Annotated in this window: 54 protein-coding genes and 3 tRNA genes (1 of these 57 running past the window's edge); 30 read left to right on the top strand and 27 right to left on the bottom strand. The window is 71.5% G+C overall.

Going from position 1 to position 56,528, the window contains the following annotated elements; translation table 11 throughout:
• From dnaA to ACQPZA_RS00055, 11 genes are all read left to right on the top strand, one after another.
• Positions 1 to 1,665 carry a chromosomal replication initiator protein DnaA gene (dnaA, locus tag ACQPZA_RS00005; protein WP_169399591.1) on the top strand — a complete coding sequence of 555 codons (1,665 nt, stop codon included), beginning with the start codon at positions 1 to 3 and terminating at the stop codon, positions 1,663 to 1,665.
• 873 nt (positions 1,666 to 2,538) lie between these two features.
• Positions 2,539 to 3,699: a DNA polymerase III subunit beta gene (gene dnaN / locus ACQPZA_RS00010; protein ID WP_433277275.1), complete on the top strand. Its 1,161-nt coding sequence runs from the start codon at positions 2,539 to 2,541 to the stop codon at positions 3,697 to 3,699.
• Between the two features lie 53 nt (positions 3,700 to 3,752).
• Positions 3,753 to 4,700 carry a phosphogluconate dehydrogenase (NAD(+)-dependent, decarboxylating) gene (gnd, locus tag ACQPZA_RS00015; RefSeq protein ID WP_433277277.1) on the top strand — a complete coding sequence of 316 codons (948 nt, stop codon included), beginning with the start codon at positions 3,753 to 3,755 and terminating at the stop codon, positions 4,698 to 4,700.
• Complete coding sequence (gene recF / locus ACQPZA_RS00020; RefSeq protein WP_433277279.1) at positions 4,700 to 5,866, top strand: DNA replication/repair protein RecF; 1,167 nt, start codon at positions 4,700 to 4,702, stop codon at positions 5,864 to 5,866. Before gnd ends, recF begins: the two co-directional genes overlap by 1 nt.
• A gap of 360 nt (positions 5,867 to 6,226) precedes the next feature.
• Entirely contained in the window at positions 6,227 to 6,553 is a 327-nt protein-coding gene (locus ACQPZA_RS00025; protein ID WP_433277281.1) for a DUF721 domain-containing protein, read from the top strand.
• A gap of 300 nt (positions 6,554 to 6,853) precedes the next feature.
• Complete coding sequence (gene gyrB / locus ACQPZA_RS00030; protein WP_169399586.1) at positions 6,854 to 8,833, top strand: DNA topoisomerase (ATP-hydrolyzing) subunit B; 1,980 nt, start codon at positions 6,854 to 6,856, stop codon at positions 8,831 to 8,833.
• Between the two features lie 42 nt (positions 8,834 to 8,875).
• Complete coding sequence (gene gyrA, locus ACQPZA_RS00035; protein ID WP_344014942.1) at positions 8,876 to 11,398, top strand: DNA gyrase subunit A; 2,523 nt, start codon at positions 8,876 to 8,878, stop codon at positions 11,396 to 11,398.
• A 520-nt stretch (positions 11,399 to 11,918) separates the two neighbouring features.
• Positions 11,919 to 12,464, top strand: a complete 546-nt coding sequence (locus tag ACQPZA_RS00040) for a DUF3566 domain-containing protein (protein WP_433277283.1) — start codon at positions 11,919 to 11,921, stop codon at positions 12,462 to 12,464.
• An 80-nt stretch (positions 12,465 to 12,544) separates the two neighbouring features.
• Positions 12,545 to 12,618 (top strand) — tRNA-Ile (locus ACQPZA_RS00045).
• Between the two features lie 34 nt (positions 12,619 to 12,652).
• Positions 12,653 to 12,766, top strand: a complete 114-nt coding sequence (locus ACQPZA_RS00050) for a DLW-39 family protein (protein WP_312859057.1) — start codon at positions 12,653 to 12,655, stop codon at positions 12,764 to 12,766.
• Between the two features lie 50 nt (positions 12,767 to 12,816).
• Positions 12,817 to 12,892: transfer RNA gene (locus tag ACQPZA_RS00055), tRNA-Ala, on the top strand.
• 140 nt (positions 12,893 to 13,032) lie between these two features.
• On the opposite strand, the gene ACQPZA_RS00060 is transcribed toward ACQPZA_RS00055, so the two are convergent.
• Positions 13,033 to 13,692 (bottom strand): MarR family transcriptional regulator, encoded by a 660-nt coding sequence (locus ACQPZA_RS00060; protein WP_433277286.1) that lies wholly within the window; start codon positions 13,690 to 13,692, stop codon positions 13,033 to 13,035.
• A 196-nt stretch (positions 13,693 to 13,888) separates the two neighbouring features.
• Between ACQPZA_RS00060 and ACQPZA_RS00065 the strand changes: the two genes are divergently transcribed.
• The 5 genes from ACQPZA_RS00065 to ACQPZA_RS00085 all read left to right on the top strand — a co-directional run bounded on the left by ACQPZA_RS00065 (position 13,889) and on the right by ACQPZA_RS00085 (position 17,897).
• Positions 13,889 to 15,097, top strand: coding sequence for a cytochrome P450 (locus ACQPZA_RS00065; RefSeq protein ID WP_433277288.1), 1,209 nt, complete (start codon positions 13,889 to 13,891; stop codon positions 15,095 to 15,097).
• Positions 15,098 to 15,162: 65 nt separating this feature from the next.
• A complete protein-coding gene (locus ACQPZA_RS00070; protein WP_433277290.1) occupies positions 15,163 to 15,591 on the top strand; it encodes a pyridoxamine 5'-phosphate oxidase family protein in 429 nt (142 codons plus the stop codon).
• 140 nt (positions 15,592 to 15,731) lie between these two features.
• Positions 15,732 to 16,613, top strand: coding sequence for a heavy metal-binding domain-containing protein (locus ACQPZA_RS00075; RefSeq protein ID WP_433277292.1), 882 nt, complete (start codon positions 15,732 to 15,734; stop codon positions 16,611 to 16,613).
• A gap of 17 nt (positions 16,614 to 16,630) precedes the next feature.
• On the top strand, positions 16,631 to 17,464 hold the full coding sequence (locus ACQPZA_RS00080) for a heavy metal-binding domain-containing protein (protein WP_312859058.1): 834 nt from the start codon (positions 16,631 to 16,633) through the stop codon (positions 17,462 to 17,464).
• A 10-nt stretch (positions 17,465 to 17,474) separates the two neighbouring features.
• Positions 17,475 to 17,897 carry a hypothetical protein gene (locus ACQPZA_RS00085; protein ID WP_433283147.1) on the top strand — a complete coding sequence of 141 codons (423 nt, stop codon included), beginning with the start codon at positions 17,475 to 17,477 and terminating at the stop codon, positions 17,895 to 17,897.
• Between the two features lie 6 nt (positions 17,898 to 17,903).
• Here ACQPZA_RS00085 and ACQPZA_RS00090 read toward each other — a convergent pair whose 3' ends face one another.
• The gene (locus tag ACQPZA_RS00090) at positions 17,904 to 19,526 is read right to left on the bottom strand and encodes an APC family permease (RefSeq protein WP_433277295.1); all 1,623 of its coding nucleotides are present in this window, start codon (positions 19,524 to 19,526) and stop codon (positions 17,904 to 17,906) included.
• Positions 19,527 to 19,713: 187 nt separating this feature from the next.
• Entirely contained in the window at positions 19,714 to 20,709 is a 996-nt protein-coding gene (locus tag ACQPZA_RS00095; RefSeq protein ID WP_433277297.1) for an undecaprenyl-diphosphate phosphatase, read from the bottom strand.
• A 257-nt stretch (positions 20,710 to 20,966) separates the two neighbouring features.
• Here ACQPZA_RS00095 and ACQPZA_RS00100 point away from each other — a divergent pair, with 257 nt between their 5' ends.
• Positions 20,967 to 21,962 (top strand): Ldh family oxidoreductase, encoded by a 996-nt coding sequence (locus ACQPZA_RS00100; RefSeq protein ID WP_433277299.1) that lies wholly within the window; start codon positions 20,967 to 20,969, stop codon positions 21,960 to 21,962.
• Positions 21,963 to 21,999: 37 nt separating this feature from the next.
• Here the strand turns inward: ACQPZA_RS00100 and ACQPZA_RS00105 are convergent, their stop codons facing one another.
• Entirely contained in the window at positions 22,000 to 23,505 is a 1,506-nt protein-coding gene (locus ACQPZA_RS00105) for a glycosyltransferase family 39 protein (protein WP_433277301.1), read from the bottom strand.
• Between the two features lie 134 nt (positions 23,506 to 23,639).
• Here ACQPZA_RS00105 and ACQPZA_RS00110 point away from each other — a divergent pair, with 134 nt between their 5' ends.
• Positions 23,640 to 24,131, top strand: a complete 492-nt coding sequence (locus ACQPZA_RS00110; protein ID WP_433277303.1) for an N-acetyltransferase family protein — start codon at positions 23,640 to 23,642, stop codon at positions 24,129 to 24,131.
• Between the two features lie 64 nt (positions 24,132 to 24,195).
• Here the strand turns inward: ACQPZA_RS00110 and ACQPZA_RS00115 are convergent, their stop codons facing one another.
• Positions 24,196 to 24,756: a hypothetical protein gene (locus ACQPZA_RS00115; protein WP_433277305.1), complete on the bottom strand. Its 561-nt coding sequence runs from the start codon at positions 24,754 to 24,756 to the stop codon at positions 24,196 to 24,198.
• Between the two features lie 244 nt (positions 24,757 to 25,000).
• On the opposite strand from ACQPZA_RS00115, the gene ACQPZA_RS00120 reads away from it, so the two are divergent.
• The 3 genes from ACQPZA_RS00120 (at position 25,001) to ACQPZA_RS00130 (ending at position 27,600) form a co-directional block, all read left to right on the top strand.
• Complete coding sequence (locus ACQPZA_RS00120) at positions 25,001 to 26,143, top strand: alpha/beta hydrolase family protein (protein ID WP_433277307.1); 1,143 nt, start codon at positions 25,001 to 25,003, stop codon at positions 26,141 to 26,143.
• Positions 26,144 to 26,174: 31 nt separating this feature from the next.
• Positions 26,175 to 26,708 (top strand): peptidylprolyl isomerase, encoded by a 534-nt coding sequence (locus ACQPZA_RS00125; protein ID WP_169395583.1) that lies wholly within the window; start codon positions 26,175 to 26,177, stop codon positions 26,706 to 26,708.
• A gap of 229 nt (positions 26,709 to 26,937) precedes the next feature.
• On the top strand, positions 26,938 to 27,600 hold the full coding sequence (locus ACQPZA_RS00130; protein ID WP_433277309.1) for a rhomboid family intramembrane serine protease: 663 nt from the start codon (positions 26,938 to 26,940) through the stop codon (positions 27,598 to 27,600).
• A gap of 296 nt (positions 27,601 to 27,896) precedes the next feature.
• Here ACQPZA_RS00130 and ACQPZA_RS00135 read toward each other — a convergent pair whose 3' ends face one another.
• The 10 genes from ACQPZA_RS00135 to ACQPZA_RS00180 form a co-directional block, all read right to left on the bottom strand.
• Positions 27,897 to 28,331 (bottom strand): PH domain-containing protein, encoded by a 435-nt coding sequence (locus ACQPZA_RS00135; protein ID WP_433277311.1) that lies wholly within the window; start codon positions 28,329 to 28,331, stop codon positions 27,897 to 27,899.
• Positions 28,332 to 28,404: 73 nt separating this feature from the next.
• Positions 28,405 to 28,668: a cell division protein CrgA gene (gene crgA, locus ACQPZA_RS00140; RefSeq protein ID WP_169395586.1), complete on the bottom strand. Its 264-nt coding sequence runs from the start codon at positions 28,666 to 28,668 to the stop codon at positions 28,405 to 28,407.
• A gap of 94 nt (positions 28,669 to 28,762) precedes the next feature.
• A complete protein-coding gene (locus ACQPZA_RS00145) occupies positions 28,763 to 29,398 on the bottom strand; it encodes an aminodeoxychorismate/anthranilate synthase component II (RefSeq protein WP_169395587.1) in 636 nt (211 codons plus the stop codon).
• A gap of 37 nt (positions 29,399 to 29,435) precedes the next feature.
• The gene (pknB, locus tag ACQPZA_RS00150) at positions 29,436 to 31,370 is read right to left on the bottom strand and encodes a Stk1 family PASTA domain-containing Ser/Thr kinase (protein ID WP_433277313.1); all 1,935 of its coding nucleotides are present in this window, start codon (positions 31,368 to 31,370) and stop codon (positions 29,436 to 29,438) included.
• A gap of 109 nt (positions 31,371 to 31,479) precedes the next feature.
• The gene (locus ACQPZA_RS00155) at positions 31,480 to 32,769 is read right to left on the bottom strand and encodes a serine/threonine-protein kinase (protein WP_312859060.1); all 1,290 of its coding nucleotides are present in this window, start codon (positions 32,767 to 32,769) and stop codon (positions 31,480 to 31,482) included.
• A gap of 52 nt (positions 32,770 to 32,821) precedes the next feature.
• Entirely contained in the window at positions 32,822 to 34,294 is a 1,473-nt protein-coding gene (locus ACQPZA_RS00160; protein ID WP_169395589.1) for a peptidoglycan D,D-transpeptidase FtsI family protein, read from the bottom strand.
• Positions 34,291 to 35,730, bottom strand: coding sequence for an FtsW/RodA/SpoVE family cell cycle protein (locus ACQPZA_RS00165; RefSeq protein WP_169395590.1), 1,440 nt, complete (start codon positions 35,728 to 35,730; stop codon positions 34,291 to 34,293). Before ACQPZA_RS00165 ends, ACQPZA_RS00160 begins: the two co-directional genes overlap by 4 nt.
• The gene (locus tag ACQPZA_RS00170) at positions 35,730 to 37,073 is read right to left on the bottom strand and encodes a PP2C family protein-serine/threonine phosphatase (protein WP_433277316.1); all 1,344 of its coding nucleotides are present in this window, start codon (positions 37,071 to 37,073) and stop codon (positions 35,730 to 35,732) included. The genes ACQPZA_RS00165 and ACQPZA_RS00170 overlap by 1 nt, the downstream gene beginning before the upstream one ends.
• A gap of 91 nt (positions 37,074 to 37,164) precedes the next feature.
• Positions 37,165 to 37,620, bottom strand: a complete 456-nt coding sequence (locus ACQPZA_RS00175) for an FHA domain-containing protein FhaB/FipA (protein WP_169395592.1) — start codon at positions 37,618 to 37,620, stop codon at positions 37,165 to 37,167.
• Between the two features lie 57 nt (positions 37,621 to 37,677).
• A complete protein-coding gene (locus ACQPZA_RS00180; protein ID WP_281359724.1) occupies positions 37,678 to 38,958 on the bottom strand; it encodes a DUF3662 and FHA domain-containing protein in 1,281 nt (426 codons plus the stop codon).
• Between the two features lie 134 nt (positions 38,959 to 39,092).
• Here ACQPZA_RS00180 and ACQPZA_RS00185 point away from each other — a divergent pair.
• A tRNA-Leu gene (locus ACQPZA_RS00185) sits at positions 39,093 to 39,175 on the top strand.
• Between the two features lie 3 nt (positions 39,176 to 39,178).
• On the opposite strand, the gene ACQPZA_RS00190 is transcribed toward ACQPZA_RS00185, so the two are convergent.
• A complete protein-coding gene (locus ACQPZA_RS00190) occupies positions 39,179 to 39,844 on the bottom strand; it encodes a uridine kinase (protein ID WP_433277319.1) in 666 nt (221 codons plus the stop codon).
• A 50-nt stretch (positions 39,845 to 39,894) separates the two neighbouring features.
• Positions 39,895 to 40,137, bottom strand: coding sequence for a DUF2630 family protein (locus ACQPZA_RS00195; RefSeq protein ID WP_169395595.1), 243 nt, complete (start codon positions 40,135 to 40,137; stop codon positions 39,895 to 39,897).
• A 62-nt stretch (positions 40,138 to 40,199) separates the two neighbouring features.
• On the opposite strand from ACQPZA_RS00195, the gene ACQPZA_RS00200 reads away from it, so the two are divergent.
• Complete coding sequence (locus tag ACQPZA_RS00200; protein ID WP_433277321.1) at positions 40,200 to 40,970, top strand: IclR family transcriptional regulator; 771 nt, start codon at positions 40,200 to 40,202, stop codon at positions 40,968 to 40,970.
• A 3-nt stretch (positions 40,971 to 40,973) separates the two neighbouring features.
• Here ACQPZA_RS00200 and ACQPZA_RS00205 read toward each other — a convergent pair whose 3' ends face one another.
• Complete coding sequence (locus tag ACQPZA_RS00205) at positions 40,974 to 41,807, bottom strand: LLM class F420-dependent oxidoreductase (RefSeq protein ID WP_169395597.1); 834 nt, start codon at positions 41,805 to 41,807, stop codon at positions 40,974 to 40,976.
• Between the two features lie 93 nt (positions 41,808 to 41,900).
• On the opposite strand from ACQPZA_RS00205, the gene ACQPZA_RS00210 reads away from it, so the two are divergent.
• Together ACQPZA_RS00210 and ACQPZA_RS00215 are read left to right on the top strand one after the other, a co-directional pair.
• On the top strand, positions 41,901 to 43,019 hold the full coding sequence (locus ACQPZA_RS00210) for a 5-methyltetrahydropteroyltriglutamate--homocysteine S-methyltransferase (RefSeq protein ID WP_433277324.1): 1,119 nt from the start codon (positions 41,901 to 41,903) through the stop codon (positions 43,017 to 43,019).
• 109 nt (positions 43,020 to 43,128) lie between these two features.
• The gene (locus tag ACQPZA_RS00215) at positions 43,129 to 43,845 is read left to right on the top strand and encodes a methyltransferase domain-containing protein (RefSeq protein ID WP_433277325.1); all 717 of its coding nucleotides are present in this window, start codon (positions 43,129 to 43,131) and stop codon (positions 43,843 to 43,845) included.
• A gap of 17 nt (positions 43,846 to 43,862) precedes the next feature.
• On the opposite strand, the gene ACQPZA_RS00220 is transcribed toward ACQPZA_RS00215, so the two are convergent.
• From ACQPZA_RS00220 to ACQPZA_RS00235, 4 genes are all read right to left on the bottom strand, one after another.
• Positions 43,863 to 44,558 carry a haloacid dehalogenase type II gene (locus tag ACQPZA_RS00220; RefSeq protein ID WP_169395600.1) on the bottom strand — a complete coding sequence of 232 codons (696 nt, stop codon included), beginning with the start codon at positions 44,556 to 44,558 and terminating at the stop codon, positions 43,863 to 43,865.
• A 127-nt stretch (positions 44,559 to 44,685) separates the two neighbouring features.
• On the bottom strand, positions 44,686 to 45,405 hold the full coding sequence (locus ACQPZA_RS00225; RefSeq protein WP_433277327.1) for an iron-sulfur cluster assembly protein: 720 nt from the start codon (positions 45,403 to 45,405) through the stop codon (positions 44,686 to 44,688).
• Entirely contained in the window at positions 45,405 to 46,469 is a 1,065-nt protein-coding gene (locus ACQPZA_RS00230) for an amidohydrolase family protein (protein WP_433277329.1), read from the bottom strand. The genes ACQPZA_RS00225 and ACQPZA_RS00230 overlap by 1 nt, the downstream gene beginning before the upstream one ends.
• A gap of 45 nt (positions 46,470 to 46,514) precedes the next feature.
• Positions 46,515 to 47,543, bottom strand: coding sequence for an NAD(P)-dependent alcohol dehydrogenase (locus ACQPZA_RS00235; RefSeq protein WP_169395603.1), 1,029 nt, complete (start codon positions 47,541 to 47,543; stop codon positions 46,515 to 46,517).
• Between the two features lie 208 nt (positions 47,544 to 47,751).
• Between ACQPZA_RS00235 and ACQPZA_RS00240 the strand changes: the two genes are divergently transcribed.
• From ACQPZA_RS00240 to ACQPZA_RS00250, 3 genes are all read left to right on the top strand, one after another.
• Positions 47,752 to 48,219 (top strand): DUF4442 domain-containing protein, encoded by a 468-nt coding sequence (locus ACQPZA_RS00240; protein ID WP_433277331.1) that lies wholly within the window; start codon positions 47,752 to 47,754, stop codon positions 48,217 to 48,219.
• Between the two features lie 87 nt (positions 48,220 to 48,306).
• Complete coding sequence (locus ACQPZA_RS00245; RefSeq protein WP_433277333.1) at positions 48,307 to 48,966, top strand: NAD(P)H-binding protein; 660 nt, start codon at positions 48,307 to 48,309, stop codon at positions 48,964 to 48,966.
• Positions 48,963 to 50,384, top strand: coding sequence for a dihydrolipoyl dehydrogenase family protein (locus tag ACQPZA_RS00250; protein ID WP_433277335.1), 1,422 nt, complete (start codon positions 48,963 to 48,965; stop codon positions 50,382 to 50,384). Before ACQPZA_RS00245 ends, ACQPZA_RS00250 begins: the two co-directional genes overlap by 4 nt.
• Before the next feature lie 2 nt (positions 50,385 to 50,386).
• Here ACQPZA_RS00250 and ACQPZA_RS00255 read toward each other — a convergent pair whose 3' ends face one another.
• From ACQPZA_RS00255 to ACQPZA_RS00275, 5 genes are read right to left on the bottom strand one after another with little or no spacing between them, the layout of a single operon-like run.
• On the bottom strand, positions 50,387 to 51,382 hold the full coding sequence (locus ACQPZA_RS00255; protein WP_433277337.1) for a copper resistance D family protein: 996 nt from the start codon (positions 51,380 to 51,382) through the stop codon (positions 50,387 to 50,389).
• Positions 51,379 to 51,951, bottom strand: a complete 573-nt coding sequence (locus tag ACQPZA_RS00260) for a copper resistance CopC family protein (RefSeq protein ID WP_211174067.1) — start codon at positions 51,949 to 51,951, stop codon at positions 51,379 to 51,381. Before ACQPZA_RS00260 ends, ACQPZA_RS00255 begins: the two co-directional genes overlap by 4 nt.
• Complete coding sequence (locus ACQPZA_RS00265) at positions 51,948 to 52,682, bottom strand: YcnI family copper-binding membrane protein (RefSeq protein WP_433277339.1); 735 nt, start codon at positions 52,680 to 52,682, stop codon at positions 51,948 to 51,950. The genes ACQPZA_RS00260 and ACQPZA_RS00265 overlap by 4 nt, the downstream gene beginning before the upstream one ends.
• 36 nt (positions 52,683 to 52,718) lie before the next feature.
• Complete coding sequence (locus ACQPZA_RS00270) at positions 52,719 to 53,255, bottom strand: hypothetical protein (protein ID WP_433277341.1); 537 nt, start codon at positions 53,253 to 53,255, stop codon at positions 52,719 to 52,721.
• Between the two features lie 25 nt (positions 53,256 to 53,280).
• Positions 53,281 to 53,853 carry a DUF6474 family protein gene (locus ACQPZA_RS00275; protein ID WP_433277343.1) on the bottom strand — a complete coding sequence of 191 codons (573 nt, stop codon included), beginning with the start codon at positions 53,851 to 53,853 and terminating at the stop codon, positions 53,281 to 53,283.
• 212 nt (positions 53,854 to 54,065) lie between these two features.
• Here ACQPZA_RS00275 and ACQPZA_RS00280 point away from each other — a divergent pair, with 212 nt between their 5' ends.
• On the top strand, positions 54,066 to 55,778 hold the full coding sequence (locus ACQPZA_RS00280) for a TM0106 family RecB-like putative nuclease (protein WP_433283150.1): 1,713 nt from the start codon (positions 54,066 to 54,068) through the stop codon (positions 55,776 to 55,778).
• Positions 55,779 to 55,856: 78 nt separating this feature from the next.
• Positions 55,857 to 56,528, top strand: the beginning of a protein-coding gene (locus ACQPZA_RS00285) for a gamma-glutamyltransferase family protein (RefSeq protein WP_433277345.1). 1,116 nt of this gene lie beyond the right edge of the window; only the first 672 of its 1,788 coding nucleotides appear in the window; it begins with the start codon at positions 55,857 to 55,859; the stop codon falls past the right edge of the window.

Consider the following 56,528-nt stretch of genomic DNA (forward strand, 5'->3'; position numbering starts at 1 on the left):
GTGCCCGACCAACCAGGAGACCTGGGTCAGGTCTGGAACCGTGTGATCGCGGACCTCTCGGGGGCCTCGTCGGGCTCCGGAGCCCACACTCTTTCCCAGCAGCAGCGCGCGTTCCTCCGCCTCACCCGCCCACTCGGGCTGATCGACGGCACTGCGCTCCTCGCCGCTCCGAGCGAGTTCGCGAAGGACGCGATCGAGCGGATCCTGCGTCGTCCCATCAGTGATGCGCTGGGCAGGCACCTCGGGGTGGCGGTGAATCTCGCGGTCGTCGTCGACGCCTCGGCGGCGGGCGGTGGCACCGAGGTGCCCGACCCGCCCGGCGCGAGCACGCGCCCCAACGCCGCCGTCACCGGCGGGGGGCACGGGCCCATGCACGGCGGCGGGCAGGGCCACGGCGGACAGGGCAGTGCCGACCCGCCCCAACGCGACGACTTCACCGGCTCGAACGGGTCGGCGTTGCCGATCACCGGTCCGCTGGCGCTGGGCGAGCCTGCCGGTGCGCACCTCGGCGGCGGCAACGGCGGACACCTGGGCGGCGGCAACGGCGGCTCCGGCATCGACGGGCGCACGCCGGAGGTGTGGCCCACCTACTCCGGACCGCCTGCGGGTGAGCAGGTCACTCCACGCTCGCAGACGCGGCTGAACGAGAAGTACACCTTCGACACGTTCGTCATCGGTGCGTCCAACCGGTTCAGCCACGCGGCCGCGGTCGCTGTGGCCGAGGCGCCGGCGCGCGCGTACAACCCGCTGTTCATCTGGGGCGACTCCGGGCTGGGCAAGACCCACCTGTTGCACGCGGTCGGGCACTACGCCCAACGGCTGTTCCCCGGCATGCGGGTGCGGTACGTGTCCACCGAGGAGTTCACGAACGACTTCATCAACTCGCTGCGCGACGACCGGAAGGTGGCCTTCCAGCGCCGCTACCGGGACGTCGACGTGCTGCTGGTGGACGACATCCAGTTCCTGGAGGGCAAGGAAGGCACCCAGGAGGAGTTCTTCCACACCTTCAACACGTTGCACAACGCCAACAAGCAGATCGTCGTGTCCTCGGACCGCCCGCCCAAGCGGCTGGAGACGCTCGAGGACCGGATGCGCACCCGCTTCGAGTGGGGCCTGATCACCGACATCCAGCCGCCCGAGCTGGAGACGCGGATCGCCATCCTGAGGAAGAAGGCCGCCCAGGATCGGCTCGCGGTACCCGGCGACGTCCTGGAGTTCATCGCCGAGCGCATCGAGCGCAACATCCGGGAGCTCGAGGGTGCGCTCATCCGCGTCACGGCGTTCGCGTCGCTGAACCGGCAGCCGGTCGACACCCAGCTCGCCGAGATCGTGCTGCGGGACCTGATCCCCGACTCGGCTGCGTCCGAGATCACGGCGCCCACGATCATGGCGGTCACCGCCGAGTTCTTCGGCGTCACGATGGACGAGCTGTGCGGGCCGGGTAAGACGAAGGCGCTCGCGCAGTCCCGGCAGATCGCCATGTATCTGTGCCGGGAGCTGACGGACCTGTCATTGCCGCGGATCGGCCAGACCTTCGGCGGTCGCGACCACACCACCGTCATGCACGCGGACAAGAAGATCCGCAACGAGATCGCACAACGTCGCAAGACCTTCGAACAGGTCCAGGAGCTGACGGCGCGCATCAAGCAGCGCGCCCGGCACTGAGCGCTGCGTTCACCGCCTCCAGCGCACCCGTAGTAATAAGGCCATCCGCCCCACTCCGCCCGTATCGCGTGCTGTGCGCTCGGTACGGAGGCGTTGATGCCCCTCACCGAGCCGGTCTGCGGCGAGTTGCGGCGGCGCGCCGGCTCTGTGGATCCCGGTCGCGCTCTCTTCCCGACGCCCCGCCGTGCGCTTGTGTACCGCCGTTCGGCGCACACCGGGGGTCCGTCGGCGTTCCATCCCATGACGCGCCGTGTTCAATACGGCCAAACCGGTGACTCAGCGTCCTCAACCCTGTGTCGGGAGGGAACTCTGTGAGTTCAGCACCGCGCCGCGACCCGTGTGGGACCAGGGAAACCAGTCGCACAGCGTTCTCACACGACCACTCTTCACCCACATCTGGGGACAACTCTGTGGATGGACGAGTTGGGGCCCGTGGACGGATCGGGTCGAAACGGTGGACAACCGGTGTTCAGCCGGGGGACAGATCGGGTCCCACCGCCGCCATCCACCGGGCAGGCTCGCAGACCACCCTGTGACCCCCAGCTCGATCCACAGGACGCCGCACCGCGTGACCTGCGGAAACGCTGTCCATCCACACTACCCACAGGCCCTAGTACTACTGCTGTTGTTCCCTTCCTGAAGAACTACACAAGAACAAGCGACGTGGATGGATTCGGAGCGGAAGCCGGATCGGGTCGCACCCTGGCCGGGATGACACCTGCGGTCCGGAGGCTCTACGGTGGGCTTCCGGCTCAGGCCGTGCCGGGCGAACCCAGCGGGTGCCCGGCGCCTCGACCGGCAACGACCACTCGGCCTCCCGCCGATGGGTCCACCCGAGCTCGTCCCCCACACCGCCAGTGCGAGAGGTCCCCCATGAAGTTTCGGGTCGAACGCGACGTCCTGGCCGACGCGGCCGCCTGGGTGGCTCGCAGCCTTCCGGCGCGGCCACCGGTCCCGGTGCTGGGTGGCGTCCTCATCGAGGCGTCCGGCGGTGCGGACGGTGATCGGCTGACGGTCTCCGGGTTCGACTACGAGACCTCGGCCCGCGTCGAGTTGGACGCCACCATCGGCGACCCGGGCCGCGTACTGGTGTCCGGCCGGCTGCTCGCCGACATCACCCGCGCGCTGCCGTCCAAGCCGGTCGACCTGGTGGTCGACGGGTCACGCGCCACGATCAACTGCGGCAACAGCCGGTTCAGCCTGCCGACGATGCCGGTCGAGGACTATCCCCAGCTGCCGGCCATGCCGCAGCTCGCGGGCACCGTGGCCGCGGGCGAGCTCGCGCAGGCGGTCGCCCAGGTCGCGGTCGCCGCCGGCCGCGACGACACGCTTCCGATGCTCACCGGCATCCGGCTGGAGATCGAGGGGGCGCGGCTCACCCTCGCCGCCACCGACCGGTTCCGGCTGGCGGTCCGCGAGCTGGACTGGACCCCGGAGGACGCCGCGCAGTCCAGCGCGGTCCTGATCCCGGCCCGCACGCTCGCCGAGGTCGCCAAGACGCTCGCCGGTGCCGGCACCGTCGAGCTCGCACTCTCGGCAGGCGACGGGATGCTCGGCATCACCGGCGCGGGCAGGCGCGCCACCACCCGGCTGCTCGACGCGGAGTTCCCGCGTTTCCGTCAGCTCATCCCGGCAGAGCACACCAGCGCCGCCGTCATCGAGGTCGCGCCGCTGGTCGAGGCGATCAAGCGGGTGGCACTCGTCACCGACCGCGTGGCTCAGGTGCGTATGGAGTTCGGCGAGGACGGTCTCCGGCTCGCCGCGGGCGGCGATGACGTGGGCAGCGCGGAGGAAGAACTCCCGTGTGAGCTCGACGGCGGCCCGCTCACCATCGCGTTCAACCCCGGTTATCTGCTCGACTCGCTCGGCGCGCTGCACACCGCCCGCGCCCAGCTGACCTTCACCACGCCGAACCGCCCGGCCCTCGTCCGGCCGGTGCCGGCCGCGCCTGCGGAGGACAATGGCGGCGAGGAGACTGCAGAGCCGGTGCCCGGCTACCTGCACCTGCTGATGCCCGTTCGCCTCCCCGGCTGATCGGTACGAGCGCGGGCGAGCTCCCCCCGACGAGACACACCAGGAGTGGAACCGTGCAACTCGGACTGATCGGTCTGGGCCGGATGGGTGGCAACATGCGCGACCGGCTTCGTGCCTCGGGGCACGAGGTGGTCGGGTACGACCCCCGCCCGGACGTGACCGATGTCGACTCGCTCGCCTCGCTGGCGGCGGCCCTCACCGCGCCGCGCGTGGTGTGGGTGATGGTGCCATCGGGCGAGCCCACCCGGAGCACCGTGCGCGCGCTCGCCGACGTGCTCGAGCCGGGTGACCTCGTGATCGACGGCGGCAACTCCCGCTACACCGACGACGGTCCGAACGCCGCGCTGCTCGACGACAAGGGGATCGGCTACCTCGACGTCGGCGTGTCCGGCGGGATCTGGGGCAAGGACAACGGCTACGGGCTGATGGCCGGCGGGTCGGCGGAGCACGTCGAGCGCGCGCTCCCGATCTTCGACGCGCTCCGCCCCGAGGGGCCGCGCGAGGAGGGCTTCGTGCATGCGGGCCCGGTCGGCGCCGGCCATTTCTCCAAGATGGTCCACAACGGCATCGAGTACGGCCTGATGCAGGCCTACGCCGAGGGCTTCGAGCTGCTGTCGGCGGTCGACCTGATCACCGATGTGCCGGGTGTCCTGCAGGCCTGGTCCCGTGGCACGGTCGTGCGCTCGTGGCTGCTCGACCTGCTGGTCGCGGCGCTGAAGGACGACCCGGGCCTCGCCTCCCTCGACGACTACGTCGAGGACTCCGGCGAAGGTCGGTGGACGATCGAGGAGGCGATCAAGCACGCGGTGCCGCTTCCGGTGATCTCCGCGGCGCTGTTCGCCCGGTTCGGCTCGCGCCAGGAGGTCTCGCCCTCGATGAAGGCCGTGGCCGCACTGCGCCACCAGTTCGGTGGGCACGCGGTGAAGTCGGCCGCCGGACCGTCGGGCACGCCCGGCGAGCACGCGGGGCCGAGCTCGGGCACGGGCTCGACCCAGAGCTGATGCACCTGCGGCGTCTCGCCGTCGCCGACTTCCGGTCGTGGGAGCAGGCCGAGCTCGAGCTGGAGCCCGGCGTCACGGTCCTCGTCGGCCCGAACGGGGTGGGCAAGACCAACCTCGTCGAGGCCGTCGGGTACCTGGCCACGCTGGGTTCGCACCGGGTCGCCACCGATGCTCCGCTGATCCGGCGGGGCGCCGAGCGGGCCGTGGTGCGCGGGCTGGTCGTGCACCACGGGCGTGAGCTGGGCATCGAGCTGGAGATCACGGCCGGCCGGGCCAACCGCGCGCGGGTGAACCGGGCACCGGTCGCGAAGACGCGTGACGTGCTGGGGATCCTGCGGACGGTGCTGTTCGCGCCGGAGGACCTCGCGCTGGTTCGGGGCGATCCCGGCGAGCGCCGCCGGTTCCTCGACGACCTGCTGGTGTCGCGGTTTCCGCGGTACGCCGCGGTGCGGGCCGACTACGACCGGGTGCTCCGGCAGCGGTCGGCGCTGCTCAAGACCGCGCGCAACAGCCGCTACTCCGGCCGCTCGGCCGACGCCTCCGGTGGCGACCTGAGCACGCTCGACGTGTGGGACGGCCACCTCGCCCGCCACGGGGCGGAGTTGCTGGCCGGCCGCCTGGAGCTGGTGGCGGCCATCGGCCCGTTCGCCGTCGAGGCGTTCGCCGAGGTCGCGCCCACCTCCGACCCCATCGCGCTGGTGTATCGCTCGAGCCTCGAGGGGGAGCTGCCGACCTCGGTCGCCGAGCTCGAGGTCCTCCTCCTCGAGGCGCTGGCCGCGGTGCGCCGTCAGGAGGTGGAGCGGGGCGTGTGCCTGGTCGGGCCGCACCGTGACGACCTCGAACTGCGGCTGGGCGACGGGCCGGCGAAGGGGTACGCCAGCCACGGGGAGTCGTGGGCGCTCGCGCTCGCGCTCCGGCTCGGCTCCTACCGGCTGCTGCGTGACGACGACGTCGAGCCGGTCCTCGTGCTCGACGACGTGTTCGCCGAGCTGGACTCCCGGCGGCGCAGCGCGCTGGCCGCGGTCGCCCGTCGCGCCGAGCAGGTGCTGATCACCGCCGCGGTGCCCGAGGACGTACCCGACGGCCTGTCCGGCGTCCGGTTTGCGGTGGGCGGCGGTACTGTCGAGCGACTTCCGCAAGAGGCCACGTCAGCGCAGTCCGTGTGATCTCTGACACCTGTGTACAAGGTTGTGGATACTGTGGATAACTTCCGCTCCCCTGGTGATGACGAGCAGAAACGACCGCCCGCCGTGCGTCGAGAACCGCCCAACGCGCCTCCTTCGAGTCCTGCTGTCCCCAGGCCTGGGGATGAATCGAGCGGAACCGCTGGGCGCTCGGCCGCCGCGGGGAGGGGCGCCGACATCGCCCGCGAGGCGCTCCGGGCCGCCCGCGAGGCGTCGGCGGAACGCACCGCGCAGCGGTCCGCGGAACGGCAGGGGCGCAAGCCGGCGGCGGGCCGGAGCAGGCGACGGCGGTGGTCCGGTCCCGGACCGGACGACCGTGACCCGCAGCCGTTCGGCAGGCTCGTGTCCCGGGTGTCGCTGGACCGCGGCTGGTCGCCGCGCCTCACGGACGCCACCGTGCTCGGGCGGTGGCCGAACCTCGTGGGCTCGGAGATCGCCGACCACTGCACCCCGCTGTCGCTGCGTGACGGTGAGCTGGTGCTGCAGGCCGAGTCGACGGCGTGGGCCACGCAGCTGCGCACGTTGCAGCGTCAGCTGCTGGTCCGGCTCGCGGCCGCGGTGGGCAAGGACGTGGTGCGCAGGATCCGCGTGGTGGCACCGTCGGGGCCGAGCTGGCGCCACGGTCCACGGCACGTGCGGGGCCGCGGACCGCGCGACACCTACGGCTGACCTGGGCGGAGGCCGCCGTTCGGGTGGCCGGGGCGGCAGACGGCGACTCAGCGCCGCGTGACTGCCCCACAGCCCGTTCGCAACCCCCGCGCGGCCGTCGTGACCCGCCGAAGTCCACGATCGGCTGTCTGAGACGATTTGAGGGGTCTCCTAGGCGCGTTTCTGTCGTAGCGCACCGGTATGATGGGAGACGTGTTCCGGGCGCTCCCCGATCGCCCGGTCGAAAGGCCCCGACGTCGGACGGCGCTTACCCGCGCGTTCCCGGCCGACGGGCCCTCGTGGCGAGGAGACAGGCAGCCCGTGCCGGAGAAGAAGAACGCCTACAGCGCGTCGTCCATCACTGTGCTCGAGGGGCTGGAGGCGGTTCGCAAGCGCCCCGGCATGTACATCGGGTCCACCGGTGAGCGCGGTCTGCACCACCTCATCTGGGAGGTCGTGGACAACGCCGTCGACGAGGCGATGGCCGGCTACGCCACGCGCGTCGAGGTCACGCTGCAGGACGACGGCGGGGTGCGCGTGGTCGACGACGGCCGTGGCATCCCCGTCGGCATGCACCCGGTGGAGAAGCGCCCCGCCGTCGAGATGGTGCTCACCATGCTGCACGCGGGCGGGAAGTTCGACAGCGACTCCTACGCCGTGTCCGGCGGCCTGCACGGCGTCGGTGTGTCCGTGGTCAACGCGCTGTCCACAGCGCTCGACGTCGAGATCCACACCGACGGCTTCGTCTGGCGGCAGCACTACGCGCGCTCGGTGCCCGGGCCGCTCCGCAAGGGCGAGCCCACGAAGAAGACGGGCAGCACCGTCACGTACTGGGCCGACGGCGACATCTTCGAGACGCTGACCTACAACATCGAGACGATCCGCCGCCGCCTGCAGGAGATGGCCTTCCTCAACAAGGGCCTCACGATCACACTGCGCGACGAGCGCAACGGCGACAACGGCGAGGCGGAGGAGCCCGACGCCGAGGGCTACGTGGCGAAGGTCAAGGAGTACACGTTCTGCTACCCGAACGGGCTCGAGGACTTCGTCGCGCACCTGAACAAGAGCAAGGACCCGATCCACAAGAAGCTCGTCTCGTTCACGGGTGAGGGCACGGGCCACCAGGTCGAGGTGGCGATGCAGTGGAACTCCGGCTACACGGAGTCGGTCTACACGTTCGCCAACACGATCAACACGCACGAGGGCGGCACCCACGAAGAGGGCTTCCGCTCCGCGCTCACCACCACGGTCAACCGCTACGCGCGCGACAAGAAGCTGCTCAAGGAGAAGGACCCCGCGCTGTCGGGCGACGACATCCGCGAGGGGCTCGCCGCCATCGTCTCGGTGAAGGTCAAGGAACCCCAGTTCGAGGGGCAGACCAAGACGAAGTTGGGCAACACCGAGGTGAAGTCGTTCGTGCAGCGCGTCAGCAACGAGTGGCTGGCCGACTGGTTCGAGCGCAACCCCACCGAGGCCCGCACCATCGTCAACAAGGCGGTGCAGTCGGCGCAGGCTCGCGCCGCTGCGCGCAAGGCCAGGGAGCTCGTGCGGCGCAAGAGCGCGGGCGACATCGGCGGACTGCCGGGCAAGCTGGCCGACTGCCGGTCCACCGACCCGTCGAAGTCCGAGGTCTACATCGTGGAGGGCGACTCCGCGGGGGGCTCGGCCAAGTCGGGTCGCGACTCGATGTTCCAGGCGATCCTGCCGATCCGGGGCAAGATCATCAACGTCGAGAAGGCGCGTATCGACCGCGTCCTCAAGAACACCGAGGTCCAGGCCATCATCACGGCGCTGGGCACCGGCATCCACGACGAGTTCGACGTGGCGAAGCTGCGCTACCACAAGGTCGTCCTGATGGCCGACGCCGACGTCGACGGCCAGCACATCCGCACGCTGCTGCTCACCCTGCTGTTCCGCTTCATGCGGCCACTGGTGGAGCACGGGCACGTGTTCCTCGCCCAGCCACCGCTCTACAAGATCAAGTGGGGTGGCCGCGGCTCCGAGCCGGAGTTCGCCTACACCGACCGCGAGCTGCAGGGACTGCTCGAGGCCGGCCGGGCGGCGGGCAAGAAGCTGCCGAAGGACGAGGGCATCCAGCGCTACAAGGGCCTCGGCGAGATGAACGCCAAGGAACTGTGGGAGACCACGATGGACCCGGCCAACCGGTTGCTGCTGCAGGTCACCCTCGACGACGCCGCCACGGCCGACGAGCTGTTCTCGATCCTCATGGGCGAGGACGTCGAGTCGCGCCGCTCGTTCATCACCCGCAATGCCAAGGACGTGCGGTTCCTGGACGTGTAGTCCCCGCGCCCACCGCCCGAGCCGTACGAGCAGAGAAGGACCATGACCGACACCCTCGACCCCACCCTGCCCCCACCGCCCGGCGGTGGCGACCGAACCGAACCGGTCGACATCCAGCAGGAGATGCAGCGCTCCTACATCGACTACGCGATGAGCGTCATCGTCGGCCGCGCGCTGCCGCTGGTCGAGGACGGGCTCAAGCCGGTGCACCGGCGCGTCCTGTACTCGATGGGGGAGAACGGCTTCCGCCCCGACCGCAGCTACGTCAAGTGCGCGCGCGTCGTGGGCGAGGTGATGGGGAACTACCACCCGCACGGTGACTCCTCGATCTACGACGCGCTCGTGCGGCTGGCCCAGCCCTGGGCGCTGCGCTACCCGCTGATCGACGGGCAGGGCAACTTCGGGTCCCGCGGCAACGACCCGGCTGCGGCGATGCGCTACACCGAGTGCCGCCTGTCGCCGCTGGCCATGGCGATGCTGCAGGACATCGACGAGGAGACCGTCGACTTCGCCGACAACTACGACGGCAAGACGCAGGAGCCCCTCGTCCTGCCGTCGCGGGTGCCCAACCTGCTCATCAACGGCAGCGCCGGGATCGCCGTCGGCATGGCCACCAACGTGCCGCCGCACAACCTGCGTGAGGTCGGCGCCGGCGTCGTGTGGGCGCTGGACAACTGGGAGGCCACCGACGAGGAGCTGCTCGCCGCGCTCATGGAGCGCGTCAAGGGCCCCGACTTCCCCACCGCCGGGCTGATCGTCGGCCGCGACGGCATCGAGCAGGCGTACCGGACGGGTCGCGGCTCGGTGCGGATGCGCGCCGTGGTGGAGGTCGAGGAGGACGCCAAGGGGCGCGCCATCCTCGTGGTCACCGAGCTGCCCTACCAGGTCAACCCGGACAACCTGATCGAGTCGATCGCCGCGCAGCACCGCGACGGCAAGATCGCCGGGATCGCCGAGATCAACGACGAGTCCTCCGACCGCGTCGGCATGCGCATCGTCATCACGCTCAAGCGTGACGCCGTCGCCAAGGTCGTGCTGAACAACCTCTACAAGCACACCCAGCTGCAGTACGGCTTCGGCGTCAACATGCTGGCGATCGTCGACGGGGTGCCGCGCACCCTGCGGCTCGACCAGGTGGTGCGCAACTACATCCGCCACCAGATCGAGGTCATCGTCCGGCGCACCCGCTACCGCCTCCGCAAGAAGGAGGAGCGGGCCCACATCCTGCGCGGCTACGTCAAGGCGCTCGACGCGCTCGACGAGGTCATCGCGCTGATCCGCGCGTCGGAGACGGTCGACGTCGCCCGCGACGGCCTGATCCAGCTGCTCGACGTCGACGAGATCCAGGCCCAGGCGATCCTCGACATGCAGCTGCGGCGCCTCGCCGCACTGGAGCGTCAGAAGATCATCGACGAGCTCGCCGAGATCGAGCGGGAGATCGCCGACCTGCAGGACATCCTGGCCAGGCCCGAGCGGCAGCGGCAGATCGTCCGCGACGAGCTCACCGAGATCGTCGAGAAGCACGGCGACGACCGACGCACCCGCATCGTGGCCGACGACGGCGACGTCACCAACGAGGACCTCATCGCCGTCGAGGACGTGGTCGTCACGATCACGCAGACCGGCTATGCGAAGCGCACGAAGACCGACCTCTACCGGGCGCAGAAGCGCGGCGGCAAGGGCGTGCAGGGCGCCACGCTGAAGCAGGACGACATCGTCGCCCACTTCTTCGTGTGCTCCACACACGACTGGATGCTGTTCTTCACCAACAAGGGGCGGGTCTACCGGCTCAAGGCCTATGAGCTGCCGGAAGCCAACCGCAACGCCCGCGGCCAGCACGTCGCCAACCTGCTCGCCTTCCAGCCCGACGAGCACATCGCCCAGGTCATGCAGATCAGCGACTACCAGGCGGCGCCCTACCTGGTGCTCGCCACCCGCACCGGCCTGGTGAAGAAGTCGCGGCTCACCGACTTCGACTCGCCCCGCACGGGCGGCCTGATCGGCATCAACCTGCGCGAGGACGACGAACTGGTCGGTGCGGTGCTCTGCTCCGCTGAGGACGACCTGCTGCTGGTGTCCGCCGAGGGCCAGTCCATCCGGTTCACGGCCAGCGACGAGGTGCTCCGGCCGATGGGACGCGCCACGTCCGGGGTGCTGGGGATGCGCTTCAACTCGGGCGACCGGCTGCTCTCGCTCGGCGTCGTCCAGCAGGACAAGTTCGTGCTGGTCGCCACGGCGGGCGGCTACGCGAAACGTACGCCGATCGAGGACTACCCCGTGCAGGGTCGCGGGGGTAAGGGTGTTCTCACGCTTCAGTACGACCGGCGCCGTGGCACTCTGGTTGGCGCGCTCATCGTCGGCATCGACGACGAGCTGTACGCGATCACCTCGACCGGAGGGGTGATTCGCACGTCGGCCCGCGAGGTACGCAAGGCCGGCCGTCAGACGAAGGGAGTGCGCCTGATGAATCTCGGTGAAAGCGCCACCCTCCTGGCGGTCGCCCGCAACGCGGAGGACGACGCGGACGATGCGGACCTGAACGGCGCTACCACCGCCGAGCAGTGATGCGCCGAGCCGGCAACACCCCACCTGGCCCCGAGGAGACGTTCACCTCGTGAACGACAAGACGCGAAAATCGAGTGAGCCCGACGGCCGTGGCCGGGTGGCGACCGGAGAGTCCGCTGCTGCTCAGCAGCGTGCGGGTGGCGCCGAGGTCGCCGCTCCGGAGGGGGCCGCGGGTTCCGCCGAGGCGCCTGTCGCGAACGGGGCCGGCGCCCCTGCCGGTACACCGGCCCAGGAACCGGTCGCTCCCGCGGTGCGCGTCTCGGAGGGTGCCGTCGCACGGCCGAAGGACGAGCGCGACTCGCCCCGGCTCGATCCGGAGGGGCCCGAGGCGGTCACCACGGAGTTGCGGTTGACCACAGCGGAGAACGGCTCCGGCCCGCGGCCGGCGCCGGAGCCCGCGGAGGCCTCTCGTGCTGCGGCGGCGCGTCCGTCCTCGGGATCGTCGGGCGCGCGTCCCGCCGCGTCTCCAGGTCCGGCTCCGTCCCCGGGCCCGGCAGCGGGGCCGCCACCGTGGCACCGGATGCCGGGGAAGGACGCGCCGGAGAAGCCCGAGAAGGCCGCCGACGAGCGACCTGCCGGTGGCCTGCTCGAAGAAGCCCCCACCACCTTCCTCGAGCCCGCCACCCACGGCGACGGTTCGTCGGAGACCGATCCGGCGCCGGACAGCGACTCGCTCGCGACCGGTCGGCCCAGGCGTAGCCGCCCGCCGCGCCAGGCGGCGCTGCAGCTCAAGCGCCTCGATCCGTGGTCGGTACTGAAGCTCGGTCTCGTGCTGGCCGTGGTGCTGTTCTTCATCTGGATGGTCGCGATCGGGGTGCTGTACGGCATCCTCGACGGGATGGGTGTCTGGGACCGGCTCAACGGCACCTACGCCGACCTGGTGTCGGGTGAGACCCCGACCGGCAGCCCGCTGATCAGTGCCGGGCGCGTGTTCGGGCTCGCGGCGGTCATCGGCGCGATCAACAGCCTGCTCTTCGCCGTCGCCGTCACGATCGGGGCGTTCGTCTACAACGTGTCGGCCGACCTCGTCGGCGGCATCGAGGTCACGCTCTCCGAGCGCGACTGACCCCCGACCGGCGGTCCTCCGGAAGGGGGAGCCGGTGGGGGGCGGCTGGAGACGCTGGGGTAATCTCGTCTCCGCCGCAGGGGCCCATAGCTCAGTTGGTTAGAGCGCGTCGCTGATAACGACGAGGTCGCTGGTTCAAATCCAGCTGGGCCCACTACCCATCCCCGGGACAGGCAGGACGTGAACCCGTGAAGAAGATCATCGCTGTCGTCGCCGCAATCGCCGCAGGCGCCCTTGTGTTCTCGAAGGTCCGTGCGTCCCGTTCGGACAACGACCTCTGGCATGACGCCACCAACAACTGAGCCTGGTGTGCTCCCGCCCACCGCGGGCGGGTAACGTCCTCGCTCAGCACGGGGACGTAGCTCAATTGGCAGAGCACCGCCTTTGCAAGGCGGGGGTTAGGGGTTCGATTCCCCTCGTCTCCACCAGCACCAACATCTCCGCGAGAGATCGTCCCGTCAGGGTCGTGCGCGAAGGTGGCACACGCCTATGGTCGGCGTCCTTCCTTGCCGCTCATCCGGCAGCAGGACCTGGTCGGGAGCTCTTCAGGTGATTCGGCTGGGGCCTGTCACGCCAGGAGGGCGCGCCAGCGGTCGGCCGACTCGATGACGTCGAGACTGACCCGCTCCAGGAACGCCCCCGTTTTGGCCATCCGCTGCCCCACGGGCCTGTCGAGCCCGAGCTTCTCCGCTGCCGCCGTCGCGGCCCGTGCAGACTCGAGCGTCTGCTGCGCGCCGAGCACGACCGAGTGGTACCAGGCGGCGTCGTCGACCACGTAGATGTCGCGACGTCGCTGCGGATCGCGCTCTCTCCGGACGTATCCGTGCTCGACCAGGTAGTTCACGGCCACCGAGACGGAGGCCGGGCTGACGTTCAGCCTGCGGGTCAGCTCTGCCGCGGTGCGCCTGCCGTCCTCGGACAGCAACAGGTCGAGGTGTACACGCGCCGTCATCCTCGGCAGCCCCGTCCGGACCGCCATCTCGATGATCTCCTCTTCCACCGCGCTGGTGGGCGATCCGGCCTCGCGCGGGGGCGCCGGTGTGCCACGCCGCGCCCGCTGGACCGCTGCTCGGTGCGCCTGCTGGGGCCGGTAGCCGCCGGGGCCGCCGTTGCGTCCGATCTCCCGGCTGATCGTCGAGGTCGGCCGGTCGAGCCGCCTGGCGATCTCCGCGTAGGAGAGCCGGGTGGCGAGGCCGGCCGCGATGCGCTGGCGGTCCTGCTGGGTCAACCGTCCTCTCGGCACGCCGCCACTATTGCCTTCGCCGTCAGCAATTGCAACGCAGCATTGCTTTCGAGCCCAGCGTCATCGCACCATTTTCCCCCGTCTATCTGGGAAAACGTATCTAGATCTTTGACGGGATTCTGAACGCAACGTAGCTTTCCGATCGAACCGAACATGCTCCATCGCGAGATCGGGAATGATCATGAGTGAGTCCGTCCACACCGTCGCGACGCTGCCGACGGCGCGTCAGCCGGGCTGCCCCTTCGACCCGCCGGCAGAGCTGATCGACGCCCGTCGGCACGGCCCCATCAGCCGTTACCCCTTCCCTGACGGGCACGAGGGCTGGCTGATCACCGGATACGACCTGGTCCGATCGGTACTGGCCGACTCCCGGTTCAGCTCACGCAAGGAGCTCATGTTCCACCACCCGTTGATCGACTACACCGGCGTGGAGGTCCCTCCGGCGGCGCCCGGCGAGTTCCTCCTCATGGACGAGCCACAGCACGGGCGCTATCGGAAACCGCTGGTGGGCAAGTTCACCGTGCGGCGGATGCGGCAGCTCACCGAGCGCGTGGAACAGATCACCGCCGAGCACCTGGACGCCATGGAGAAGTCCGGGCCGCCGACGGACCTGGTGACCGCGTTCGCCACGCCCATCCCCGCCATCATGATCTGCGAGCTGCTGGGGGTGCCGTACCAGGACCGGGGCTACTTCCAGAAGCAGGTCGAGTCGTTCATGAGCGGGGAGACGAGCGACGAGGACCTGATGGCGGCCTACACCGCGACCCAGACCTACCTCGCGGAGCTCGTGGCCGCCAAGCGCGCGAACCCCACTGACGACGTGCTCAGCGACCTCACCGACAGCGACCTGACCGATGAGGAGCTGAGGGGGATGAGCCTGATCCTGCTGGCGGCCGGGCTCGACACCACCGCGAACATGCTGGCACTGGGCACCTTCGCGCTGCTGCGCAACCCGGCGCAGCTGGCCGCGCTGCGCGCCGATCCCACGCTCGCCGACCAGGCCGTGGAGGAGCTGCTGCGGTATCTGAGCGTCGCCAAGACGTTCATGAGGACAGCGCTGGAGGACGTGGAGCTGGATGGCCAGACCATCGAGGCCGGTACCGCCGTCATCCTGTCGTACAACACCGCGAACCGCGACCCCGAGCGCTTCGCCGATCCCCAGGTGCTCGACCTCCGCAGGCAGGACGGCGGTCACCTGGCCTTCGGCCACGGTATCCACCAGTGCCTGGGTCAGCAGCTGGCCCGCGTCGAAATGCGCGTCGCGTTCCCCGCGCTGGTCAACCGCTTCCCCACGCTGCGCCTGGCCGTCCCTGCTGAAGAGGTGGGCCTGCGCCCGGAGACCGCGGACATCTACGGGGTGAAGAGCCTCCCCGTCACCTGGGACATGTGACCGCAAGCCGGTGACGGGCTCGATCAACGCCGGATTTGTCGGGGTCGGGTCCTACCCTCGATCACATGCCGTTGTCCCTGGAAGAGCGACAGAAGTTCCTGGCCGAGCCGCGCATCGCCGCGCTGTCCGTGTCCGCGGGGCCGGATCGCGGCCCCCTGACCGTGCCCATGTGGTACCAGTACGCCCCGGGCGGCGAGGTCTGGGTGCTCACCTCGGTCGCATCCGTGAAGGCCGAGCTCATCCGGGCTGCCGGCCGTTTCACGTTGATGGTCGATCGTGTCGAACCGACGATAAGGTACGTGTCGGTGGAAGGGCCGGTCTCGCGGACCGTTCCGGGCACGGACGAGCACCTGTGGGAGATCAGCAGGCGGTATCTGCCGCCCGGCGAGGTCGCCGCCTACGTCGAGTTCGCGAAGGCCGACCACGGTGAGCAGATCTGCATCTTCCTGCGCCCGGAGCGGTGGCACTCGGCGGATCTGGGGGGCTCGTCCTGACCTGACCTGGCATACCGCCCGGACGGTCGCGAGGATTCGTACCCATCGTCCATACCGTCCCTGACGTGCCTTTTTCCGCGCCCACCGGGTCCTCGGAGAGGACTAGTGTCCGAAGTGGGGAATGAAGCGCGGAGGACGACGTGGCCGACTGGGACGGGCATGGGCTGCCGCCTGTTGCGGCCGAGCGGGCGCGGCGGGCGGCAGCGGGTGGCGCCTGGACGTCGTTGCTCTCTGCGCCGGCTGCGGCCGGCTTGCAGGTGGCCGGGTTCGAGCCCGTCGGAGAGGTGATGGGCTCGATGGTCCAGCAGATCGGCTGGACCGGGTACCAGGGCTGCGGTATCTACGGCGGTGTCTACGGCGGCGCTTACGGGGGGTGGGCCACCCCCACGATCACGTCGTCGGCGCCCACCCGGTTCGCGGGCTTCCGTCCCTACGTGGACGCGCTCTACCGCGGCTACGGCACCGCGATGAGCCGCATGGCCCAGGAGGCGGCGACGATCGGCGCCGACGGCGTCGTCGGGGTCGGACTCGTGATGTCCCAGCTCGACGGCGGCGCGCGTGAGTTCACCGCGCTGGGCACCGGTGTGCGTGCGCGTGGCAGCGTCCGACCGTCCCGGATCTTCAGCACCCACCTGCCGGGACAGGACGTCGCCAAGCTCGTCGCGGCCGGCTGGATGCCGACCGACCTCGTCTACGGCATCTCGGTGGCCATCCGGCACGACGACTGGCAGACCCGCCAGCAGGCCGCGTGGGGCTCGGGCAACACGGAGGTCACCGGTTACACCGAGCTGATCAGCCACACGAGGGCCGACGCCCGGCACCGGCTCGCCGGGCACGTGCGGGAGTCGGGGGCCGACGGCGCGATCGTGTCGTCGATGGACCTGCATGCCTGGGAGATCGAGCCCGGAGAGAACCACCGCGACCACGTCGCCGAGGCGGCGGTCTTCGGCACCGCTCTGGTGCGTTTCCACACCGACACCGCGGCGCCGACGCGGACGTTGACCTACCTGCCGCTCCGTTGACCCACCCTGGAGATCCTGTGACCGCCGACCCGACAGCGCTGGGCGTACCCGAGGACGCGATGCGTCGCCTCGCCGAGATGCGTCCCGGGCAGGCGACGAGCCTGTTCACCTCCGACCTCTCGGTGAACGAGTTCCTGCTCGTGCGGGAGGCCGGTTTCCGGCCGGTGGGGCTGGTGCTCGGCTCGAGCATCTACCACGTCGGTTTCCAGATGGGCCGGTGGAACCGCAACCAGGAGCTCACCACGCTGTCGCAGGCGATGTACCACGCCCGGGAGCTCGCGATGACGCGGATGGAGGCTGAGGCCGACCAGCTGGGTGCCGACGGGATCGTCGGCGTCCGGCTGCACATCGAGTTCAAGGAGTTCGGCGCCGACCTCGCCGAGTTCATCGCCGTGGGCACCGCGGTGACGGCCGACGAGCCCCGCACGCCCGAAGGCGTGTCGTGGCGCAACAACAAGAACCAGCCCTTCACGTCCGACCTGTCCGGACAGGACTTCTGGACGCTCGTGCAGGCCGGGTACGCGCCACTGGGCATGGTGATGGGCTCGTGCGTCTATCACATCGCCCACCAGCGGTTCTGGCAGGCGATGGGCAACGTCGGGCAGAACGTCGAGCTGCCGCAGTTCACCGAGGCGCTCTACGACGCCCGCGAGCTCGCGATGAGCCGGATGCAGGCGGAGGCGGAGCAACTGCACGCCGAAGGGATCGTCGGGGTGCAGCTGCTCTCGCACGGTCATCGGTGGGGTGGTCACACCACGGAGTTCTTCGCCATCGGCACGGCGGTGCGTCCCCTGCGCCCCGACCATCGCATCCCGACCCCCCAGCTCGTGCTGCCGCTGACGGACGGGTGACGCGGTGACGATGGAGCCGAGCGGCCTCGGGCCGATGGGTGACGTGCAGCTGCTCGCGGCCACCCTGGGATCCGACCGCACCGACGTCGCCTCCTACGCGAGGGTCCTCTCCGGGGCACTGGCCGGTGCCCTCCCGACCGGGATGGTGGAGGTGGACCGCCGGCGCGGGATGGGCGACCGGATCGCGGGCCGGAAGGGGCGCGTGGTCGCGGTGGTCGTGCACGGCGAGGGACGGCAGCTGGGGTTGCGCGAGGGACCGCACGGCACCGTGGAGGCCGAGGTGCGCCAGGTCGTGCGGGACGTCGTGATCAGCAGGCGCACCGTCACCATCGAGCAGTGGTTGCAGGCACTCGCCGAGGACCTCACCCGGGTCGCGGCCCGTGACGCCGCGGCCCGGGTGGCACTGGAGCGGCTTCTCGCCGGCGGGGTCTGAGCCGGGTCAGATCGCCGGTTCGGCGGCGGCCTCGGCCTCCTCGATCACGAGCGCCTCGGCCACCCGGTCCGGGGGCAGCGCGACCTGGATGCCGATGTAGAAGATCGCCAGCGCGAACACGGCCACCACGCCGAGGTCGACCCACGGCGGGATCACTCCGATGCCGCCGTACTGGCCCAGGTAGGAGATGATCCCGAGGCCGATGAACCACGGCAGGACCCAGAGCATCGCGCGTCCGTCCAGGGGCCCGCTCGAGGCCTGCTTGCCCAGCAGGCGCGAGATCACGAAGACCACCATGCCGGCCGCGAGCAGGATCAGCAGCTTCTCGACGGTCTGCCACGACGCCCAGTAGACGATCTCGCTCGCGAAGATGAAGGCGATCGGCGAGATGACGGCGGCGCCCTTGAGCCGGTAGGGACGCGCCCGGTCGGGGTCGTTGCGACGCAGCGCCATGAGCGTGACCGGAGCGAAGCCGTACATGATCACGACGGCTGAGGTGATAAGGCCGACGAGGCTCTGCCAGCTCGGGAACGGCAGGAAGCAGATGATCCCGACCACGAACGCCAGTAGCAGCGACACCCACGGCACCCCGGCCTTGTTGAGCTTGGCGGTCGACCGCGGGATGTAGCCGGAGTGCCCGAGTGCGTAGGACAGGCGCGACGCGGTGCCGATGTACACCAGACCGGTTCCGGCAGGTGAGATGAACGCGTCGATGTAGAGGATGACGGCGAGCCAGCCCACGCCGAGTGTGGTGGCCAGGGTGGCGTAGGGGCCGTAGTCGCCCTTGCCGACCGGCGCCGCCCAGCCGTGCAGCAGGTTGGCCGGGTCGAGCGCGCCGATGAACGCGATCTCGAGCCCGATGTAGATGACCGTGCCGATGAGGACGGCACCGATCACGGCCCGCGGGAGGTCACGCTGGGGGTTGCGCGACTCGCCGCCCAGTTGGACCGCCTGCTCGAAACCCTGCAGGGCGAACACCACACCGAGTGGCAGGGCCGCGAACACGCCGTGCGCGCCGAACGGGGCGAAGCCGCCGCCCGCGGTGAAGTTGCCGGCGTGGAAGGACACCACGATCAGCACGATGACGGTCAGGACCGGCACCGCGACCTTCCACAGCATGGTGACCCGGTTGGACTCCGCCAGCCACTTGACGCCCATGATGTTGATGGCGGTGAAGACGGCCATCAACAGGACGGCGATGACGAGTCCGAGACCGGTGAGGGCGCCGTCGGCGTTCACCAGTCCCGGCCAGGCGTGGTCCAGGTAGCTCAGCGCGGCCTCGACCTCGATCGGAGCGAGGGTCACCGCCTGCAGCCACCCGACCCAACCGGCCGCGAACCCGGCCAGTGCGCCGAACGCGATGCGCGGGTAGCGGGCCGTGCCGCCCGCGAAGGGGTACGCGGCCGCCAACTCGGCATGCACGAGAGCGAGCAGCACCATCACGACACCCGCCAGCAGCCACGACAGCACCGACGCACCACCGGCAGCAGTGGCCGCGGTGAGAGCGCCCAGCAGCCAGCCGGAACCGATGATGGAGCCCAGCGAGATGAACATCAGCGGGATCGGCCCGACGTCACGACGCAGGCCGGGCACCGCCGTTCTCTCACGTCCGGCGGAGATTTCGGTCATGGGGAATGACTCCGATCAGGGGGACTGCGGACAGCGCACGTACAAAGTAAATTCGGCTTTGCTATTCGCCCGTTCGATGGTGGCAGCGTACGTGTGAGATAACGCCAGTAAAAGGGTGTAGCGAGACCCGGCTCCACCGGTTCCCGAGAGGCTGTCCGAAATGCCAAGATTGGTTGATCGGATGCGCTCAGCGCAGCCAGAACCAGGCCAGACACGCAAGGCCCGCGACGATGCAGTAGATGCCGAACGGGCGTAGCGAGCGGGTCTCGAAGTAACGGGTGAGATACCGCACCGACACGTAGGCGCCGACTCCGGACAACAGGCTGCCGACCAGGATCTGGGGCCGGATGCCGTCGCCGAGAGGGCCGGCGAGGTCGCCGACCTTGAGCAGGCCGGCGGCGAGGATCACGGGCGTGGCAAGCAGGAAGGAGAAGCGTGCCGCGTCGGCATGGGAGAGCCCCTTGACCAGGCCGGCGACCATCGCGGAGCCGGACCGGCTGATGCCCGGGGCGAGCGCGGCGATCTGCGCCGCGCCGATCAGCACCGCTCTACCCAGGGGAAGCTCGGCGAGCCGGCGGTCCGCCAGTTCCTCGGCGGTTGCGGGCGCCGGCGTACGGCGCGGCGCGCCGCCATGGCTGAGGTCGGCGGCGCGGACCCGGGTCAGCGGGACGGTGGCGGGATCCTGGACCAGCGGGACGGTCGCCGGATCGGGGTCGCGCGCTTCGGACCGTTGCCTCAGCCGCTCCCCCACGAGCAGGAGCACGCCGTTGACGACGAGAAATGCGGCAGTCGGCTGCGGCCTGCTCAGGTAGACCCGGAACACGTGCTCCAGTACCAGGCCCGCGAGTGCCACCGGAATGGTCGACACGACGAGTAGCCAGCCCAGCCGCTGATCGGGCTCGGTCACCTCACGGCGGACGATGCTGGTGACGAGGCCCCGGATGATGCGGGCCCAGTCGCGCCAGAAGTACACGACGAGAGCGAGAGCCGTGGCCACGTGCAGTCCGACGACGAAGGCCAGGTACGGCGACTCCGGTGAGCTGACGTCGAGATCCTGGGCCCAGCTGCCTCCGATCACCGCGGGAATCAGCACGCTGTGTCCGAGGCTGGATACCGGAAAGAGCTCCGCGACCCCCTGTAGGCCACCGATCACGATCGCTTCCAGCCAACTCAAGGTGCCCACTGCGGTGCTCTCCTCGTTGCAAATCGGCGCTCGGTCCGCACCCTAATGGAAATGCCGCATCGAGGTTCGGGTCGGTGGTCGGAGCGAGAACATGTCGGGAAAAGCCGGATAGGATCCGGGCGCCGGGAATAACCGACACGGATAGTTGGTCCGTTCTGTGCGGGAATTCCGATCGGCCGGCTCCCGGTCGGTGCTGAGGTGGAACAGGACGCAGAATCGACGCCATGGTGAACTCGCCCGGCCGGCAGGCCTGAGCCATGGCCTTCGTCGCACTCGACACCGCGGTCCGACTCGGCACCGACGCGCTGCGCGCCCTCGGCTTCGACGGGTCGGAGGCCGCGATCGTCCTCGACCACCTCATGGACTGCGAGCTCCGCGGGCTCTCCTACAGCGGCCTCGCCCGGATCCTCAGCATCGCCGACCGGTTCGGCCACACCCCGCTGACCGGTGCGGACATGCGGATCACGCGGGAGTCGCCGGTGTCGGCGCAGCTCGACGGCGCCGACCGCATCGGCTACCTCGTGGGCCGCCGCGCCACCGAGATCGCGGTGGAGAAGGCCCGGACATCAGGTCTGGCCGTGGTGGGGGCGAACCGCACCTGGTACACCGGCATGCTCTCGTACTACGCGGAGATGATCACCGGGGCCGGGATGGTCGCCATGCTCGCGTCGAACGCGACGCCGTGGGTGGCGCCGTACGGCGGCACCGAGCCGCGCTTCGGCACCAACCCGATCTGCTTCGGGTTCCCCACCGGCGGCGAGGTTCCGGTGATCTGGGACATCGGCATCTCCGAGATCATCCACGCGCAGGCGGTGCTCGCCCACCGCACCGGGCGCCGGTTGCCGCCCGGCTCTGCCTACGACGCCGCAGGTGAGCCGACCGACGACCCGGTGGCGGCGCTGTCCGGTGCTTTCGCCGCCTGGGGTGGCCATCGGGGCAGCGGGCTCGGCATCGTCGTGCAGCTCCTCGGCATGCTGGCCGGGTCCCCCGCCGCGCCGCCGCAGCTGGAGGACTTCGGCATGCTCGTGCTCGTGCTGCGGCCGGACCTCTTCGGCTCGGCCACCGAGTTCGAGCAGCGGACCGCGGAGTTCGCGGCCTCCGTACGGGCGACCCGTCCGGTCGATCCGGCCGTGGCCGTGCGCATGCCGTTCGAGCGCTCGGTGGCCGTGCGTGCCGACCGGGTCGCCGCAGGGGGCATCGACGTCGAGCCGGCCGTGCTGGAGGCACTCAGCGAGCTCACCTCCAGGCACTGACCCCCGCCGCGGCGGGGCACTGCTGACGTCGCCGGTCTCAGCCGAGGTGGCGTAGCTGCGGCCAGAGCCGGTCCCACGGCACCAGCTGGTCGCGTGCCACCCACACCGGGGTGCCCTGCTCGTCGTTCTCGAGCCCGACCCCGTTGTCGACCCGCCCCGCGTGCTCCACCCGGCCGAACCACCTGCGCAGCTGCTCCTCCTCGAACCCCACGGCGATCACGGTCGTGGCGTCGGGGGGTGGTCCCCACGTCCAGTAGGAGTTGTGGCCGCTGTAGGCCGGACGGAGCTCGGGCAGATAGCGGTCGACGGCGCCGGCCTGCCCGTAGTTGCGCGTCAGAACGGCGACGCGCTCGGAGGCGGGGACGGCGTGGCGGGCGGCGGCGACGGTGGCCGCCAGGCGGGGCCAGCCGACGGTCTCCCCCGCGTCGTAGTTGATGTCGACGATCGGCGTCGCGGCGAGCCGGTGGTCGGGCACCAGCGGCAGCATGAGGACGCTCGCCGTGACCGCGCTCAGTACGAGCGCCACGCCCAGGCTTACCGCCCGCCCCGCCCCGGAGCGCGCCCAGGCCAGCACCGGCGCCGCCCCGGCGGCGAGCAGCACGGGGTAGAGGCCAGCCAGGTAGTACGGCTTGCCGCCGGTGACGAGGAACAGCACCGCGAGCACCACGTAGGCCACGGCGAAGGAGCGCCACGTGCGGAGCCGGGGATCACGCGCGAGGCGCCACCACCCCAGAGCCCAGACGGGGACGAGCGCCGGGCTCACCAGGATCAGCTGGAACGGGAGGAACACGTACCAGGGCTCGCTGGTGCCCGAGCCGCCCGCGGCGATGGCAGCGGAGAGCGCCAGCTGCGGGAACCCGTTTGCGGCCTGCCAGACGAGGTTGGGCGCCCACAGCACCAGCGCGAGCAGCCCGCCGAGCCACGGCCACGGCGAGCGCAGTGCCGGGCGCGGTCCGGCCACCAGCACCCCCACCAGCAGGGCGCCCAGCAGGAACGCGGGAAGGAACTTGTTCTGCAGCCCGATGCCGGCGACGAGCCCGACGGCGAGCCACACCTGGCCACCATCGCGCAGGGCCCGCACGACGAGCCAGGAGATCGCGGTCCACACCAGCAGGTCGATCGACGTGGTCGAGAGCATGTGGCTCACCACGGGCAGTACCGCCGAGGCCGCCATGCACGCGGCCGCGAGGACCTGCGCACCCCGCCCGGCCCCGAACTCGCGGGCGAGCAGCCCGGTGAGCAGCACGACCATCCCGGCGATCACCGCGGACGGGAGCCGCAGCCCGACCAGCGAGCCGTCGAAGAGGGTGTGGAGGGCGTGTGCGAGCAACGGGGTGAGCGGGGGCTGGTCGGCGTAACCGAAGGCGGGCTCGGATCCGGCGCGGATGAAGTACAGCTCGTCGCGGTGGTAGCCGTACCGGCCGGCCACGGCCAGCAGCAGCACCGTCACGGCTGTGGCGAGCGCGCCGAGCCCGGTCCACGCGACGGGCTTCCGGCCGGGTGCACGATCCGCAGCGCCGATCTCCCCCGTGGCGCTGATCACGCGTGGACGGTACCGCGCCCTGTTTGCCCCGTCTGAACTTTTTCTCGTCGACCTCACGGCGGCGGACCGGTGCGCAGTCCGTTGTTCCACGTGGAACAACGTGGTGGTCACCGCCGCCTTGCGATGATCGCGGTATGACCGTGATCTGTGTGCTCACCAGGGGTGACCAGGAGTTCTTCGTCCGTCGCGCCCGTCGCGCCGACGTGCCGCACCTGGTGGCACTGCTCGCCGACGACCCGCTCGGACGGGGCCGGGAAACCGCCGAGCTCAGCGCCTACGAGGCCGCGTTCGCCGAGATCGACGCGTCTGACGAGCAGCTGCTGGTCTGCCTGACGACGAGCTCGGACGAGGTCGTCGGCACCATGCAGCTCACGTTCACCCGGGGGCTCTCCCATGGTGGGGGGCTGCGGGGTCAGCTGGAGGCGGTACGGGTGCACAGCTCGTACCGCGACCGCGGGCTGGGACGGCTGTTCGTCCAGTGGGCGATCGACGAATGCCGCGGCCGCGGCTGCGAGCTGGTGCAGCTCACGTCGGACCGCTCGCGCGTCGACGCGCACCGCTTCTACGAACGGCTGGGGTTCGTCGACTCCCATCGAGGTCTCAAGCTCGCCGTGCCGGCGTACTGACGGGTGCCGGCTCCGTGCCGCGGCAACCAGGAGCGGTGGCCGCGGCACGAACCGTGCGGGCGTATCAGGCGAGGATGTCCCCGGCGAGCGACGCAGCGTCGAACTGCGGTGCGTCCAGGTCGGTCGGGGCGGCATCCGTGACGGTGCTCAGGGCGTCGAGGCTCGGGGTCGCCGGGAGCTCGGGCAGGTCGGCGGGGAGCGCCGGGAGCTCGGGCAGCCCCGCCTCGGGGAGGGCCGGCAGTTCGGGGAGCCCCGGAAGGCCGGCATCGGTGAGCGCGGGGAGTTCGGGCAGGCCGGCATCGGGGGCCGACGGCAGCTCGAACGCCGACGCGTCGGGCAGTGCCGGAGTCTCCAGACCGGCGGCGGCGAACGACGGGGCCTCGAACGTGAACGCCTCCGGCAGCTCCGCCAGGTCGCTGGTCGGTGCGGCAGGCAGGCTTCCGAGGACGTCCGGGAGGGACGCCGCATCCGGCAGGGCCGGCGCCTCGAGTCCGTCGACGCCGGGCAGGGTCGGCAGCTCGGGAGTCTCGGCCGCGAAGGCGTGACCGGCGAAGCCGACCCCGAGGGCTGCGATACCGGCCGCTGCGGCGGTCGTACGGATGGTGCGCCGGGCGAAACTGCTCATGTGGGGGGTTCCCTTCGTACTGGTGGCGTCGATGTCGACGGTGATCGACCGACGTTGATCAACTTGGACAACGAAGGCTTCGGTGACTGGGTGTGCCGATCAGCACGGAGTGATCACGATTCACTCTTTCCGGTGGTCGAGAACCCGTCGGAGCGAGTGGGTTCACCAGGACGGATGACGTCCGAGCCCTTGACGGTGGGACGCGAGTGAACGATCACGATCCGGATTCGGCATCATCACCGGAATGGCGTTGCTCGTACGGGTCGGAACCGGGATCGGTCTCGGGATGGGTCTCGGGATCGGCGCCGGTGCTGCCGGAGTCGGCTGGTTCTACTCCTCGCTTCTCCTGGACACGTCCGAGCGCCCGCTGTACCCGGAGCGCGTGCTCGCCTCCGACGACGCCACCGTCACGCTGGCAGCCTCGCGGTTGACCTCCCAGCCGGGGACGTGGGGCCTGCGGTGGCCCGGTCCTGACGGGCGGCCCGACAGCGGCGGCGGGCTGGCGGTGATCGGACCCGTCACAACGGTGCGGCGGCGCGAGGTGGTCCGTCCGCTGCTGGGCGGCCCGGTTCCGCGGCCCGGCACCTCCGCCGTCCTCGACGCCGGCCCGTACGACCCCGATCCCGGGGCGCGCGGCCTGGCCTTCGACGATGTCGAGGTCGTCGGGCCGCTAGGTCCCTGCCCCGCCTGGCTCGTCCCGGCGGACGGTGACACCTGGGTGGTGATGGTGCACGGCCGCGGCGGCTCGCGCCGGGAGGCACTGCGGGTCCTGCCCGCCCTGCACGGGATGGGCCTCCCCGGCCTGGTGGTGACCTACCGCAACGACGTGGGCGCGCCGAGGAGCCCGGACGGCTTCTACCACCTCGGGGACACCGAATGGACGGATTTGGAGGCAGCCGTCCGCTTCGCTAGGGACCGCGGTGCCCGGCGGGTCGTGCTGTTCGGCTGGTCCATGGGTGGCGCGATCATCGCGGCGCTGCTGGACCGCTCGCCCGAGGCGGCAGCCGTGGCTGCCGTCGTCTGGGACGCGCCGCTGGTGGACTGGCGGGCCACCCTGCGGCAGCAGGCCCGCAACCGCAGACTGCCGCCCGTCCTCAGCCGGCTCGCGACGGCGATGACCAGCAGGCGGATCGGAATCGACTTCGACCGCTTCGACCTGCGACGGCGCCCACCCGCCCACCGTCCGCCCACGCTGATCGTGCACAGCACCGGGGACACGGCCGTCCCGGTGGGGCCCAGCCGGGACCTCGCGGCCGCGGCGCCCGCTCTCGACTGGCCGATGCGCTACCTCGAGGTGCCTGCCGTCGAGCACACGGCGTCCTGGAACGCCGACCCCGCCGCGTACGAACGTGCTGTCACATCGTTCCTGGCCGAGGTGCTGCGCTGACGCCCGGGAGGCGGGCTGGCACCATGTAGACGTGACGGAACCAGGTAACTCCAAGCACACCGCGACGTTGCGGACGAACCAGGGCGATATCCGCATCACCCTCTTCCCGGACCACGCTCCGAAGACGGTGGAGAACTTCGTCGGGCTCGCGACCGGCCGGAAGAGCTACTCGCAGCCCAATGCGAGCGGCGGGGACTCCGGCCCGTTCTACGACGGCTCGGTCTTCCACCGGGTCATCAGCGGGTTCATGATCCAGGGCGGCGACCCCACGGGCACCGGACGGGGTGGCCCCGGCTACCAGTTCGGCGACGAGTTCCACCCCGACCTGCGCTTCGACCGCCCCTACCTGCTGGCCATGGCCAATGCCGGGCCCGGCACCAACGGATCCCAGTTCTTCATCACCGTCGGCCCCACGCCGCACCTCAACCGCAAGCACACCATCTTCGGTGAGGTGGCCGACGCCGAGTCCAGGGCGATCGTCGACGCGATCGCCACCACCAGCACCGACCGCTCCGACCGGCCGCTCAACGAGGTCGTCATCGAGCGCGTCGAGATCTCGGACTGACCGAGCGGTGAGCCACCCCGACGGTCCGCCGTCGCCCCCGCCTCATCCGGGGGGCCCACCGCCGGGGGCGCCGGCCGTCTGCGTCCGGCACCCGGACCGCGCCACGGGTCTGACGTGCACGCGGTGCGACCGGCCTGCGTGTCCCGAGTGTCTGCGCGAGGCGTCGGTCGGCTACCAGTGCGTCGACTGCGTCGGTCAGGCCGCACGTCGCGGCAGGCGCGGCACGACGGTGGCGGGAGCCGAGCCGAGAACCGGGCGCCCGTGGGTGGTGCCCACGCTGATCGGGCTCAACACCGCGATCTTTGTCTGGACCGTGGTGCAGGCCGGCAGCGTCAACGGGAACGCGGCCGCCCCGCTGTTCGACGAGTGGGCACTCGTTCCCGTGCTGGTGCAGAACGGCGAGTGGTGGCGGCTGTTCACCTCGGGCTTCCTGCACATCGGCCCGATCCACCTGCTGTTCAACATGATCGCGCTGTGGGTGCTCGGCCGGGACCTCGAGATCGTGCTCGGCCGGGGCCGGTTCCTGGCCGTGTACCTGATCTCGCTGCTCGGTGGCTCTGCTGCGGTGATGCTGTTCTCGATGCCGAACCAGGCGGTGGCCGGTGCGTCGGGGGCCGTGTTCGGGCTGATGGGTGGGCTCGCCGTCGTGCTGCGCAGGCTGCGGGCACCGGCCGGCCAGGTGATCGGGCTGATCGCGGTCAACCTCGTGATCAGCGTGCTCATCCCGGGCATCTCGCTGCTCGGCCACCTCGGTGGACTGGTGATCGGCGCCGTGGCCACCAGCGCGCTGGTCTACGCCCCCGTCCGGAACCGGACGGTGGTGCAGGCCGCAGCGCTCGTCGGGTTGACGATCGTGCTGTTGCTCCTGATCGCGGTGACCGCGCTCCGGTAGTGCGGCCGCGACACGACGGCTGGAACGACGACGGCGGGGACACCCTGGGAAGGGTGCCCCCGCCGTGGCTCGTCGGGATGGATCAGGCGGGTGTACTGCAGCCACAGCCCGTGGCGCAGCCGTCAGTGCCCCGCATCGGTGTCCTCGCTGCCATGCAGACTCCCTTCGTAGACTCCCCGTGATCCTAAACAGGTTCGGGTGTCGGCACGACCGCTCATCCGGGCGGCTCCGGCTCACGAGCAGTGCCACGTCTGCGACATGTGAGGGATGCGCCGGGCCGGGGACGGGACCGCCGCTCAGGGCCGGAGTGCGAGGAGTTGCGGCGCGACATCCTCCGGGTCGGCGGCGAGGTCGAGCCGGCCGAACACGATCAGCCGCTCGTCGCCGTCGGTCGTGACGGTGTCGACCTCCAGCAGCGAGGTCTGCCGCCCCAGCCTGCGCATCCGCAGCACCCGCACCTCACGGACCAGGGGCCAGGGGTGATGGTGGGTGCGGAACATCCCCGTGACGGTCAGCCCGTCCGCGTCGACGCGCAGCCGCGGCCGGGCCCTGGTGCCGAATGCCGCGGCGATACCTGCCCCGACCACGGCCACGCCGGCGAGCAGCCGCCCGGCCGGGTCGGCAGCCGTGGCCGTGAGCGCGACGAACCAGGCAGCGGCGGCCACGGTGAACAGCCAGGCGCAGACCACCAGACCGGGCGCCGGGCTCCACTCCCTGACCTGCTCACCCATGATCACTCAGCGTGAACTTGTCCACAGCATCCGTCCACACTGGGGACTGCTTACACTCCTGTATTTCCGCTGGTCAGCGCCACCGCATGGTCATCAGAAGGCCGATTACGATGAGTGCGAACCCGATGAAGAAGTTCCAGGGCCCCAGGGCGACCATGAAGTGGATCGAGTCGCCGGCGAGGTAGTTGACGACCAGCCAGACCAGGCCGACGAGCATCAGGCCGAGCATCACCACGACGTAGACGGGGTGGGTCGGCCCGGCCACCTTCACGGGTGTGCGGCGCTCGCTCGACGGCGGTGTGTAGACCGCCTTCTTCCGGACCTTCGACTTCGGCATGTCTGACCTCGCGGAATGTTCGGGGTGCGTCGGCCCCACGGTAGCGCGCGCCGGGTAGGACCCGGGACCCGCAGGTCCGGCAACGGCTCCGGGCTCAGGCGCTGGCGCTCAGAGCGGCCGTCTCCGCCGTGAGCGCCTCCACCGTGGGCTCGGCGGCCGGGTGCCCGGCCTCCGCCATCCAGTTGGCCAGTAGCCGGTGGCCGCCCTCGGTCAGCACGGACTCCGGGTGGAACTGCACGCCGACGACCGGGAGCTCACGATGGCGAACGGCCATGATCACGCCGCTCTCTGTGCGTCCGGTGACCTCCAGGGCAGCCGGCAGCGAGTCGGGACGGATCGACAGCGAGTGGTAGCGGGTGGCCACGAACGGATCCGGCAGCCCGGCGAGCAGCGGGTCGCCCGCGTGGTGCACGAGCGATGTCTTGCCGTGGAGCAGTTCCGGCGCGCGCTCGACCACCCCGCCCCACGCCACGCCGATCGCCTGGTGGCCCAGGCACACACCGAGCAGGGGAAGCCCGCGGTCGGCGCTGCGCCGGATCACCTCGATGCTGGACCCCGCCCGCTCCGGCGTGCCGGGGCCCGGGCTGACCAGCACGCCGTCGACGTCGTCGAGCTCGTCGAGGTCGACCTCGTCGTTGCGCCGAACCGTACTGTCGGCGCCGAGCTGGGCCAGGTACTGCACCAGGTTGTAGACGAAGCTGTCGTAGTTGTCGATCACCAGCACGCGCATCCACCCAGTGTCCCCGAGAATCCGGACGGGCGTCGTGTCAGTTGTTGCCGAAGACACCTTCGGAGAAGCGACCGCGCGTGATGGTGATCTCGTCGTTCGGATCGGCCGTGGAACCGGCGGGGACGGACTGCTTGATGATCTTGCCGTCCTGGTCCTGGCTGTTGACGTCGGCGGTCGCCAGGCTGAGGTTCCGGAAGCCGGCCTGCTGGAGGTCGCGCTGCGCGTCCGAGACGGACTCCCCGACCACGTTGGGCACCTCGACCTCGTTGCCGCGCGACACCTGCAGGGTGACCTGCGAGCCACGCGCCACCTTGCTGCCTGCCTGCGGGTTGGTGCCCACCACCGAGCCCTCGTCGCCACCGCCGTCGACGTCCTGGGTCTGCACCCGGAAACCGGCCTGGGTGAGGGCCTGCTCCGCGTCGTCGGCGTCGCGCCCCGACACGTCGGGAATCTGAATGGTGGTCTGCTCGGCACCGATGACCACGGCGACCTCGCTCCCGCCCGGAGCCGACTCGCCCGGCCCCGGCGTGGAGGAGATGATCTTCCCGACGCTGTCGGCGTTCGAGGTCTCCTTGGTGGTCTGCGCGCCGATCTTGAGACCCTGCTTCGCGAGCAGGTCGGTGGCCTCGGCCACCGTCTTGCCCGTGAGGGCGGGCACCGTGGCGGTCTCCGGCCCCTTGCCCACCGAGAGGTTCACGGAGGAGCGCTCGGCGACCTGGCTGCCCACCGGCGGGTCGCTGGAGATGACCTGACCGATCTGGGCAACCTGGGACGGGACCTCCTGGACCGTGCCCAACCGCAGGCCCGCGGCCGCGATCTGGTTGGTGGCGTCCGCCTGGGTCTGCCCCACGACACCTGGGACCGCCACCTGCGCGGGCGCTGGTGGCGGTCGCATGAACTGGTAGACCCCGAACCCGACGACAGCGAGCACGACGAGTACCGCTGCGACGATGCCGATGGTGCGCGCGGTGTTTCGGCGCGGCTCCTCGTCGTAGTAGTCGTCGTAGTCGGCCACCGGCGCGGGCGCCGCATTGTGCCGGCCGCCGTTGAGCCGGCGGGTGGGGCCGGTGGACGGGCCCGGGGCGAGCATCGCCGTGCGCTCGTCCTCGCTCATGACGAGCGGGGCCAGCGGGCTCTGCCCGCTGCGCACCCGCACCAGGTCCGACCGCATCTCGGCGGCCGACTGGTAGCGGTTGAGCGGGTTCTTGGACAGTGCCTTGAGCACCACGGCGTCGAGCGCGGCGGGAATGCTCGGGTTGACGTCCGACGGGCGTCGCGGGTCCTCCCGCACGTGCTGGTAGGCCACGGCCACGGGCGTGTCGCCGGTGAACGGCGGGTCGCCGGTGAGCAGTTCGAACAGCACGCATCCCGCCGCGTAGACGTCGCTGCGGGCGTCGACCGCCTCGCCGCGTGCCTGCTCCGGCGACAGGTACTGCGCCGTGCCGATCACGGCGGCGGTCTGGGTGACGTTCTGGCCCTCGCCGAGCGCGCGGGCGATGCCGAAGTCCATCACCTTCACCGCGCCGGCGCGGTTGATCATGATGTTGGCCGGCTTCACGTCGCGGTGGATGATGTTGTGCCGGTGGCTGAAGTCGAGGGCGGCGCAGACGTCCGCCATCACCTCGATGACCCGCTGCTGCGTCATCGGCCCGGTGGTCTTGACGATCTCGCGCAGCGTCTGCCCGTCGACGTACTCCATGACGATGTAGGGCAGCGTGCCGGACTCGGCGGCCACCTCACCGGTGTCGTAGACCGCGACGATGGCCGGGTGGTTGAGCGCGGCGGCGTTCTGCGCCTCTCGACGGAAGCGCATCTGGAACTGGGGGTCACGCGCGAGGTCCGCGCGGAGCACCTTGATAGCGACGTCCCGGCCCAGCCGCGTGTCGAGCCCGCGATGCACCTCGGACATGCCGCCGTAGCCGAGCACCTCGCCCAGCTCATAGCGCTCGGACAACAGTCGGGGGGTGGTCATCGCTGCCGGTTCCTGGGAGTCATGAGTGATTCGGACATCATGCCGGGCGCCGTCGCCCAGTGGGGGGCGGTGTCGGCCATCTGAGCGCCGGACCGTCGATTTGCCGGGTTCACCGGACGATCTTCGAGACGAGCGTGTGTTCAGCCACCGCCGGTCCGGCCAGGACGCCCTCCCGGCTCGTCAACGTACCGGTCGACGACCCCAGCGGAACCGGATCGGGTGATTGTCGACCGTCAGACCGTGGACTGCGGACCAGGAACACCCCGACCAGCACCGCAGCCATCGTCAGGAGCACGAACAGCACGAGCAGCAGCGTGCGTCCGGACCCGGCCTTGGGCTGCAACCGCAGCGGTTCGGTGCGGGCCGACGGCCCAGGTGCGGGCCGTTCCGGCGTGGCGCGGCGCATCGCGGCGGCCGGGGTGCGGGGCCGGTGGTCCTGGGCGGGCTTCCCACCGGGACGCCGCGGGGCGGCGCTGACGACCGGCCGGGGCCGCGACGGCGTGACCGGCGACCTCGCCGTGATGAGGGGCACCTCGCCACTCACCGAGATGGGCTCGGGGAGCGGCTCACCGCGCCGGACGGCCGCGACGGCGAGGGCCAGTTCGCCTCCGGTGCCGTAGCGCAGCGTGGGGTCCTTGACGAGCACCGCCTCGATGAGCTCGCGGGCGCGCACCGGGACCGTGGCGGGCAACGGCGGTGGGAGCTCCCTCACCTGCATCATCGCGACCGCCACCGCGCTCTCGGCGCGGAACGGCCGGTGCCCGGCCAGGCACTCGTAGCCCACGATCCCGAGCGAGTAGACGTCGCCCGCCGGGCCGGCCTCTGAGCCACTGGCCTGTTCCGGGGCGATGTAGTGGGCGGTGCCCATCACCATCCCGGACCGGGTGACCGGGACGGCGTCGGCGGCCTTCGCGATCCCGAAGTCGGTGAGCTTCACCAGCCCGTCGTTGCGGACGAGGATGTTGCCCGGCTTCACGTCCCGGTGCACGAACCCGCGCTCGTGGGCTGCCTGGAGCGCCCACGCCGCCTCCTCGAGGAGCCGCAGCGTCTCGTCCGTCTCGATGGGCCCCCGCGAGATGAGGGTGGACAGCGGCTCGCCGCGCACGAGCTCCATCACCAGGTACGCCGTGCGGCGCCCGCCGGGCCCGTCGTCCTCGCCGTAGTCGTGCACCGCGGCGATGCCGGTGTGGTCGAGCGACGCGACCGTGCGGGCCTCGATGCGGAAGCGGTGCAGGAACTCGGGGTCGTCGGACAGCTCCGGCCGCAGCACCTTGACCGCGACGCTGCGACCCAGGCGGGTGTCGGACGCCTCCCAGACCTCGCCCATGCCGCCGACGGCGATCCGGCGGTCCAGCTGGTAGCGGTCGGCGATCTTCTGCCCCGCGGCGAGAACCGTCACGGCTGCTCCTCGCTGGTGCTCGTCGTGACTCCGGTGCCGTGCCCGTGCAGCCTCACTGCCCACCCCCGAGCGCGGCGCGGATCACGGCCCGGCCGATCGGGGCCGCGACCGCGCCGCCCGTGGCCGCCAGGTCGTTCGGGTCGCCGCCGGACTCCACGAGCACGGCGACCGCCACCTGCGGGTTGTCGGCCGGGGCGAACCCGACGTACCAGACGTGCGGCGGGGTGTTCTTGGGATCGTTGCCGTGCTCGGCCGTGCCGGTCTTGGCCGCGATCTGCACGCCGGTGATCTTCCCCGCGCCCGAGTAGCTGTTCTCGTTGTTGACCATCAGCTGGGTCAGGGTCTGCGCCACGGCGGGATCGATGGCGCGGCCGAGACGATCCGGCTCGGTGGTCTCGACGGGGTCGAGCTCCTGGCTCTGGATCTCCTTCACCAGGTACGGAGCCATGACCTGGCCACCGTTGGCGATCGTGGCCACGATCATCGCGTTCTGCAGCGGCGTGAGCGCCACGTCCCGCTGGCCGATGGAGGACTGCTCCAGCGCGGCGGTGTCCTGGATGTCGCCGATCGTGGAAGGGGCCACCGGCATCGGGATCGTGAGGCTCTGGCCGATCCCGAACTTGTTGGCCTGGTCGCGGATGGCCTGCTCACCGAGGTCGGCGCCCAGCTGGGCGAAGGCGGTGTTGCAGGAACGCTGCAGCGCGTCCTTCAGGCTCGCCGTGGCCGCGGTGCCGCACGCGTTGCCGTTGAAGTTCTCCAGCGTGGTGTTTGTGCCCTGCAACGTGATCCGCGGCGCCGCCGTGAGCTGGCTGTCCGGCGTGTAGCGGCCGCTGCTGAGCGCCGCTGCGGTGTCGATGAGCTTGAACGTGGAACCGGGCGGATAGGTCTCGGAGATCGCCCGGTTGATCAGGACCGGAGGATCGGCGCTCTCGTCGGCCTTCCAGGCCGAGTTCTGCTGCTCGGAGTTGTGGCTCGCCAGCGGGTTGGGGTCGAACGACGGGGTCGACACCATCGCGAGGATCTCGCCGGTCTGCGGGCGGATCGCCACGACCGAGCCGGCGTACCCCTTGCGCTCCAGCTGGTCGTAGGCGGTCTGTTGCACGTCGGGGTCGAGGGTGAGCACCACGTTGCCCCCGCTGGGGTCGCGGCCGGTGATGAGATCCGACAGCCTGCGGCCGAACAGCCGGTCGTCGCTTCCGTTGAGCACCGAGTCGGCGGCGCGCTCGATGCCACTGGAACCGTAGATGACCGAGTAGTAGCCGGTGATGGGGCCGTAGACCTTCCCGTCCGAGTACTGCCGCTGGTAGCGCAGCCTGTCGTCGGTCTCCACGCTGCTGGCCAGGATCTGGTTGTCGGCGCTGATCTGCCCGCGCTTGCGCGAGTACTCGGCGAGCAGCACCCGCTGGTTGCGCGGGTCGTTGCGGTAGTCGCTCGCCTTGACGACCTGCACGTAGGTCAGGTTGGTCATCAGCAGCAGGATCATCACCATCACCGCGATGGCGACGCGCCGGACCGGAGTGTTCACCGCGGCCGCTCCACCAGTTCGGTGCCGGCCTCGGCGATCGGCGGCAGTGGGACGGCGGGGCGGCGGGGCAGCGGGGCCCGCGCGGCGTGGGAGATGCGCAGCAGGAGCGCGACGAGTGCGTAGTTGGCCACGAGCGACGAGCCCCCGTAGGAGAGGAAGGGCAGCGTGAGGCCGGTGAGCGGGATCAGCTTCGACGCCCCGCCTGCGACGATGAAGATCTGCAGTGCGATGCCGAACGCCAGGCCGGTGGCCAGCAGCTTGCCGAAGCTGTCCCGCACCGCCAGCGCGCTGCGCAGGCCGCGGGTGATCAGCACGAGGTAGATCACGAGGATGGCGGCCAGCCCGATCAGCCCCAGCTCCTCGCCGAGGGAGGAGAGCATGAAGTCGCTCTCCGCGAACGGGACCAGGTCGGGACGGCCGGCGCCGAGCCCCGTGCCGCCGACGCCTCCGGTGCCGAGGCCGAACAGCGCCTGCCCGATCTGGAACCCGCTGCCGCTGAAGTCGGCGAAGGGGTCGAGCCAGATCTGGACGCGGACGCGGACGTGGGCGAACAGGTGGTAGGCCAGCACGCAGCCGCCGAGGAAGAACGTGATGCCGATGAGCATCCACGACACGCGCTCGGTGGCGACGTAGAGCAGCACGAGCAGGATGCCGAAGAACAGCAGCGAGGTGCCGAGGTCGCTCTCGAGCACGAGCACGCCGACCGACATGCCCCACGCCAGCAGCAGGGGGGCGAGGTCACGGGCCCGCGGCAGCTCCATGCCGATGAACCGGCGGCCCGCGGTGCTGAACAGGTCGCGCTTCTGCACGAGGAAGGCCGCGAAGAAGATGATCAGCAGGATCTTCGCGAACTCGCCGGGCTGGATGCTGACCGGCCCGAGCCTGATCCAGATCTTCGCGCCGTTGACCTCGGAGAGCGACGACGGCAGCAGCCCCGGCAACGCCAGCAACGCGATGCCCGTGAACCCCGCCGTGTAGGCGTAGCGGGCGAGCGTGCGGTGGTCGCGGACGGCCCACAGCACGGCGACGAACAGGAGGAGGCCGATGGCGGTCCAGGCGACCTGTCGGCCGATGAGCTCGGTCGGCGCGTCCCTGCCCAGCGCGAGCGCCTGGTCGATCTCGGCCAGGTCCAGCCGGTGGATCATCACCAGGCCCAGCCCGTTGAGGAGCGCCACGCACGGCAGGATCAGCGGATCGGCGTACGGGGCGAACCGGCGCACCGCGAAGTGCGCCGCCGTGAACAGCCCCAGGTATGCGAGCCCGACGAACAGCAGCACCCGGGTGAGTTCCTGCTCCTGGTTCGCCTCGACCAGCACCAGAGCACCCGTCACCAGCACGGCGGCGAACGCCAGGAGCACGAGCTCGATGCCTCGACCGGTGGGCAGCGGCGCCGGCGCGGCCGGTGCCGGCTCGGAGCGCAGGTCGGGAGCCGCCATCAGCTCACCAACCGGCAGGTCGTTCCGGGTTCGGGTGCCGGCGTCGGCAGCGGTGTCGTGTCGACGGGCGGGACGCCCGCGACGGGTGGCTGGCCCTGGCCGGCCGCCGGGGGTGGTGGCGTCGGCGAGGGCGGCGGCGCCGGAGGTGGGCAGGGCTCCAGCATCCGGTCGCGCAGCCGCTCGACGAGCACGCGGGCCCCGGCGAGCCCTTGCTCGGTGTTGATCCCGGCGCGGACCGAGGAGCGCTCGGTCTCCGGCAGGTCGTCGAGCGCGATGTCGGTGCGCTCCGCGACCTTGTGCAGCGGGATGCCGAGCACCTCACCGCGCACCCCTTGGAAGATCGAGACGAGCTGCGCGTCCACGCCGACGTAGTACTGCTGCAGCACCCACATCCGCGCGAGCACGGCGCCACCGACCAGCACCGCGAGCACCGTGACCACGCCGACAACGAGCTTCGCGCGGGACCGGCGGGCCGCAGGCGCCTTGGTGGCGGTCTGCACCCGCTGCGGGGCCACGCGCGTGAGAGTGGTGGCGGACGCGCGGGCCGCCGCGGAGTCGGGCGGCGGTCCGTCCTCGCTGCCGTCGCCCACCGACCCGCCGATGATGGGGGCGTCCTCGCCGAACTCGATGTCGACGACGTCCGCGACGATGCACGTGATGTTGTCCGGGCCGCCCCCGCGCAGCGCGAGCTCGATCATGCGATCGGCGCACTCCCGGGGGTCGCGGTAGGACTGCAGCGTGTCGGCCAGCGTCTCGTCGCTCACCACGCCGGACAGCCCGTCGGAGCACAGCAGGTAGCGGTCGCCCGCGCGGGCCTCGCGCACGGTCAGCGAGGGGTCGACGTCCTGGCCGGTGATGGCGCGCAGCAGCAGCGACCGCTGCGGGTGCGTGTGCGCCTCCTCCTCGGTGATGCGGCCCTCGTCGATCAGCGACTGGACGAACGTGTCGTCCTTCGTGATCTGGCTGAAGACGCCCTCGCGCAGCTGGTAGGCCCGCGAGTCACCGATGTGCACCAGGCCCAGCCGGGAGCCCGCGAACAGGATGGCCGTGAGGGTGGTGCCCATCCCGTCGAGGTCGGGGGCGTCGGCGACGTGGCGCGTGATCGCCGCGTTGCCCTCGACGGTGGCGTCACGCAGCTCGGCGAGCAGGTCGTCGCCGGGGTCGTCCTCGTCGAGCGGTGCCAGCGCGGAGATCACGAGCGATGACGCCACCTCGCCGGCAGCGTGGCCGCCCATCCCGTCGGCGAGTGCCAGCAACCGGGGCCCGGCATAGACCGCGTCCTGGTTGTTCTGCCGGACGAGCCCGCGGTCGCTGCGGGCGGAGTAGCGCAGGACCAGCGTCATGTCAGCGCTCCGCCAATACGTTCGGGGCAGATCGACCGGCGAGGCCGCCCCCGGTCGGACACCGGGGTGCGCACGTGCAGCGTTCGCCGACTCATGACCGGAGCTCGATCACCGTCTTGCCGATGCGGACAGGGACTCCCAGGGGAACCCGGGTGGGTCCGGTGACCTTAGCCCGATCAAGGTATGTCCCGTTCGTCGACCCGAGATCCTCGACATACCACTCGTCTCCCTGCATCGCGATGCGTGCGTGGCGGGTGGAGGCGTAGTCGTCGTCGAGCACCAGTGTCGAGTCGTCGGCCCGGCCGATCAGGATCGGCCGGGAGTCCAGCGACACGCGGGTCCCCGCCAGCGCTCCCTGCGTAACGAGCAGCTGACGGGCCGTGCGTCCGCGCCCGGTCCGGGTGGTGGTCCGCCCGCCGGGGACCAGGGCCCGAAGGCCGGACGCGGCGTACAGATCGGAGCGCACCACCCGGAGCGCGACAAGCACGAACAGCCAGAGGAGGGCGAGGAAGCCCGCCCTGGTCAGCTGCAGCACCAACTCCGGCACTCGCGGCGAACTCCGTTCTCTCCGATAGGTGTGATGGCCGAGCTCGAGTCCGCGCGACTACTGGGCGCGGAAGACGAGGCTCGAGTGCCCGACCCGGATGACGTCGCCGTCGTTCAGCTGCCAGGTCTGCACAGGGTTGCCGTTGACGGTGGTCCCGTTGGTGGAACCAAGATCCGTCAGCGTGGCGGTGTGACCATCCCAGCTGATCTCCAGGTGGCGTCGCGACACGCCGGTGTCCGGCAACCGGAACGAGGAATCCTGGCCGCGACCGATGACGTGGCTGCCCTGGGTGAGGTCGTAGGTGCGACCGGAGCCGTCGTCGAGGCTGAGCGAGGCGGTCAGGCCCTGCTGGTAGCCGCCGTAGCCGCCGCCCTGCTGGCCGTAGCCCTGGTCGTAGCCGCCGTCGTAGCCCTGCTCGTAGGGCTGCTGCTGCGGGTAGCCGCCGCCCTGCTGGTAGCCGGCGTCGTAGCCGGGCTGGCCATAGCCGGGCTGTCCATAGCCGGGCTGCGCGTAGCCCTGCTGGCCGTAGCCCTGCTCGTAGCCGCCACCCTGCTGCGGGGGGTAGCCGGGCGCACCGGGCTGACCGCCGGGCTGGCCGTAGCCCTGCTCGTACCCGCCGCCCGGCTGCTGGCCGCCGTAGCCGCCACCCTGCTGCGGCGGCGGGTAGCCGCCACCCGGCTGCTGCCCGTAGCCCTGGTCGTAGCCACCCTGCTGGGGGTGGCCGCCCTGCGGCGGGTAGCCACCGCCCGGCTGCTGGCCGTAGCCCGGCTGCTGGGGGTGCTGCTCGCCCTGGTCGTACCCCCCCTGGCGCTGGTCGTAGGCGGGCGGGGCGTACGTCTGCTGCCCGTATCCGCCGGGGGCACCACGGTCGTAGCCGTACTGCCCGTTCTCCTCGGGGTGGCCCGGTTGCTGGCTCATGGGTGCTTCTCCTGCGTCGCGTGCTCGGATGGCGTCCCGGCGGGAAGCGTCGGGGTCCACGGACGAGCGGGTGCGGAACTGTCCCGTGTGCAGCGCATCGGAGCGCTCCAGAAAGACTACGACCTCGCCGTAGGTGTCCCATCCCTGGTCGGCGAGTTGTTCGGTGACGGAGGCAGAGAGCGAGTTCACGATCTGCTCCCGATCACCGGCCATGCGATCGAGATCCGACGGGCTGAGGAGCACCGTGAAGCGGTTGGGCGCCAGCAGGCGCCCTCCCGCGAGCTCCTCGATGTGGTCCTCGGCTTCCCTGAGCAGCGCTTGCATGACTTCCTGGGGAACGACGCTGCCACCGAAGACCCGCGCGAAGGCGTCGCCCACCAGTCCCTGGAGACGGCGTTCGAACCTGTCCACGCGGCCCAACCGATCTTCCTCCGTTCGCATCGGCGTGTTGCTGGCAGCGCAGATCGTATCTGTGCTAGCCAGCGGTGCCACGCCCACCGACCCGGGCCCCTGATCGGACCCCTCCGGGGGGCGTGCTAACTTTCCTCCTGCCAGGGCGAGTGGCGGAATGGCAGACGCGCACGGTTCAGGTCCGTGTGTCCGTAAGGACGTGAGGGTTCAACTCCCTCCTCGCCCACAATCACCTCCTTTCCACCCGTCGGATCGCGGGACGGTCCGGGTGGTCGGCCAGCACCAGAAGATCGGCTGCTGCCGCCGGATCACGCTCCACGTCGTAGCGGTCGTAGGCCGGCAGGGTCCACTGCTCACCGTCGGCAAGGCTGCGGGCCAGTGCCGCCGAGCTCATCCGCAGGTGCACGCTCACGTCGAACGGGAGCCCGCGGCCGAGCAGCAGCGCGCCGGCGAGCACCACCACCCCGTCCGCCGGTAGCTCCGTGTACCCGTCCCGGTAGGCGCGGTCGGTCGCCGCGTCCCACAGCCGGGGCAGCACCCGCCCGGAACCGTCCGGGCCGGCCGGCCCGAGCACCTCCCGGCGCAGGCCGGCCTCGTCCAGCCAGCCGTCGAGGAACTCGTCGGGATCCTCACGTCCGTACTCCAGCCGCACCGACGCGGGCCGCAGGAAGTCGGTGGCCGCCACGACCAGCACGGCACGCCCGAGTGCCCGCAGCTGCACGGCCACGCGCTCGGCGAGCGCGACCGGCCCCGACGGGGGAGGCCCGTCGAGCGCGAGTCGCACGCGTCCGGCCCGGCCCGCCACGAGGTCGGTGATCTCCTCGACGAGGAGGTCGGGGCTGACCGGAGTGATCCGCACGGTGTCGATGCTCCCCGAGCGGAGCCTGCGGCGCATCCCATGTCCGCCGTGGTTGCTGCGCGCGGTGGTCCCGGGCGCCCGGCGGTCTACTGGCGGTAGCCCTCGACCACGTCCCCGGCGCGCTCCTGCGCCTCGTCGGGGTTCAGGCCGGCGCGGCGGCGCGCGTCGCGCTGGCGCAGCAGATCCCAGTATCGGTCCAGCTGCACCCCCAGCTGCTCCATGCGCTGCTGCTCGGACTCCGACAGCGGCTGGCCGACGTGGGCGCGCTCCAACCGGTGCTCCTCGGCCACCAGCTCGTCGATGCGGTGGTGCAGTTCGTCGTCGTTCATCTGGTCGTCCCCGTCCATCGGTGAGGTGCGCGTGACGCACGTTCTACCCGACACTGGGGCGCGTGGCACCGGCGCGCACGACCGGTTCCTCGATCACCCGCGCGCTCCGGGTCGTCGAGGCGGTCGCCGCCGCGGGCGACGGGGTGACCGCCAAGGCCATCGCCCGCCGCCTCGGCGCCCCGCTCCCCACCGTCTACCGGGCTCTGGGCACGCTCGTGGAGGAGGGCTACCTCGTCCGGCTGCACGACGTGCGCGGCTACGGACTCGGCTACCGCGTCGCCGAGCTGCACCGCGGTCTCACCGACCAGGTGCGCCCGCCCGCGTCCGTGCGCGCGATCCTCCACGAGGTGCACACCGCCGCCGACGCCGCCGCCTACCTCGCGGTGCTGCGCGACGTCGACGTCGTCGTGGCGTACGTCGACGACTGCGCCGAGCACCCCCGGCCCGACCCGATGCGCGTCGGCGAACCCACGGCACCTCACGCCATCGCGGCCGGGAAGGTACTGCTGGCCGACATGCGGCCCGGACGGCTGGCGGAGCTCGTCACCCGCACCGGGATGCCCCGGCTCGCCCCGCACACGGTGGCCGACCGCAGAGCGCTGGACCGGGAGCTGATGAGGATCCGGTCCGACGGCGCCGCCGTCGAGGTGGAGGAGTACCAGCCCGGTGTGGCCGGCGTGGCCGCCCCCGTCCGTGGTCCGGGCGGGGAGGTCACGGGAGCGCTCGGCGTCTCCGTCACGCGTGCTGAGTTCGCCGACCGGCGCTGGGAGCTCGAACGGGTGGTGCGGCAGGCGGCAGCCCGGATGGGCGCCACCGGCCCGCGTCCGGAGTGAGGCTCAGGCCACCAGTGCGGCCCACTCGTCGAGAAGGGGCAGGACCGTGTCGGGCCCCTCGGCCGGCAGCGTGAACAGCACGCCGTCCACCCCCGCGTCGGCGTAGGCCGCGAGCTCCTTCGCGTCGGGCCTGACACCGAAGACGGTGACGAGCATGTGCCCGCGGCCGGCGTCGGCAGCCCGGGTCTGCAGCTCGGTGATGCGCGCGGCGAGCGCGTCGATCTCGTCCAGCCCCGCCCGGCGCGGCATCCAGCCGTCACCGTGGGACAGCACGCGGTCGAGCACGGTCGGGCCCTCACCGCCGATCAGGACCGGGGGGACGCGCACCGGCTTGGGCCACGACCAGATCGGGTCGAAGTCCACGAACCTGCCGTGGAACTCGGCCTCGTCGTTCTCCCAGATCGCCCGCATGGCCGCGATGTGCTCCAGCATCCGTGCGGTGCGGGTGCGCGGGTCGATGCCGTGGTTGGCCATCTCCTCGCGGTTCCATCCCGGCCCGACGCCGAGCTCGACGCGGCCGCCCGCGATGTGGTCCACGCTCGCGACCGCCTTCGCCAGCCCGATGGGGTTGTGCTGCAGGATCAGCGAGACGGCCGTGCCCAGCGTGATCCTCTCGGTGACGGCCGCCATCGCCCCGAGCGCCACGAACGGGTCGAGGGTGTGCGAGTAGTGCCGCGGCAGGTCGGGGCCGTTCGGCCACGGTGTCTCCCGGCTGGTCGGGATGTGGGTGTGCTCGGTGAGGAAGAGGCCGTCGAGACCGCGCTCCTCCACCGCCCTGGCCAGGGCCGGGCCGTCGATGCCGTAGTCGGTCAGGAAGGTGACGATGCCGTGTTCCATCCCGTCAGGTTCGCACGAGAGGGGAGAAGCGGGCTTCCACCATGTGGAAGGTCACGCCCCGGCGGCGCCCACCCTGGCGATACATTGCTGACCATGCATCGACGCAGTGAACCTCCCTTCCGGGCCGATCACGTCGGGAGCCTGCTCCGCCCCCAGGCCCTCCTCGCGGCGCGGGAGCGGTTCGCCGCAGGCAGCCTCGACGCCGACGGCCTGCGCGAGGCCGAGGACACCGCCATCCGCGACGTGGTGGCGCTGCAGGAGGAGATCGGCCTCCAGGCGGCCACCGACGGCGAGTTCCGGCGCACGTCGTGGCACATGGACTTCATCTACCAGCTCGGCGGCATCAGCAAGACCGACGAGCAGATCCGCGTGCGGATGGTGAACGCCGAGGGCGAGGGCGCCTTCACCTCGGCCGGGCTCGCCATCCACGACAAGGTGCGCCTGGAGCACCCGATCTTCGCCGAGCACTACAAGTACCTCGCCTCGGTCACCACCACGGCCGTGCCGAAGCTGACGATCCCGTCGCCGAGCATGGTCCACTACCGCGGCGGGACGGCCGCCATCGACAGGACCGTCTACCCGGACGTCGAGGAGTTCTGGACCGACCTGTCCGCTGCCTACGCCGACGAGGTCCGCGCGCTCGCCGACCTCGGATGCCGCTACCTGCAGCTCGACGACACGAGCCTGGCCTACCTGAACGACCCGGCACAGCGCGCCGAGATGACCGCGAAGGGCGAGGACGCCGACCACGCCCACCTGCGCTACATCCGGCAGATCAACGCGGCCATCGCCGGGCGGCCGGACGAGATGAAGATCACCACCCACATGTGCCGGGGCAACTTCCGCTCCTCGTGGGCGGCTGAGGGCGGCTACGACTTCGTGGCCGAGGCCCTGTTCGGCGAGCTCGACGTCGACGGCTTCTTCTGCGAGTTCGACGACGAGCGCTCCGGCGGGTTCGCCCCGCTGCGGTTCGTGCCGCCGGGCAAGCAGGTGGTGCTCGGGCTCGTCACCACCAAGCGCGGCGAGCTCGAGGACGCCGACACGCTGAAGCGACGCATCGACGAGGCGTCCAAGTACGTGCCGCTCGACCAGCTCTGCCTCTCCCCGCAGTGCGGCTTCTCCTCCACGGTCGAGGGCAACTCCCTGACGCAGGACGAGCAGGTGGCGAAGCTGCGCCTGATCGTCGAGGTGGCGCAGGACGTCTGGGGCTGACCGGTCCCTGAGCGGGGCACCAGGGGGTGTCCCGTGGATCTTGGTTGATGAGAGCCTGGGCGCGGCTGTCGCGATTGAAGATCCGCGGGACACCCCCTAGCCTTCGCCCGTGTCCGACGAGGGTCCGCGCGGCTGGGGCGCGCCCCTGCACGCGCGGGCGCTCGAGGCGGCCGGGATCGGCAGGGGCACCACGCTCCTCGACCTCGGCTGCGGGGCCGGGGCCTTCGCCAGGGCGGCCGCCGACCGCGGAGCCGTGGTCACCGGCCTGGACGTCGACCGCTCCGTCGTCGCCGCTGCCGCCGCCGCGGTGCCCGAAGGCGACTTCCGCATCGGCGATGCGCACGACCCGCCCGCCGGCCCCTTCGACGTCGTGGCGGCCGTGCAGCTGCTCCCCCACGTCACCAACCCGCTCGTGGTGCTGCGCTCGGCGGCCCGCGTGGGGACGGTCGTCGTCGTCACGGTGTGGGGGCGGGAGGAGGAGTGCGACGTGCGCGCGTTCGGGGAGGCACTCGCCCCGTGGTTGCCGCCACGGCAGGCGCCCGCCGGCCCCGCGCCGCTCACCGAGCCCGGCCGCCTGCGCAAGCTCGTCACGCTGGCGGGCCTGCGGGTCGAGGTGCTCGACCAGGTCGTCTGCCCCTTCCGCTACCCCGACGCGGACGCGGTGCTCGGGCCGCTGCTCGCGTCCGGGATCGGGCGCCGCGCGTCCGCGCGTGCGGGGGAACCCGCCGTCCGCCGGGCCGTGCTCGCCCGGCTCGCGGAGTACCGGACGGCCGACGGCGGCTACCGCCTCGACAACACCTTCCGCGTGCTCACCGCCCGTTCTTGACGTCCAGGTGCCGAGGCTCAGCCGCCGAGGCGGTCGGCCAGCTCGGTCAGGGACCCGACGGTGAGGTCGGCGTCCGGATCGGTCGCAGGCGGCGGGGGTGCCTCCGGTCCGCGTTCGAGCGGCCGGTGGACGTAGGCCGTGCGCAGACCCCGGGACCGGGCCGCGGCGAGGTCGTCGACGTGGGCGGCGACCATCAGCACCCGCTCCGGTGGGAGGGCGAGGAGCCGCACGGCGCCGTCGTAGACCTCGCCGTCGCGCTTGTAGTGGCCGAACAGCTCGGCCGAGAGCACGGTGTCCCACGGCAGGCCTGCGTGCTTCGCCATGTCCACCAGCAGCGCCACGTTGCCGTTGGAGAGGGTGGCGATGATGTGGCGGCGCTTCAGCCGCGTGAGCCCGTCGACGGAGTCGGGCCACGCCGGCAGCCGGTGCCAGGCGAGCACCAGCTCGGTACGGGTCTCCTCGGACACCTCCCCCACACCGAGGTCGCCGAGCAGGTCGTCGAGGGAGGCGCGGTGCAGGGCGTCGAGCGGAGTCCATGGCAGCTCGCCGCGGCGCACGCGGTCCATGGACGGGCGGTACCGGCTCCGCCACTCGTCGGCGAACGCCTCGGCGTCCACCTTCTCGCCGAGCAACCGTGCGACCTCGCTCGCCACCCCGGAGCGCCAGTCCACCACCGTGCCGAAAACGTCGAACACCAGCGCGCGAACATCCACGGAACCGACCCTAACCCCGCCGAACCCCCACCCCCCGTTGCAGCAAAGCCACTTTCATGCAACCTCGTTGCCGGAAAGTGGCTTTGCTGCAAGTTCGGGGTGGTGCCCTGGCCGAATGGGGGCGCTCCTACACCCCGGCTCCCGCGTATCTCGTCTTCAGCAGGCTCTTGCAGTACTCCCCGTTCGTCTCGATCCCGATCCGCTGCAGCCGCGCCCGCCGCAGGTGCAGGGGCACCTGGGCGGCCGTGACCCGGCTGCCGTCGGCCTGGACGAGCAGCGGAGCGTCGTCGCCGTGCGCCATCCCGATCGCCGCGCGGCGCTCGCGGAGCCGGTCCAGCTCCGGGGACGGCGGCACCGACCCGAGGGCCAGCGCCGCGAGCTCGTCGGGCCCGGCACCGGCGTCGACCAGGGGCCGGGCGACCCGGTCCTGGCCGGCGAGTGCCGCCTTGCGGAGGAACTGCTCACGAAGCTCGTCGAGCTCCGCGCCTGCCTCCTCCCCGAACGAACCGACGAACCCCGCCTGGGCGGCCACCCCGCCGTTGATCTCCGCGGAGGCGTGGTGGTCGGCCAGCGTCACCTCCGCCCGTGTCACCCCGGGGACCGCCGCCACCGCATCGAACGCGTCGGCGACCATCAGGAACGAGAAGTTCGGGGCGCAGAAGAACGTGGGCAGCCGCAGGACGACGGTCGCCACGACTTCGGCAGCGCCTGCGGCGGCGTGCTCGGAGACGGTGCACGACTCGACGAAGTCGAGCTCGGTGATGGGCTCGTCCAGCTCCGGGTCGAGCACCGTCCCCAGCGCGGCCCACACCGCGTCCCGAAGCTCGGAACCGGGTGGGCACCGCATCACGCCTGCGCCCCCGCGACGTCCTTGACGAGCTCCTCGCCCGGCTGCAGGTCCTCGCCCGCCGTGGTCGCGAGCTGCAGCTCGGCGGGAACCGGGATGTCGTAGAGCCGCGCGGCGTTGAGCCCGAGGATCTTCTTCTTCGTCTCGGTGGTGAGCTTCGCGTAGTCGGTGAAGGCCTCGTCGTCGGGCATCTGCCAGTCGACGAACCCCTCGACCTGCCACTTCGGCACCCAGATGTTGTAGTCGCCGCCGTAGAGCATCTTGTCCTCGCCGACCCAGAACATCAGCTCGCCGATGACCTTGGCGAAGAACTTCGGCCGTGCGTGCATCAGTCCGCCGATCACCACCGACAGGCCCGCGTAGACGTTGGGTTCCTGCACCGCCATGAAGCAGAAGTCCTCGATACGCGGCAGGCCGACGTGCTCGACGATGAAGTTCAGGTCGGTGAAGTCGGTGGCGGTCTGGTCCACGTCGGCCACGTCGAACGCGTCCTTGTTCAGCGGCCAGATCGTGGGGCCCTTGTGGACGTGGACGTTCTTGATCCCGAGCTCCTGACACCTCTCCAGGAACCGGTAGGACTCGGGGTCGGTGAGCTTCCAGCCCCGGGAGCCGTTGTTCCACTCCGCGGTGTAGAGCTTCACGCCCTTGAGGTTGTACTTCTCGGCGTCGGCCTCGAGCTCGGCCATGCCGGCCTCGCCGTCACGCGGGTCGAACCGGCCGTTGACGATGAGGCGGTCGCCGTACTTCTCGAGCATCTCGGCGTTCTTCGCGGCCGTGTTGAAGCCGGTGGTGTACCACTCCTTGAGGTAGGTCGACTGGAAGATCGCGTGGTCGACGTGGCCCTCGGTGAAGATGTCGCGCTCGAAGTCCTCGGGAGTGACCTTCAGGTACTTCTCGTAGTCCCAGTGGGTCTCGGGCGGGCCGAGCTGGTGGTAGCCGTAGAAGCAGTCGATCCAGCCCTTCGCGTACTCCTCGGCTCCCGGCTTCCAGTTCTCCCGGCTGGCGTCCCAGTAGTGGATGTGCGAATCAACGATGAAGTACTTCTCGCCGTCCTTCTCGTACATGGTGGGCCTTTCGCGTCGGTGCGGACCAGCTGTTGTGTCGAGTTGCTACGGAACGAGAATCGCGCGACCGCGGACCCGGCCGGCGTCGAGATCGTGGAGGGCGTCGAGCGCCGCATCGAGGGGGTACTGCTTGGTGTGCAGGGTGACCTTCCCGGCCTGGGCCAGGACCATCAGTTCGGCGAGGTCGTTGTACGTGCCGACGATGTTGCCGATGACGTTCTTCTCGCCGCCGACGAAGTCGAGCGTCGGAATTCGCAGTTCTCCGCCGTACCCGATGATGAAATCCGAACCGGCGGGCGCGGTCATCTGCCACGCGTCGTTCTCCGCGCCCTGCTCGGCGACGAAGTCGAACACGACGTTCGCGCCGTTGCCGCCCGTCAGGTCCTTCACGGCCTCCACGTGGTTTCCGTCGGCCAGCACGGTCTCGTCGGCACCGATCTGCTTGGCCAGCGCCAGCGCGTCGGGGTTGCGGTCGACCACGACGATGCGGGTGGCGGTGAGTGCGGCCAGCGCCTGGATGCCGATGTGCCCGAGGCCGCCTGCGCCCTGCACCACGGCCGTCGTGCCCGGGTAGAGCAGCGGGACGGCCTTGCGCACGGCGTGGTAGGCGGTGATGCCGGCGTCGGCGAGCGCGGCGACGTCGGCGGGGTTGGTGTCGGGGTTGAGCTTCACGCACGCCCTGGCGGTGGTGCGCAGGTACTCGGCCATGCCGCCGTCGTTGTTCGACAGCCCCGGGAAGAACGCGTTCTCGCACTGCATGTCGCGGCCCGCGCGGCAGGCCAGGCACAGCCCGCAGGACGGCTGCGGGTGCAGGATCACCGTGTCGCCGACAGCGACGTTGGTGACGCCCTCGCCCACCTCCTGCACCCAGCCGGCGTTCTCGTGGCCGATGACGTAGGGCAGTTCGGGGCCCATCGCCTCGGCCCACTGCCCTTCGAGGATGTGCAGGTCGGTGCGGCAGACGCCGGCGCCACCGATCTTCACGATCACGTCGAGCGGCCCAGCGAGCTTGGGTTCCGGTATGTCGTCGATCGTGGGATCGACGTGGTACTCGTGCACCCGGACGGCCTTCACCGGCATACCTCCGTGGGATGTCGTCTCGATTCCAACCCGCATCCCGATCCCAATCCCGGGCCGTAGCGGTCACAACCACGCCTATTCCACGGAGCGATAAAACGGACACTGTTGACCACGTACACCGGTGGTTCGAGGGTCTGACCTGGGGTGACAACGGGCGCCCCGTACCTGTCGGGTAGTGCTACCGACGAGTAACGTGCCCGGCGTGACGACGGACACGAGCGGGGTCGGCGCACTGATGGGGCAGCTGGTCCCGTGGGTGCGCACGGTGGGTGTCGAGTTCGAGGAGGTCACGCCGGAGCGTGCGGTGGTCCGGCTCCCGGACACCGCGGAGCTGCGCAACCACGTGGGCGGCCCGCACGCCGCGATGATCTTCGGGCTCGGGGAGACGGCATCCGGTGCCGTCTCCATGGCCGCCTTCGGGGCCGCGCTTGAGCGCGCGACACCGTTGGTCGTCAGCAGCGAGATCCGCTACCTGCGGCTCGCCCGCGGCCCGCTCACCGCCACCGCCGTGCTCGACCGGCCGGCGGCCGATGTGCTCGCCGACCTCGACGCGGGGGCTCGCCCGGAGTTCGCGGTCACCGTCGTGGTCACGGGCGAGGACGGCGTCGAGACCACCCGGATGTCGGTGGTCTGGACGCTGCGCCCGAACCGCCGGGATGCGACGGACTGAACCACCACGGCACGAACGGGGTCAGCCCGTACCCGGGACGGGGCACTCGCCCGGCGACGAGGCGGCCGCGCGACTAGCGTCCCTGCGGTGCATGTGGTGATCGCAGGGGCGCACGGCAAGATCGGTTTGCGGCTCGCCGCGTTGCTGGCGAGCCGCGGTGACGTGGTCACGGGTGTGGTGCGCAACCCCGACCACCGAGCCGACCTCGAGCAGGCAGGTGCGGCCGTCGCCGTCGTCGACCTGGAGTCGGCGGGTGCGGGGGAGCTCGCCGAGCACCTCACGGGCGCCGACGCGGTGGTGTTCACCGCAGGCGCCGGGCCGGGCAGCGGCGTCGCCCGCAAGGACACCGTCGACCGGGCAGCTGCCGAGCTGCTCGCCGAGGCCGCCCGGCTGGCCGGGGTTCGGCGGTACCTGCTGGTCTCCTCCACGGGGGTGGACGAATCCCTCGCGCCCGGCGCCGACGAGGTCTGGGCGGCCTACGTGGCGGCGAAGAAGGCCGCCGAGGAGGCGTTGAAGGCCACCGACCTGGACTGGACGATCCTGCGCCCCGGTGCCTTGACCGACGACCCGGGTACCGGGCGCGTGCTGCTCGCCCCGCCGCCGGTCGACCGCGCGGAGGTCACCCGCGACGACACCGCCGCCGTGCTCGCCGCTCTCCTCGACGCTCCTGGCACCATCGGGAAGGTGCTGGAGCTGCGCGAGGGCGATGACGAGGTGCACGAGGCGATCGCGGCGGTGTCGGCATGAGCGAACCGCAGAGCCGGACCTTCGACGTGGTCGTCGTCGGTGGCGGCGCGGTCGGCGAGAACGTCGCGGACTACGCGATGCGAGCGGGGCTCTCGGCCGTGATCGTGGAGTCCGAGCTGCTCGGCGGGGAGTGCTCCTACTGGGCGTGCATGCCGTCCAAGGCGCTGCTGCGCACCGGCCACGCGGTGGCGGCGGTCCGCAGGCTGCCCGGCACGACGGCCGACTTCGACCCCGCCGCAGTGCTCGCCCGCCGTGACTCCTTCACCCACGACTGGAGCGACGAGAGCCAGGTGGAGTGGGCCACGGGCGCAGGCATCGCCGTCGTGCGCGGAACGGCCCGGTTGACGGGTGAGCGCACGGTGGCGGTCGAGGGCGGCCCCGTCGGTACCGAGACGCTCACCGCCCGCCGTGCCGTCGTGCTGTGCACCGGGAGCGTCCCGATCGCGCCGCCGGTGCCCGGCCTCGACACCGTGCGCACGTGGGGCTCCCGCGAGGCCACCTCGGCCAAGGAGATCCCGGCCCGGTTGGGCGTGCTGGGCGGTGGGGTCGTCGGATGTGAGCTGGCGCAGGCGTTCCAGCGGCTCGGCTCACAGGTCACGCTCGTGCAGCACGGGCCGCGGCTGCTGGCGGCGCTCGAGCGGTTCGCCGGCGAGCGGGTGGCTGCTGCGCTGCGCGACGAGGGCATCGACCTGCGTCTGGACCAGCGCCTCGACTCCGTCTCGCCGGCGGGCGACGCCATCGAGATGCACCTCGGGGACAGCTCGGTCACGGTCGACGAGCTGCTCCTCGCCACCGGTCGGCGCCCGAACACCGACTCCGTGGGGGTCGAGGTCGTCGGGCTGGAGCCGGGGAAGCCGCTCACCGTCGACGACTCCGGGCTGGTGCAGGGCGTCGAGGGGGAATGGCTCTACGCCGCGGGCGACGTCACGGGCCGGGCGCCGTTGACCCACCAGGGCAAGTACGCCGCCCGGATCGTCGGCGCCGCCATCGGGGCCCGTTCCATCGGCGAGGAGCTCGATCTCGGGCCGTGGGGTGAGCACGCCGCCACCGCCGACCACGTCGCGGTGCCGCAGGTGGTGTTCACCGACCCGGAGGTGGCCGCGGTGGGGCTCACCGAGGACCAGGCCAGGGCCGCGGGGATCGACGTCCGCGTGGTCGACATCCCGATCGCCGTGGGCGGGTCGTCTCTGCAGGCCGACGGCTACGACGGGGAGGCCCGGCTCGTGGTCGACGAGGGGCGCGGCGTACTGGTGGGCGCGACGTTCGTGGGCCAGGACGTGGCCGAGATGCTCCACGCGGCCACCATCGCGGTCGTTGGCGAGGTGCCGATGGCCCGGCTCTGGCACGCCGTCCCGGCCTATCCCACGATGAACGAGGTGTGGCTGCGCCTGCTGGAGGCCTACCGCACGCCCTCCTGAGGTCAGCCGGCCTGGGAGAGCGCCGCGGCGAGCCCGAGGGTCGCCGCCATCAGCGCGGTCTCGAGCGCGGCCCAGCGCAGCACCGGGGTACGCCCGGTGGCGAGCCGGCGCCGGGCGAGGGCGCCGAGGCACGCGAGCAGCAGCAGGCAGCCCGTCTTGGCGAGGACGAGCCAGCCGTAGCCGGTGGTGAAGAGCGCGGTCCAGCTCTGCAGCCGGAGCTGGGCCGTCACGACGCCGGTCAGCGTGATCGCGAGCAGGCAGCCGCCCGCCAGCCGCGAGAAGCGGGGCAGCACCGCCTCGAGCAACGGGCGGTGTCGCGCGACCAGCACCAGCATCGCCGCGAGCCCGCCGACCCACAGGCCGGCCGCTCCCACGTGCGCTCCCACGGTGATGATCGCGAGCTGGTGGTCGGGTGCGGCGCCGGCATGGCCGGTCACGGCGGGGGTGATCAGGCCGAGCAGCGCGGCGACCATGGGCACGCGCACCTCGAGCCGGTCGCGGTCGTACAGCCGGACGACGCCGCAACCGAGTACGACGGCGGCGCAGCCCGCGGTCAGCACCATGCCGCGGCCCGCCGCGAGCTCGGTCGCCCACGCCGCGACCTCCGTGCCGTTCAGTTCCGACACCGGACGGGCGAACGCCGACGCGACCCGGAACATGACGCCGACGATGACGACCACCAGCCAGCCGCCTGCCAGCAGCACGAGCCAACGGTCGGCCGTGGCCCGCACCCGGTTCAGGTCCCGTACCGCTCCTCCGGGCAGCTCGCGGACCTGCGGGAGCAGCGTGCCGAGCAGGGTCAGCCCGACGCACGCGACACCGGCGACGTCCATGCCGGTACGGGTGACGGACGTGCCGATCATCACCGGCAGGGTCGCGCCGGCCAGCGCGCCGGACAGGATGCTGGCCAGGATGGCGGCTCCGACCGCGAGACCGGCCCAGCTGAGCGGCAGCAGGTACCGGTCAGCCGGGCGCGGACCCGCGGTCGGGGGCGTCATCCCCTGGCCATCCGCAGTGCGGCGAACACGCCACCGCCGACGAGCACCACGGCGCCGACGATCCACGGCCAGATGGGTGCGCCACCGTCACCGGCGGGTTGCGCCGGGGCGCTCTCGGCCGCGACGGGTGCGGAGGAGGTGGGCGCCGGCGCGGCGGTGGCGGCCGGGCTCGCCGCTGCGGCGGCCCCGGGGCCTGCGGTGGTGAGGGTGAACCCGATGCTGCCGCTGACGGGGTGTCCGTCCTCCGACACCACCCGGTAGCCGATCTGGTAGCTGCCGGCCGGCCCGAGCGGGCGGACGGCGATGCTCACCGTGTCGCCGTTCGCGGTGACGTCGCCGGTCTCGTAGCGCGCCTGGTCGGGCCCGACGACGGTGAGCGTGGTGAAGCCGGGCTGCATCGTCTCGTTGAACGTGAGCGACACGCGTTGGGGTGCGGTGGACAGGCTGGCTCCGTCGGCCGGGTCGCTGCTCTCCAGCCGGGTGTGGGCGAGCGCCGGCCCGGCGCCGAGCAGCAGCGCCAGGCCACACAGCACCGTGACGGCGGCACCCCGCAGGACACCGGTGGTCATTTGCCTGCTCCTGCCGTGCGGCGGGTGCGCAGCACCGCACCCGCACCGACACCGAGGCCGAGTGCCCCGACCAGCAGACCCGCGCCGCCGAGCCAGCGGGCCGTGTCGTCGGTGGCTCCCGCGGTGGGGGCGCCGGTGGCCGATGCGCTGGTGACCAGCGCGGTCCCCGCCTCGTCGTCCGCCGGGGTCAGGGTGACGCTGGGGGCGGGCCGTTCCGGCTCGGAGCCGTCGGCAGCGGGCGGCTGGTCCCACGCCACGACTTCGCCGTTGTCGTAGGTCTGCACGGCCGGGAGCACGAGCCGGTCGGTGTCGGTGGGCAGCGGGCCGAGCGACAGCGGGAAGTCGGCGAACTCGCCGGGGGCGATCCGGGTGCCGGGGTCGGCGGTCCAGGTGACGGTGCTGACGGCCTCGGTGATCGTGCGTCCGCTGCGCTGGATGGGCGGGTTCAGCGGCGCCTTGGTCATCGTCGCGGTCCAGCCGGGGCGCGGCGTGGTGCGGACGGAGGTGATCGGGTGGTCCGGCGGCAGGGTCACCTGCAGCTTGACGGTGCCCGCGGTGTCGGACTCGGTGGGTACGCGCAGGGCGACCACGGAGTAGCCGCCCTGCTGGGCGGTGCCGGGCTGGGCGGTGACGTGCGCGAGGGCCGGAGCGGCGCCGATGACGGCGACCGTCACGGCCAGCGCGCCGACGGTGCCGGCACGCAGAGCGTTCCGGCGGGTGGACGAGGACATGGGTGTCTCCCGGTGTGGGTCGGTGAAAGGGGCTGGTCAGCACCCCACCGGAGGGCCACGCCTCACATGGGCGACAGCGAGCGCGCGAGCGAGCCGCGCGGGTACGGCAGGGCCGGGCACGGCGCGGGTGGGCAGTGGCCGGTCGGCCGGAGGCGGGCTCAGGCGCCGCGGCACCACCCGCCGCAGCGCGGCGACGAGCCCCGCTCCGGCCGCGTCGGCGTGCCGTAGGACGCAGGCGATGACGAGCGTGATGGCCACGTGCATGCCCAGCATCCCGGCCCCCGAGGACACCACCGGCGCCGCGGCGTGGTCCATCGGATGCAGCAGCACCATCAGCAGGTGCATCACCAGCTGGCCGGCACCGAGGGCCGCAACCATGCCCACGGCGGTGCGGGAGCGCTCCGCCACCGTGACGAACGCCGCCGCGAGCAGCGGGAACAGGACCACGAGCAGGGACAGCTCCGGTACGGAGCCGCCACCTGCCATGTGCCCGACGGCGGTGAGCAGCGTGGTCAGCACGGCCAGGGCCGCGCCGCGCAGCGGGCGGTGGCCGCCCGTAGAACCGCCGCTCATGGGGACCGACGGTAGCCCCGCTGCACTACGTGATGATGCCCAGGTGGGTGAGGAGGTCGATTTCGATCCGGTCGAGCTCGCCCCCGATCGCCCGGTACGCGGTGCGCCGGCGGGCGGTGGGCATCTGCTCGGCGGCCCGCACGGCGACCGACAGGTCGACCAGCCGCGGCCGGGTGTCGGCGACGAACCTGCGTGCCGCCTCCGTGGGCTGGGCATGCGTCCCCGACTCCAGCTCGCCCAGCGCCTCGGCCACCCGCGAGAGCCGCGCGTGCAGGGCACCGCCCGGACCTGCGTAGGCGGACAGCTGGGTGGGATCGACCCCCAGGCGCGCGGCCCGGTAGGCGTCCCAGCGGGCCCTGGCCACTCCGGCGAGCGCGAGGGCGTAGGGCGCCAGCAGCGGGGCGACGGCCTTGCTGACGCCGATGAGTCGCCTCGCCCTGGCCGCGGTGAGCGGCTGACGGCTGCGGCCGTGGTCGGCCCCCGCGCTGTCGATGGCTGTCTCCGCCTTCCGCCGGGCGGCTCGCCCGGCCTTCTTCGTCTTCTTCGTCTGCGTCGTCTCGTCCGGGAGCGGCGCTGCCGTGGAGTCGGCGGAGCGCACGTCATCACCGGACCGTCGCCGGAGCCCCATCCGCTCACCCTCCTCGCGCCCGTCCGATGATCAGAACGGTGTGGTCAGCAGCTTAGGGCTCCCGCCCGGGGCTCGCTGCGGCGTCCACCCGGCGCGTCCGCGGCCCGGATCACCGGTTCGGGTGGTCGCGGCACGAACGCCGGCTGTCGGTGGCGGTCATTACCCTCGTCCCTGTGACGGCAATCGAGAACCGGCCCTGTCCGGTGCGGCCCACCGGTGACGCTCCCACCGGAGCGGCCGTGGTGTCCCTCGACGCCGCCGTCACCACGCGTTGCCGTCGGCGGGTCCACCTCGACCACGATCCGGAGGCGGTCGGGCTCCCGCGTGCGCTGCCCGATCCGTCGCTCGAACAGCGCCGCGCCGACGCCGCTGCCCACCGTGCCCACATCGGCGAGCGGCTCGCTGCGGCCGCCGGGCCGGGCTGGCACGCCGTGCCCGCTTCGGCGTCCACCCGCGAGCGCATCGCCTCCACCACCGCGGCCGTCCACGCCGACGCGCCGCTGATCTGGGGTGCGGTGCTGCCCGACGTCGGTGCCGCCGGGCGTCGTGGTGGGGCCGAGCTGCTGGTCAGGGTGGCCGGTGGCGGGTACCTGCCCGTCATCGTCGTGCGCCACCGCATCACCGATCCGGGCAGCGGGGCGCTCACCTCCCCGCTCGTCGAGCCGTCACCGCGGCGCGCCCTGCCGGATCCGGCGCGGAAGGTGCGGTCCCAGCCGCGCGATCTGCTGCGCCTGGCCCACCTCAACCGCATGCTGCACGCCGCGGGCTGGGCGCCCGTGGCCGAGCTCGTGCACGGCGACCACGGCGGAGTCATCGGCATGGACGCCGACGTGGTCGTCTGGCACGACCTGCGTGCCGGCCACTGGCCCGGCGCCCGGTCCACGCTCGCGGAGTACGACACCCGCTTCGCCGACCGCACGGCCGTCGCCACGGCCGCAGCCACCGGTGCACCCGCGCTGGCCGCCCCGTCGCGCATCACGGAGTGCCGCCACTGTCCCTGGTGGCCCACCTGCGAGGCCGATCTGGAACGCGTCGAGGACGTCAGCCTCGTCGTGCGCGGTGAGCCAGCAGCGGTGCTGCGGGACCTCGGGGTGCGCACCGTCGGCCAGCTCGCCGCACTCGATCCCGCGCTCGAGCCGCCGATCCCGCCTGCCGGGGTGCCGTTCGCCGACATGATCGCACTGGCGCGGGCCCGGCAGCGGGGGCTCTCGGTGGTGCGGCGGGTGCCACGGACGCCGGTGCTGCGCGCCGACGTCGAGGTCGACGTCGACATGGAGAGCTTCGGCGAGGCCGGTGCGTACCTGTGGGGTGTGCTGTTGCACCACCCCGGTGGTGCTCGGCCGGGAGACGAGCCCGACGGCTACCGCGCCTTCGCCACCTGGGATCCGGTTCCCACCGTCGACGAAGCGCGCTCCTTCGCCGAGTTCTGGGCGTGGTTCACCGGCGTCCGGGAGGCTGCCCGCGCCAGCGGGCGCAGCTTCGCCGCCTACTGCTACAACGAACAGGCCGAGAACCGCTGGTTGCTGGCCTCGGCCCGCCGGTTCGCCGGGCTGCCGGGCGTCCCTCCGGTGGCCGAGATCGAGGAGTTCATCGCCGATCCGTGCTGGGTCGACCTCTTCGCCGTGGTCAGTGAGTGGTTCCTGTGCGCACACGGGAAGGGTCTCAAGCGCATCGCCCCGGCGGCGGGCTTCTCCTGGCACGATCCCGAGGCGGGCGGCGAGAACTCGATGCGGTGGTACCGCGACGCCGTCGGTATGGACGGCGCACCTCCCGACGAGGCGCAGCGCAGGCGCCTGCTCGAGTACAACGCCGACGACGTGGCCGCCACCCGCGCGTTGCGGGAGTGGATGACCTCGGCCGCCATCCACGAGGTACCGCTCGCGGCGGATCTCTGATCAGCGACGACGTCGCGGCGGCGTGATACGTGCCGCTCCTGGCCCACGCCGGTGCGTTGCACGGGCGATGATTCGGTCATGTCGCCGATCAAGCACGAACAGCGGGGCGCCAACGGCGCCGCCTCCAGCACCCACTATCTCGGCACTGCCACGGCCATGGCGGTTCTCGCCCGTGGCGGCAACGCGTTCGACGCCGCGGTCGCGGCGGGGTTCGTGCTGCAGGTCGTCGAGCCGCACCTGAGCGGCCCCGGCGGCGACCTGCCTGCGGTGTTCGTCACCGCGGGCGACACCACCCCGCGGGTGCTGTGCGCGCAGGGCGTCGCGCCCGCTCGGGCCACCGTCAGCTTGCTGCGCGACGAGCTGGGCCTGACGATCGTGCCCGGCACGGGCCTGCTGGCGCCCACCGTGCCCGGTGCCTGGGACGGCTGGCTGATCCTGTTGCGCGACCACGGCACGATGTCGCTGGCCGAGGTGCTCGGGCCGGCCCTGCGCTACGCGGCGTCGGGGTTCCCGCTGGTGCCGCGGATCCCGACCACGATCGCGACGGTCGCCGACCACTTCCGGGAGTTCTGGCCGAGCTCGGCCGCCACCTGGATGCCCGACGGCACCGTGCCCACGTCCGTCCACCGGCTGCCGGCGCTGGCCGCCACCTGGCAGCGGCTGCTCGACGCGGCCGCTGCGGCGGGCAGCGACCGCGAGCGGCAGATCGACGCCGCCCGTGACGCCTGGTACCGCGGGTTCGTCGCCGAG

It is taken from the genome of Pseudonocardia xinjiangensis, assembly GCF_050948425.1.
Lineage (GTDB): Bacteria > Actinomycetota > Actinomycetes > Mycobacteriales > Pseudonocardiaceae > Pseudonocardia > Pseudonocardia xinjiangensis.

Bases quoted from the DNA above. Each gene is read 5' to 3' on its own strand.
- pknB (WP_433277313.1), bottom strand. From the start codon at position 31,370: ATGACCACCCCCCGACTGTTGTCCGAGCGCTATGAGCTGGGCGAGGTG.
- ACQPZA_RS00145 (WP_169395587.1), bottom strand. From the start codon at position 29,398: ATGCGCGTGCTGGTGATCGACAACTACGACAGCTTCGTCTACAACCTG.
- ACQPZA_RS00190 (WP_433277319.1), bottom strand. From the start codon at position 39,844: ATGCGCCGCAGGCTCCGCTCGGGGAGCATCGACACCGTGCGGATCACT.
- gyrA (WP_344014942.1), top strand. From the start codon at position 8,876: ATGACCGACACCCTCGACCCCACCCTGCCCCCACCGCCCGGCGGTGGC.
- ACQPZA_RS00120 (WP_433277307.1), top strand. From the start codon at position 25,001: ATGGCGTTGCTCGTACGGGTCGGAACCGGGATCGGTCTCGGGATGGGT.
- ACQPZA_RS00085 (WP_433283147.1), top strand. From the start codon at position 17,475: ATGGAGCCGAGCGGCCTCGGGCCGATGGGTGACGTGCAGCTGCTCGCG.
- ACQPZA_RS00255 (WP_433277337.1), bottom strand. From the start codon at position 51,382: ATGACGCCCCCGACCGCGGGTCCGCGCCCGGCTGACCGGTACCTGCTG.
- crgA (WP_169395586.1), bottom strand. From the start codon at position 28,668: ATGCCGAAGTCGAAGGTCCGGAAGAAGGCGGTCTACACACCGCCGTCG.
- ACQPZA_RS00040 (WP_433277283.1), top strand. From the start codon at position 11,919: ATGCCGGGGAAGGACGCGCCGGAGAAGCCCGAGAAGGCCGCCGACGAG.
- ACQPZA_RS00115 (WP_433277305.1), bottom strand. From the start codon at position 24,756: ATGAGCAGTTTCGCCCGGCGCACCATCCGTACGACCGCCGCAGCGGCC.
- ACQPZA_RS00110 (WP_433277303.1), top strand. From the start codon at position 23,640: ATGACCGTGATCTGTGTGCTCACCAGGGGTGACCAGGAGTTCTTCGTC.
- ACQPZA_RS00225 (WP_433277327.1), bottom strand. From the start codon at position 45,405: ATGCGGTGCCCACCCGGTTCCGAGCTTCGGGACGCGGTGTGGGCCGCG.
- ACQPZA_RS00195 (WP_169395595.1), bottom strand. From the start codon at position 40,137: ATGAACGACGACGAACTGCACCACCGCATCGACGAGCTGGTGGCCGAG.
- ACQPZA_RS00230 (WP_433277329.1), bottom strand. From the start codon at position 46,469: ATGTACGAGAAGGACGGCGAGAAGTACTTCATCGTTGATTCGCACATC.
- ACQPZA_RS00250 (WP_433277335.1), top strand. From the start codon at position 48,963: ATGAGCGAACCGCAGAGCCGGACCTTCGACGTGGTCGTCGTCGGTGGC.
- ACQPZA_RS00210 (WP_433277324.1), top strand. From the start codon at position 41,901: ATGCATCGACGCAGTGAACCTCCCTTCCGGGCCGATCACGTCGGGAGC.
- dnaN (WP_433277275.1), top strand. From the start codon at position 2,539: ATGAAGTTTCGGGTCGAACGCGACGTCCTGGCCGACGCGGCCGCCTGG.
- ACQPZA_RS00270 (WP_433277341.1), bottom strand. From the start codon at position 53,255: ATGAGCGGCGGTTCTACGGGCGGCCACCGCCCGCTGCGCGGCGCGGCC.
- ACQPZA_RS00135 (WP_433277311.1), bottom strand. From the start codon at position 28,331: ATGGGTGAGCAGGTCAGGGAGTGGAGCCCGGCGCCCGGTCTGGTGGTC.
- ACQPZA_RS00070 (WP_433277290.1), top strand. From the start codon at position 15,163: ATGCCGTTGTCCCTGGAAGAGCGACAGAAGTTCCTGGCCGAGCCGCGC.
- ACQPZA_RS00090 (WP_433277295.1), bottom strand. From the start codon at position 19,526: ATGACCGAAATCTCCGCCGGACGTGAGAGAACGGCGGTGCCCGGCCTG.
- ACQPZA_RS00265 (WP_433277339.1), bottom strand. From the start codon at position 52,682: ATGTCCTCGTCCACCCGCCGGAACGCTCTGCGTGCCGGCACCGTCGGC.
- ACQPZA_RS00165 (WP_169395590.1), bottom strand. From the start codon at position 35,730: ATGGCGGCTCCCGACCTGCGCTCCGAGCCGGCACCGGCCGCGCCGGCG.
- ACQPZA_RS00065 (WP_433277288.1), top strand. From the start codon at position 13,889: ATGAGTGAGTCCGTCCACACCGTCGCGACGCTGCCGACGGCGCGTCAG.
- ACQPZA_RS00100 (WP_433277299.1), top strand. From the start codon at position 20,967: ATGGCCTTCGTCGCACTCGACACCGCGGTCCGACTCGGCACCGACGCG.
- recF (WP_433277279.1), top strand. From the start codon at position 4,700: ATGCACCTGCGGCGTCTCGCCGTCGCCGACTTCCGGTCGTGGGAGCAG.
- ACQPZA_RS00170 (WP_433277316.1), bottom strand. From the start codon at position 37,073: ATGACGCTGGTCCTGCGCTACTCCGCCCGCAGCGACCGCGGGCTCGTC.
- ACQPZA_RS00260 (WP_211174067.1), bottom strand. From the start codon at position 51,951: ATGACCACCGGTGTCCTGCGGGGTGCCGCCGTCACGGTGCTGTGTGGC.
- ACQPZA_RS00205 (WP_169395597.1), bottom strand. From the start codon at position 41,807: ATGGAACACGGCATCGTCACCTTCCTGACCGACTACGGCATCGACGGC.